The sequence below is a fragment of the Actinophytocola sp. genome, from assembly GCF_036002505.1.
GTDB lineage: Bacteria > Actinomycetota > Actinomycetes > Mycobacteriales > Pseudonocardiaceae > DASYTH01.
The window spans coordinates 1-41389 of sequence record NZ_DASYTH010000371.1 but is presented as its reverse complement, the minus strand read 5'-3'; the positions used below and the strand labels follow the sequence as shown (position 1 = coordinate 41389).

At 69.8% G+C, this 41389-nt stretch carries 47 protein-coding genes; 29 read left to right on the top strand and 18 right to left on the bottom strand.

Annotation, left to right across the window (positions count from 1 at the left end; all coding sequences use genetic code 11):
* Positions 1-483, bottom strand: a 483-nt coding sequence (locus VGR06_RS33045) for a type II toxin-antitoxin system RelE/ParE family toxin (RefSeq protein WP_327563108.1), incomplete at its 3' end; no start/stop codon positions are given.
* 239 nt (positions 484-722) lie between these two features.
* Positions 723-1664: an EamA family transporter RarD gene (gene rarD, locus VGR06_RS33040; protein ID WP_327563107.1), complete on the bottom strand. Its 942-nt coding sequence runs from the start codon at positions 1662-1664 to the stop codon at positions 723-725.
* 196 nt (positions 1665-1860) lie between these two features.
* On the opposite strand from rarD, the gene VGR06_RS33035 reads away from it, so the two are divergent.
* The 8 genes from VGR06_RS33035 to VGR06_RS33000 are packed head-to-tail and all read left to right on the top strand — an operon-like array spanning position 1861 to position 8583.
* Positions 1861-2385, top strand: a complete 525-nt coding sequence (locus VGR06_RS33035) for a (2Fe-2S)-binding protein (protein WP_327563106.1) — start codon at positions 1861-1863, stop codon at positions 2383-2385.
* Positions 2385-4775, top strand: a complete 2391-nt coding sequence (locus tag VGR06_RS33030) for a xanthine dehydrogenase family protein molybdopterin-binding subunit (RefSeq protein ID WP_327563105.1) — start codon at positions 2385-2387, stop codon at positions 4773-4775. Before VGR06_RS33035 ends, VGR06_RS33030 begins: the two co-directional genes overlap by 1 nt.
* Positions 4772-5626 carry a xanthine dehydrogenase family protein subunit M gene (locus VGR06_RS33025; protein ID WP_327563104.1) on the top strand — a complete coding sequence of 285 codons (855 nt, stop codon included), beginning with the start codon at positions 4772-4774 and terminating at the stop codon, positions 5624-5626. Before VGR06_RS33030 ends, VGR06_RS33025 begins: the two co-directional genes overlap by 4 nt.
* Positions 5627-5644: 18 nt before the next feature.
* The gene (locus VGR06_RS33020) at positions 5645-6373 is read left to right on the top strand and encodes an SRPBCC family protein (protein ID WP_327563103.1); all 729 of its coding nucleotides are present in this window, start codon (positions 5645-5647) and stop codon (positions 6371-6373) included.
* 42 nt (positions 6374-6415) lie between these two features.
* Positions 6416-7561 carry a CapA family protein gene (locus VGR06_RS33015; protein WP_327563102.1) on the top strand — a complete coding sequence of 382 codons (1146 nt, stop codon included), beginning with the start codon at positions 6416-6418 and terminating at the stop codon, positions 7559-7561.
* A gap of 28 nt (positions 7562-7589) precedes the next feature.
* Positions 7590-7865: a hypothetical protein gene (locus tag VGR06_RS33010; RefSeq protein WP_327563101.1), complete on the top strand. Its 276-nt coding sequence runs from the start codon at positions 7590-7592 to the stop codon at positions 7863-7865.
* 47 nt (positions 7866-7912) lie between these two features.
* On the top strand, positions 7913-8188 hold the full coding sequence (locus VGR06_RS33005; RefSeq protein ID WP_327563100.1) for a hypothetical protein: 276 nt from the start codon (positions 7913-7915) through the stop codon (positions 8186-8188).
* Complete coding sequence (locus VGR06_RS33000; RefSeq protein ID WP_327563099.1) at positions 8185-8583, top strand: PIN domain-containing protein; 399 nt, start codon at positions 8185-8187, stop codon at positions 8581-8583. Before VGR06_RS33005 ends, VGR06_RS33000 begins: the two co-directional genes overlap by 4 nt.
* Here VGR06_RS33000 and VGR06_RS32995 read toward each other — a convergent pair whose 3' ends face one another.
* The 3 genes from VGR06_RS32995 to VGR06_RS32985 are packed head-to-tail and all read right to left on the bottom strand — an operon-like array spanning position 8584 to position 11355.
* Positions 8584-8820, bottom strand: coding sequence for a DUF397 domain-containing protein (locus VGR06_RS32995; RefSeq protein ID WP_327563098.1), 237 nt, complete (start codon positions 8818-8820; stop codon positions 8584-8586).
* Positions 8807-9682 (bottom strand): helix-turn-helix transcriptional regulator, encoded by an 876-nt coding sequence (locus VGR06_RS32990; RefSeq protein ID WP_327563097.1) that lies wholly within the window; start codon positions 9680-9682, stop codon positions 8807-8809. The genes VGR06_RS32995 and VGR06_RS32990 overlap by 14 nt, the downstream gene beginning before the upstream one ends.
* Positions 9683-9711: 29 nt before the next feature.
* The gene (locus VGR06_RS32985) at positions 9712-11355 is read right to left on the bottom strand and encodes a DNA repair helicase XPB (protein ID WP_327563096.1); all 1644 of its coding nucleotides are present in this window, start codon (positions 11353-11355) and stop codon (positions 9712-9714) included.
* Positions 11356-11404: 49 nt separating this feature from the next.
* Between VGR06_RS32985 and VGR06_RS32980 the strand changes: the two genes are divergently transcribed.
* The 4 genes from VGR06_RS32980 (at position 11405) to VGR06_RS32965 (ending at position 14705) form a co-directional block, all read left to right on the top strand.
* Positions 11405-11947, top strand: coding sequence for an LppU/SCO3897 family protein (locus VGR06_RS32980; RefSeq protein ID WP_327563095.1), 543 nt, complete (start codon positions 11405-11407; stop codon positions 11945-11947).
* 23 nt (positions 11948-11970) lie between these two features.
* On the top strand, positions 11971-13557 hold the full coding sequence (gene mdlC, locus VGR06_RS32975) for a benzoylformate decarboxylase (RefSeq protein ID WP_327563094.1): 1587 nt from the start codon (positions 11971-11973) through the stop codon (positions 13555-13557).
* Between the two features lie 104 nt (positions 13558-13661).
* Positions 13662-13928: a hypothetical protein gene (locus VGR06_RS32970; RefSeq protein ID WP_327563093.1), complete on the top strand. Its 267-nt coding sequence runs from the start codon at positions 13662-13664 to the stop codon at positions 13926-13928.
* 276 nt (positions 13929-14204) lie between these two features.
* Positions 14205-14705: a hypothetical protein gene (locus VGR06_RS32965; protein WP_327563092.1), complete on the top strand. Its 501-nt coding sequence runs from the start codon at positions 14205-14207 to the stop codon at positions 14703-14705.
* A 337-nt stretch (positions 14706-15042) separates the two neighbouring features.
* Here the strand turns inward: VGR06_RS32965 and VGR06_RS32960 are convergent, their stop codons facing one another.
* Genes VGR06_RS32960 through VGR06_RS32945 form a run of 4 tightly spaced genes read right to left on the bottom strand, consistent with a single transcriptional unit; the run spans position 15043 to position 18460 of the window.
* Positions 15043-15900, bottom strand: coding sequence for an ABC transporter ATP-binding protein (locus tag VGR06_RS32960; protein ID WP_327563091.1), 858 nt, complete (start codon positions 15898-15900; stop codon positions 15043-15045).
* Between the two features lie 5 nt (positions 15901-15905).
* Entirely contained in the window at positions 15906-16769 is an 864-nt protein-coding gene (locus tag VGR06_RS32955) for an ABC transporter permease (RefSeq protein WP_414637387.1), read from the bottom strand.
* Complete coding sequence (locus tag VGR06_RS32950) at positions 16715-17482, bottom strand: ABC transporter permease (protein ID WP_327563089.1); 768 nt, start codon at positions 17480-17482, stop codon at positions 16715-16717. The genes VGR06_RS32955 and VGR06_RS32950 overlap by 55 nt, the downstream gene beginning before the upstream one ends.
* A 3-nt stretch (positions 17483-17485) precedes the next feature.
* On the bottom strand, positions 17486-18460 hold the full coding sequence (locus tag VGR06_RS32945) for an ABC transporter substrate-binding protein (protein WP_327563088.1): 975 nt from the start codon (positions 18458-18460) through the stop codon (positions 17486-17488).
* Positions 18461-19179: 719 nt separating this feature from the next.
* Here VGR06_RS32945 and VGR06_RS32940 point away from each other — a divergent pair.
* Genes VGR06_RS32940 through VGR06_RS32925 form a run of 4 tightly spaced genes read left to right on the top strand, consistent with a single transcriptional unit; the run spans position 19180 to position 23665 of the window.
* Positions 19180-22044, top strand: coding sequence for a nitrate- and nitrite sensing domain-containing protein (locus VGR06_RS32940; RefSeq protein ID WP_327563087.1), 2865 nt, complete (start codon positions 19180-19182; stop codon positions 22042-22044).
* A complete protein-coding gene (locus VGR06_RS32935) occupies positions 22041-22466 on the top strand; it encodes a roadblock/LC7 domain-containing protein (protein WP_327563086.1) in 426 nt (141 codons plus the stop codon). The genes VGR06_RS32940 and VGR06_RS32935 overlap by 4 nt, the downstream gene beginning before the upstream one ends.
* Positions 22467-22491: 25 nt before the next feature.
* Positions 22492-23073, top strand: coding sequence for a DUF742 domain-containing protein (locus VGR06_RS44115; RefSeq protein WP_414637386.1), 582 nt, complete (start codon positions 22492-22494; stop codon positions 23071-23073).
* Entirely contained in the window at positions 23054-23665 is a 612-nt protein-coding gene (locus tag VGR06_RS32925) for an ATP/GTP-binding protein (RefSeq protein ID WP_327563085.1), read from the top strand. Before VGR06_RS44115 ends, VGR06_RS32925 begins: the two co-directional genes overlap by 20 nt.
* A gap of 52 nt (positions 23666-23717) precedes the next feature.
* Here the strand turns inward: VGR06_RS32925 and VGR06_RS32920 are convergent, their stop codons facing one another.
* The 3 genes from VGR06_RS32920 to VGR06_RS32910 form a co-directional block, all read right to left on the bottom strand.
* A complete protein-coding gene (locus VGR06_RS32920) occupies positions 23718-23999 on the bottom strand; it encodes a hypothetical protein (RefSeq protein WP_327563084.1) in 282 nt (93 codons plus the stop codon).
* A 294-nt stretch (positions 24000-24293) separates the two neighbouring features.
* Positions 24294-24518, bottom strand: coding sequence for a hypothetical protein (locus VGR06_RS32915; protein ID WP_327563083.1), 225 nt, complete (start codon positions 24516-24518; stop codon positions 24294-24296).
* Complete coding sequence (locus VGR06_RS32910; RefSeq protein WP_327563082.1) at positions 24515-26776, bottom strand: helicase-associated domain-containing protein; 2262 nt, start codon at positions 26774-26776, stop codon at positions 24515-24517. Before VGR06_RS32910 ends, VGR06_RS32915 begins: the two co-directional genes overlap by 4 nt.
* 151 nt (positions 26777-26927) lie before the next feature.
* Here VGR06_RS32910 and VGR06_RS32905 point away from each other — a divergent pair, with 151 nt between their 5' ends.
* The 4 genes from VGR06_RS32905 to VGR06_RS32890 all read left to right on the top strand — a co-directional run bounded on the left by VGR06_RS32905 (position 26928) and on the right by VGR06_RS32890 (position 30053).
* Positions 26928-27116, top strand: a complete 189-nt coding sequence (locus VGR06_RS32905; protein ID WP_327563081.1) for a hypothetical protein — start codon at positions 26928-26930, stop codon at positions 27114-27116.
* 42 nt (positions 27117-27158) lie between these two features.
* Positions 27159-28559, top strand: a complete 1401-nt coding sequence (locus VGR06_RS32900) for an NAD-dependent malic enzyme (RefSeq protein WP_327563080.1) — start codon at positions 27159-27161, stop codon at positions 28557-28559.
* A gap of 91 nt (positions 28560-28650) precedes the next feature.
* On the top strand, positions 28651-29130 hold the full coding sequence (gene moaC, locus VGR06_RS32895) for a cyclic pyranopterin monophosphate synthase MoaC (RefSeq protein WP_327563079.1): 480 nt from the start codon (positions 28651-28653) through the stop codon (positions 29128-29130).
* A complete protein-coding gene (locus tag VGR06_RS32890; protein WP_327563078.1) occupies positions 29127-30053 on the top strand; it encodes a molybdenum cofactor biosynthesis protein MoaE in 927 nt (308 codons plus the stop codon). Before moaC ends, VGR06_RS32890 begins: the two co-directional genes overlap by 4 nt.
* 360 nt (positions 30054-30413) lie before the next feature.
* Here VGR06_RS32890 and VGR06_RS32885 read toward each other — a convergent pair whose 3' ends face one another.
* From VGR06_RS32885 to moaA, 3 genes are all read right to left on the bottom strand, one after another.
* A complete protein-coding gene (locus VGR06_RS32885) occupies positions 30414-31040 on the bottom strand; it encodes a transglycosylase family protein (RefSeq protein ID WP_327563077.1) in 627 nt (208 codons plus the stop codon).
* A 360-nt stretch (positions 31041-31400) separates the two neighbouring features.
* Entirely contained in the window at positions 31401-31652 is a 252-nt protein-coding gene (locus VGR06_RS32880; RefSeq protein WP_327563112.1) for a MoaD/ThiS family protein, read from the bottom strand.
* A gap of 11 nt (positions 31653-31663) precedes the next feature.
* Positions 31664-32701, bottom strand: coding sequence for a GTP 3',8-cyclase MoaA (gene moaA, locus VGR06_RS32875; RefSeq protein ID WP_327563111.1), 1038 nt, complete (start codon positions 32699-32701; stop codon positions 31664-31666).
* Positions 32702-32813: 112 nt separating this feature from the next.
* Between moaA and VGR06_RS32870 the strand changes: the two genes are divergently transcribed.
* The 9 genes from VGR06_RS32870 (at position 32814) to VGR06_RS32830 (ending at position 39136) form a co-directional block, all read left to right on the top strand.
* Positions 32814-33272, top strand: a complete 459-nt coding sequence (locus tag VGR06_RS32870) for a MarR family winged helix-turn-helix transcriptional regulator (protein ID WP_327563076.1) — start codon at positions 32814-32816, stop codon at positions 33270-33272.
* Between the two features lie 33 nt (positions 33273-33305).
* Positions 33306-33707, top strand: a complete 402-nt coding sequence (locus tag VGR06_RS32865) for a TOBE domain-containing protein (RefSeq protein WP_327563075.1) — start codon at positions 33306-33308, stop codon at positions 33705-33707.
* Positions 33701-34465 carry a molybdate ABC transporter substrate-binding protein gene (gene modA, locus VGR06_RS32860; protein WP_327563110.1) on the top strand — a complete coding sequence of 255 codons (765 nt, stop codon included), beginning with the start codon at positions 33701-33703 and terminating at the stop codon, positions 34463-34465. The genes VGR06_RS32865 and modA overlap by 7 nt, the downstream gene beginning before the upstream one ends.
* Positions 34462-35256: an ABC transporter permease gene (locus VGR06_RS32855; RefSeq protein ID WP_327563074.1), complete on the top strand. Its 795-nt coding sequence runs from the start codon at positions 34462-34464 to the stop codon at positions 35254-35256. The genes modA and VGR06_RS32855 overlap by 4 nt, the downstream gene beginning before the upstream one ends.
* Positions 35257-35356: 100 nt before the next feature.
* On the top strand, positions 35357-36457 hold the full coding sequence (locus VGR06_RS32850) for a sulfate/molybdate ABC transporter ATP-binding protein (RefSeq protein ID WP_327563073.1): 1101 nt from the start codon (positions 35357-35359) through the stop codon (positions 36455-36457).
* A gap of 3 nt (positions 36458-36460) precedes the next feature.
* On the top strand, positions 36461-37246 hold the full coding sequence (locus tag VGR06_RS32845; RefSeq protein ID WP_327563072.1) for an HAD-IIA family hydrolase: 786 nt from the start codon (positions 36461-36463) through the stop codon (positions 37244-37246).
* A 37-nt stretch (positions 37247-37283) separates the two neighbouring features.
* Positions 37284-38108, top strand: a complete 825-nt coding sequence (locus tag VGR06_RS32840; protein WP_414637385.1) for a metallophosphoesterase family protein — start codon at positions 37284-37286, stop codon at positions 38106-38108.
* Positions 38109-38161: 53 nt separating this feature from the next.
* Positions 38162-38449, top strand: a complete 288-nt coding sequence (locus VGR06_RS32835; RefSeq protein WP_327563070.1) for a DUF6412 domain-containing protein — start codon at positions 38162-38164, stop codon at positions 38447-38449.
* A 45-nt stretch (positions 38450-38494) separates the two neighbouring features.
* Complete coding sequence (locus VGR06_RS32830; protein WP_327563069.1) at positions 38495-39136, top strand: YidC/Oxa1 family membrane protein insertase; 642 nt, start codon at positions 38495-38497, stop codon at positions 39134-39136.
* On the opposite strand, the gene VGR06_RS32825 is transcribed toward VGR06_RS32830, so the two are convergent.
* The 3 genes from VGR06_RS32825 to VGR06_RS32815 form a co-directional block, all read right to left on the bottom strand.
* Positions 39133-39942, bottom strand: a complete 810-nt coding sequence (locus tag VGR06_RS32825) for an SAM-dependent methyltransferase (RefSeq protein WP_327563068.1) — start codon at positions 39940-39942, stop codon at positions 39133-39135. The genes VGR06_RS32830 and VGR06_RS32825 overlap by 4 nt on opposite strands.
* Before the next feature lie 159 nt (positions 39943-40101).
* Positions 40102-40890 carry an SAM-dependent methyltransferase gene (locus VGR06_RS32820; RefSeq protein ID WP_327563109.1) on the bottom strand — a complete coding sequence of 263 codons (789 nt, stop codon included), beginning with the start codon at positions 40888-40890 and terminating at the stop codon, positions 40102-40104.
* A 115-nt stretch (positions 40891-41005) separates the two neighbouring features.
* On the bottom strand, positions 41006-41389 hold a 384-nt coding region (locus VGR06_RS32815; protein ID WP_327563067.1), incomplete at its 5' end, for a hypothetical protein.

The window sequence follows — 41389 nt, the reverse complement described above, 5'->3', positions numbered from 1 at the left end:
GAGCGTGAGGAAGGACGCTTTCGTCGCACTCACTCCACAGTGGACACTCGGTTGCTGCGGGGGTTCCAGCACCACCGGCACGCCATCAGCCCTGGTACCGCCGCTTGAGCCGCTACTCAAAACGATCTTGAAACGGCCCTGCGGAGTGTGTCCGTCGCGGATACACAACTGCATTGCGCGGCGTGCCCGAGCCATCTCGGCCCGTTCCCGCATCCGTTGCTTGCGGAAAACCGTCAGCAGAATGATCCGTCTACCGGATGCAGTCCAGTAGGAGATCCGCATGGCCTCCCGATTCAGGTTGAACCGCAGCTCACGAAGCTTGCCGTCGAGCTGGCGGGTATACGGCTCACCCAGCAGAACTCCTTGCTCGGCAAGCAGGTTGATGTAGAACTCCGCGATTTCTCGGTCATGCTGGTTCAGCGAGCCGATCCATGACTTCACTTCGGGTTCGAGTTCGACCTCGCCCCACGGTATAACATCCATGTTATAACCGCAACTCCAGTCCTCTCGGCCGGGCGACCGAGTCGGGCCGGAGTGCAGCACGACCTGCCGACGAGGCGTCGTTAATTGATCACTGGAAGTGGCAGTTATCCACAGAGAGGGCAGTTATCCACCAATTGGAACCGGAGGCTTCAGGCCGTCCGACACGTGCCGGGCCACCCGGTCGGCCAGCCGCGCACCACACCGGCGCCGGCGGCCGCAGCCCGAGGTTCGACGGCGCGTCAAGCACGGCGATCAAGGGACCTCCTGCGCAGGCCGTCCCAGCTCAGCATGACCAGTCCGGACCACACCAGGGCGAAGCCGATCCACCGCTCCACCGGCATGTGCTCACCGATCACCAGCACGCCCAGCAGGAACTGGATCACCGGCGCGATGTACTGCAGCAGTCCGATCATGGTCAGCGGGATCCGGGTCGCCGAGCCGGCGAACGTCAGCAGCGGCAGCGCCGTCACCACCCCGCCGCCGGCCAGCAGCAGCGCGTGCCCCACGCCGTGACCGGCGAAGGTGCCGGCACCGGAACCCTCCAGCACCCCCAGGTAGATCAGCGCGGGCACCGCGGTCAGCCCGGTCTCCACGGCCATCGACTCCACCGCGCCGGTCGCTGCCAGCTTCTTCAGCAGCCCGTAGATCCCGAACGCGAACGCCAGCGTCAGCGCGATCCACGGCGGCCGACCGTAACCGATGGCCAGCACCACGACCGCGACCGTGCCAAGGCCCACCGCGGTCCACTGCCAGCCGCGCAGCCGCTCACCCAGCGCGACCACGCCGACCACGACGGACACCAGCGGCCCGATGAAGTAACCCAGGGCGGTCTCCACCACGTGCCCGGTGTTGACGCCGTAGATGTAGGCCCCCCAGTTGATCGTGATCAGCACCGCCGCGCCGGCCAGCAGCCCGAGCCGGCGGCGGTCACGCAGGATCGTCCGAAGATCGGACCAGGCCGTGCCGCTGCGCCGCCGGGCCACCCAGAGCAGGGCGAGCACGAACACCAGCGACCACACCATCCGGTGCGCCAGGATCTCGAGCGCGCCTGCCGGCTTGAGCAACGGCCAGTACAGCGGGAACAGGCCCCAGATCCCGTACGACGTGATCCCCAGCAGGACACCCTGACGATATTCGGGGTAGACATCGGACGTCTGTCTCGCCAGTGTCCGGGACGTCACCCAATCGATCATAGGCTCGATCCACACTGGGACTTGTCCGAGCGGCCGCTCAGGGGCAGGCTCGCCATGTGAGTCCGCTCACTGCGACATCGCGACGCCGCGCGCACCCGCTGCGCCGCCGTGCCCACCCATCCCCGAGCGACACCCCCTGCCACGCATGCCGGCTCGGGCCGTCTCATGTTCCGTTGGAGGCCCCATGCGCATCACTGTGACCGTTGACGGCACCCAGTACACCGACGACGTCGAACCTCGGATGCTGCTTGTGCACTATCTGCGTGACCGGCTCGGCAAGGTCGGCACGGTCGTCGGTTGCGATACCAGCAACTGCGGCGCCTGTACCGTCCATCTGGACGGGCACAGCGTGAAGTCCTGCTCGGTGCTCGCGGTCCAGGCCGACGGCAGCGAGGTCACCACGATCGAGGGGCTGGCCCGCGACGGGGCGCTGCACCCCGTCCAGCAGGCTTTCCACGACAACCACGCCCTGCAGTGCGGGTTCTGCACCCCCGGCATGATCATGCAGGCGATCGACCTGCTGGCCGACGATCCCGACCCGGACGAGGCGGCGGTGCGCGCGGGCTTGGAGGGCAACCTCTGCCGCTGCACCGGTTACCAGAACATCGTGCGCGCGGTGCGCGACGCCGCGCACCACATGCGACCCGGCGCCGGCCCCGAAGCCGAGCAGGTGTCGGAGCGGACCGTGGTGGCCGGGGGCGGTGCGTGATGACCGCGACGATCGAGCCCGAGGTCGGCAAGGCCCGCAAGCGCAAGGAAGACGCGCGACTGATCACCGGCCGTACCAGGTGGACGGACAACATCACGCTGCCCGGCATGCTGCACATGGCGATCCTGCGCAGCCCGCTGGCGCACGCGAAGATCACCAAGATCGACACGTCCCGGGCCAAGGAGATGCCGGGTGTGGTGGCGGTGTACACGGCCACCGACCTGGACCCCGAAGGCGTGATCAACCTGCCGGTCGGGTGGCCGGTCACGCCGGACATGAAGCACCCGCGCCGGCCGGTGCTGGCCGCGGACACGGTGCATTTCGCCGGTGAAGGCGTGGCCATCGTCGTCGCCCGGGACAACTACGTGGCGCACGACGCGCTGGAAGCCATCGACATCGACTACGACGAGCTGCCGGTGGTGCTGGACATGGAGGCCGCGCTCGCCGAGGGCGCCCCGCTGGTCCACCCGGAGCTCGAGACGAACCGCAACGCCCTGTGGATCTTCGACTCCGGTGAGGCCGGCACCGGCGCCAGCATCGAGCAGGCCATCTCCGAGGCGGAGTCGTCCGACGACGGGATCGTGGTCAAGCGCCGGTTCCGCCAGCAGCGGCTGATCCCGGCTTTCATGGAGCCACGGTCCACCGTGGTCGATCCGACCGCGGCGCAGCTGACGATCTGGTCGTCCACCCAGGTGCCGCACATCGTCAAGACCATGACCGCGCTCACCCTCGGGCTGCCGGAGCACAAGCTGCGGGTGATCGCGCCGGACGTCGGCGGCGGGTTCGGCGGCAAGATCAGCGGCCTGCTGCCCGAGGAGGCGGCCACGATCCTGGTGGCGCAGAAGCTCGGCCGGCCGGTCAAGTGGACCGAGAGCCGGTCGGAGTGCATGGTCACCGCGCACCACGGCCGCGACCAGATCCAGGACATCACGATCAGCGCCCGCCGGGACGGCACGGTCACCGGGCTCAAGGTGGAGTTGCTCGCCGACATGGGCGCCTACCTCGGGTTGGTCACGCCGGGCGTGCCGCTGCTGGGCGCGTTCATGTACAACGCGATCTACAAGTTCCCGGCGTACCACTTCGCCTGCACCAACGTGTTCACCAACAAGACGCTCACCGACGCCTACCGCGGCGCCGGTCGGCCCGAGGCCACGTTCGCCGTCGAGCGGATCATGGACGAGCTGGCCGTCGAGCTCGGCATGGACCCGTTGGAGATCCGGGAGAAGAACTGGATCAAGCACGAGGAGTTCCCGTTCACCACGGTGTGCGGGCTGATCTACGACTCGGGCAACTACGAGGCGGCGACCGCGAAGGCCATGGAGCTCTTCGGGTACGACGCGCTGCGGGCCGAGCAGAAGCAGCGGCGGGAGTCGGGCGACCCGGTGCAGCTCGGCATCGGGATCTCCACGTTCACCGAGATGTGCGGGATCGCGCCGTCCCGGGTGCTCGGCGCGCTGAACTTCGGCGCCGGCGGTTGGGAGCACGCGTCGATCCGCATGCTGCCCACCGGAAAGGTCGAAGTGGTCACCGGAACCTCGCCGCACGGCCAGGGACACGTGACCGCGTGGAGCCAGATCGTGGCCGACCAGCTCGGCGTCCCGTTCGAGGACGTCGAGGTGATCCACGGTGACACGCAGTCGTCGCACAAGGGCCTGGACACCTACGGCTCCCGGTCGCTGGCCATCGGCGGCATCGCGATCGTCAAGGCCGCCGAGAAGGTGGTCACCAAGGCCCGCCGGATCGCCGCGCACCTGATGGAGTGCTCCGAGGACGACCTGGACTGGTCGCCCGGCGCGTTCACCGTGAAGGGCACGGACAAGTCGATGTCCATCCAGGAGATCGCGCTGGCCACGTTCTTCGCGCACAACTACCCGGAAGGCAGCGAGCCCAACCTGGACTCGCAGGCCACGTTCGACCCGGACAACTTCTCGTTCCCGCACGGCACGCACCTGTGTGCGGCCGAAGTGGACACCGAGACCGGCCGGGTCCGGTTGCGCTCCTACGTCTGCGTCGACGACGTGGGCGTGGTGGTCAACCCGCTGATCGTGGAGGGCCAGGTGCACGGCGGCCTCGCCCAGGGCATCGCGCAGGCGCTGTTCGAGGAGGCCGTGCACGACGAGTCGGGCCAGCTCACCACCGGCACGTTCGCCGACTACCTGCTGCCGTCGGCGGCCGACCTGCCGTCGTTCACCACCGACCGCACCGAGACGCCGGCGACGTCGAACCCCTTGGGCGTCAAGGGAGTCGGCGAGGCCGGCACGATCGCGTCCACCCCGGCGGTGGTCAACGCTATCGTGGATGCCGTGCGGCACATGGGGGTCAACGACATCGAGATGCCATGCTCGCCGATGCGGGTGTGGTCGGCGATCCGCTCCGGAGGTGCGCAGTGATCCCCGCGGCATTCGACTACGTCGCACCGACCACGGTGGACGATGCGGTGCGCTCGCTGGCCGAGGCCGGCGAGGACGGCAAGGTGATCGCCGGCGGGCAGAGCCTGCTGCCGGTGCTGCGGATGCGGCTGGCCGCGCCGTCGAAACTCGTTGACCTGAGCCGGATCCCGGAGCTGCGCGGGGTGCGTGAGGAGGGGAGCTCGATCGTGATCGGCTCCATGACCACGCACTACGAGGTGCAGCGCGACGCCCTGGTGCGGGAGCACGCGCTGCTGCTGGCGCTCACCACGGACACGGTGGCCGACCCGCAGGTCCGCCACCGCGGCACGTTCGGCGGTTCGCTGGCGCACGCCGACCCGGCGGGCGACCTGCTCGCCCCGGCGCTGGCGCTGGACGCCGAGCTGGTGCTGTCCGGAATGGACGGCCGGCGCAAGGTTCCGGCGTCGGAGTTCTTCGTGGACTTCTTCACCACCGCGATGCGGCCGGGCGAGATCCTGGTCGAGGTGCGGGTGCCGAAGTACACCGGGTGGAGCGCGCATTACGAGAAGTTCAACAGGGTGGCCCAGGCGTGGTCGATGGTCGGCGTGGCGGTCGCCATGCGGACCGAGGGTGGCACGATCGCCGAGGCACGGGTCGGGCTGACCAACATGGCGTCGGTCCCGGTGCGGGCCCGCGGCGTGGAGGAGGCGCTGGTCGGCCAGCCGGCGTCGGCCGACTCGATCCGCGCCGCGGCCGAGCGCGCGGCGGAGGGCACCAGCCCGCCGTCGGACGGCAACGCCGACGCGGAGTTCCGGTCGCACCTGGCCAAGGTGCTCACCGGGCGCGCGGCGATGGCGGCGGCCGGCGTCTGATTCTGGAGAGGAAACCGAGTGCAACTCGAGCACACGTTCACGGTGCCGGCCGACGTCGAGACCGTGTGGCAGGCCGTGCTCGATCCGGAACGGGTGGCGCCCTGCATGCCGGGCGCCACCCTGACCGAGGTCGAAGGGCAGTCGTTCAGCGGCACGGTGAAGGTCAAGATGGGCCCGATCTCGTTGCTGTACAAGGGATCCGGGGAGTTCCTGGAAACCGACGAGGCGGCCCGCCGGGTGGTGATCAAAGCGTCCGGAAAGGACTCCCGGGGCAACGGCACGGCCGCGGCCACGGTCACCGTGACGCTGCGCCCGGACGGCGGGTCGACCACCGGCGAGGTGCACACCGACCTGTCCGTCACCGGCAAGCCGGCGCAGTTCGGCCGCGGGATGATCTCCGAGGTCAGCGGCAAGATCCTGGACAGCTTCGCCACGTCGCTGGCCAGCAAGCTCGCCCCGGAGCCCGAGGAGCCCGCCTCGGAGCCCGAACCGCCGAAGCTGTCCGTCGTCGAGTCATCGGATGAATCCACCGCGTCGAACGGCAAACCCGCCGACGAGCCGAGCGGCAACCCGCCGGGGAACGCCAAGCCGGCGGGCCCCAAGCTGGCCCCGGTGGCACCGCCGGAGCCCGAGCCGATCGACCTGCTGTCCGTCGCCGGACCGTCGGTCGTGAAGCGCGCCGCCCCGCTGCTCGTCCTGCTGTTCGTGGTGCTCGTCGTCGTGGCCCTGCGGCGGCGTTCCCGCTAGGGTTCGTCCCGGGACAACGCCGCCCAGCCACATGGGGTCAACGTGCGGCAGACCGGGACAACCCTGCTTCTGTGCTGCGCGCTGCTCGCCGGCTGCGCCACGGGCACCGTAGGCGCCGCCCCCGAGCCGATCCCGCCTGTCCCGCGCGGCCAGTCCGTCGCCGCCGCCCCACTCGCCCCCAGTACCCGGTCCTTCACCGTGGTCGCCGCCGGCGACGTGCTCATCCACCCGGCCCTCACCGAGCAGGCCACCGCCGACGGCAAGGGCCGCCGCGACTACTCGGCCCTGCTCGCCGGCGTCAAACCCGTGATCGAGCAGGCCGACCTCGCCATCTGCCACCTAGAAACCCCGATCGCCCCGGCCGCCGGCCCGTTCCGGGGCTACCCCCAGTTCTCGGTTCCCCCGGAGATCGCCACCGGGTTGGCGGGCCTCGGCTACGACACCTGCTCGACCGCCTCCAACCACACCCTCGACCAGGGCCCCAAGGGCGTCGCGACCACTCTCGACACGCTGGACGCCGCGGGTATCAAGCACACCGGCTCCGCACGCTCCGCGGCCGAGGCCGCCACCCCGCTCATCCTCGACGTCCACGGCATCAAGGTCGCCCAGATCTCCTACACCTTCGGCCTCAACCAGGGCACCAGCACCCCCGCCGGCTCCCCCTGGCTCGCCAACATCCTCGACCCGGCCCGCGTCCTCGCCGCCGCCCGCGCCGCCCGGAAAGCCGGCGCCGAAGTCGTCGTCGCCAGCCTCCACTGGGGCATCGAGGACCGCACCGAACCCACCCCCGACCAACTCCGCATCGCCAAACAGCTACTCAACGACCCCGCCATCGACCTCATCGTCGGCCACCACGCCCACACCGTCCAACCCATCGAACAGATCAACGGCAAATGGGTCTTCTACGGCCTCGGCAACCAAATAGCTCGCCACGACCAACCCCGCGGCACCACCGAAGAAGGCATCATCGCCCGCTTCCGCTTCACCAGAACAAACGACGGCTGGCACGCCGACAAAGCCGAATACATCCCCACCCTGGTCGACCTCGGCCCACCCCTCCGCCTCCTCGACCTCACCACCAACACCACCATCCCCGCCCCCCGCAAGACCCAGGCCCTTACCCGCATCGACAAAGCCGTCCGCAGCCGCGCCGCCGCCGACCACGGCCTCACACGTCCAGGTGAATGAAGGTGGGCTCTGGCCGCCATACCAGAGTATGGTCGGCCTCGTGCCCGTCAAAACGATCAAGATCAGACTGCGCGAGGACCACCTCCCGTACGTACGGCAGTTCGCCAAGGACGCGGGTATGACGACGTCGGCGTGGGTCAGGAGGATGGTGGAGCACAAGCTGTGCAACCTCGTTGGCCTGGCCGCGATGCGCGAATGGGAAGCCGAGAACGGCCCGTTCACCGAAGAAGAGCTCGCCTGGGCGGATGCTCAGATCGCGGCGGCGGATGCTCAGCTCCGAGCTGACCAGGAAACGGCCGAATGACCGCTGGGAACCACTCGGCGGTCGCCATACTGGAGTATGGTGGTAGCGTGGCGACGAAGAAGATCACGATCACCTTGCCCGAGGATCACCTCGCGCAGGTGCGGGCGTTCGCGAAGGAAATGGGCATGCCGCTGTCGACGTGGCTCGCCAAGGTGGTCGATCACGAGATCCGCATCCGGAAGGGGTTGGCCGCGATGCGTGAGTGGGAGCTCGAAGATGGCCCGTTGACCGAAGAAGAGCGTGCGGCGGCGCGCGCCGAACTGGAAAAGGCCGCTGCGGGTGCGCGTGCCAAGTCATCGAAGAGGCGAGGTACGGCCGCGTGAGCGCAGGTCCCTTTCCGCCGATCGTCTATGACGCCGGCGCACTCGTGGCGGCGGAGCGTGGTGATCGACGCCTGCGCACCCTCCATGATCAGGCGCTCCTGGCGAGGACCACCATTCTGGTGCCAGCGCCGGTTGTCGCTCAGGCGTGGCGCAACGGGGCTAAGCAGGCGCGGCTTTCGAGGTTGCTCGACGGTTGCACGATCACGCCAACCGACGAGGAGGTGGCGAAGGCCGCTGGTGTGCTGCTGTGCGCCAGCCGCACATCGGACGTGGTGGATGCGATCGTTGTGGTGACGGCATTACCCCTGGGAGCGCTCGTCTTCACCAGCGATGCGGACGACCTCAACAAGCTGGCCCACGCTGCCAATGCTGAGTTGGAGCTGGTACCCGTATAGCTACTTGAGGAACTGGTGCCAGTGGGGGTGGGGGAACTCGAGGTGGGGGCCGTCGGGGTTCTTGGAGTCACGGACGGCGACGGCTTCGACGGTGACGGCGACCTCGACGCAGTCGCCGTGCGCGGTGGCGCCGCTGAAGCTGCTCTTGCGCCACGCTACTTCTACGCAGTTTCCCGTGCTGGCGCCGCTGAAGCTGCTTTTGCGCCAAGGTGTGCAGCTTGACTCAGTCGAGCCCATCGCTGTTCTCCTCCGGAGGGTCGTAGTCGCTTGCCAAGCGGGCAATAAACTCCCTGGATTGTCCCTCATCCAGGGCAATCCTGGCCAGTTGACCCAAGGTCGTGCGGTAGGCTTGAACTTCGCGCGGCTCCTCGAGAAACAGGCTCGAGGTTGGGGTTTCGACGTACGCCACCGGCCGGTGATCGGCGTACTCCATCAAGCAGAACGGGCCACCCAGCGCGCCGACAGGCCCCGCTGAGGCGAGCACTACCCGGATCAAGTATCGGGTGCGTCCGGAAATCAGCGCCATGCGCAGCAACTGCTCGTTCATGATCCGGTTATTGCCGACCGGAGAGCGGAGTACGTGTTCTGGGATGAAGAAGATGAGTTCGCCATGTTCCTGCCGGCGGCGGAGGTCCTGCCGGTTCAGCCTTGCCTGCACTAGCGGCTCGATCCCGTCTTCGTTGATGAACGGCCCCCACCGGAACAGCGCTCGGGTGTAGTCCTCGGTCTGCAGCAGTCCTGGTATGACGTGTGGCTCATAGCTGATGATTCGGCTTGCGGTGGTTTCGTGGAGGATCAGGGTGAACAGCTCATCCGGTAGAGCGCCGCCGTGGGGGCGGAGCCAAGTGGAGGAGTAGACCTCCCGGCACAGGGCCATGAGTCGATCCCGCTCGGGGCCGGAGACCTGGCAGAAGCCCAGGAATGTCGCGACATCTACCGCGGAGGCGCCGCGGGTTCCGCCTTCCAGGCGGGATATCCGGCTGCCCGACCAACCCAGCTTCCGGGCCAGTTGGCCTCCGGTGTAACCGATCTGTTCGCGGGCGCGGCGGAGTTCGATGCCGAGTTCGCGGCTGCGGGCTGTCGTCTCGTGGTCCTTCACGAGACGGGAAAGTAAGGGTTGTCCTGGCGTCACGCAGTCAACAGATCGTCGGCATCCACGATCGTGTACGAGTAGCCCTGCTCGGCGAGGAAGCGTTGGCGGTGGGCGGCGTAGTCGGTGTCGAGGGTGTCGCGCGACACCACCGAGTAGAAGTGGGCTTGGCGGCCGTCGGCTTTGGGGCGCAACAACCTGCCCAGTCGTTGGGCTTCTTCCTGGCGGGAGCCGAAGGTGCCGGATACCTGGACGGCGACCGACGCTTCGGGGAGGTCGATGGAGAAGTTGGCCACTTTGGACACGACGAGGACCCGTTGTTCGCCGCGGCGGAAGGCGTCGAAGAGCCTTTCCCTTTCCGCGACGCGGGTGGAGCCCTGGATGATCGGGACGTCCAGCAAGGCACCCAGTTCCTCCAACTGGTCGAGGTAGGCGCCGATCACCAGGGTGGGTTCGTCGGGGTGGCGGTCGAGGATTCGTTGTACCACAGGGAGTTTGGTGGCGACGGTGGAGCAGAGGCGGTATTTCACGTCGGATTCGGCGGTGGCGTAGGTGAGGCGCTCGCTGTCGGTCAGGGTGACGCGGACCTCGGTGCAGAGGGCGGGCGCGATCCAGCCCTGGTTCTCGATGTCGCGCCACGGCACGTCGTAGCGTTTGGGGCCGATCAACGAGAAGACATCGCCTTCGCGGCCGTCTTCGCGGACCAGGGTGGCCGTCAAACCAAGGCGGCGGCGGGACTGGAGGTCGGCGGTCATCCGGAACACGGGCGCGGGCAACAAATGCACCTCGTCGTAGACGACCAGGCCCCAGTCGCGGGAGTCGAACAGCTCGAGGTGGCGGTACTCGCCTTTGGACTTGCGGGTCATCACCTGGTAGGTGGCGATGGTGATCGGGCGGATCTCCTTGCGCTCGCCGGAGTACTCGCCGATCTCCTCTTCGGTCAGCGAGGTGCGGGCCAGCAGCTCCCGCCGCCACTGGTGTCCGGCCACGGTGTTCGTCACCAGGATCAGCGTGGTGGCCTGGGCCTGGGCCATCGCGGCGGCGCCGACCAGGGTCTTGCCGGCGCCGCAGGGGAGGACGATCACGCCGGAGCCGCCGGCCCAGAACGCCTCGGCCGCCTGGCGCTGGTAGTCGCGCAGGTGCCAGCCGTTCTCGCGCAAGGAGATCGCGTGGTACTCGCCGTCCACGTAGCCGGCCAGGTCCTCGGCCGGCCAGCCGACCTTCAGCAGCAGCTGCTTGAGCCGGCCGCGCTCGCTGGGGTGCACGATGACGGTGTCGTCGTCGATGCGGGCGCCGAGCATGGGGGCGATCTTCCTGTGCCGCCGCACCTCCTCCAGCACCGCACGGTCCACAGTGGCCATCACCAACCCGTGCGCGGGGTGGTTGACCAGCGTCAACCGGCCGTACCGGCCCATCGTGTCCACCACGTCGATCAGCAGCGGCTGCGGCACCGGGTAGCGGGAGAACCGGGACAACGCGTCGACGACCTGCTCCGCGTCGTGACCGGCGGCGCGCGCGTTCCACAGCGCCAGCGGGGTGATCCGGTAGGTGTGCACGTGCTCCGGCGCCCGCTCGAGTTCCGCGAACGGCGCGATCGCCACGCGGGCGTCGGCCGACCGCGGATGGTCGACCTCGAGTAGTAGCGTCTTGTCGGACTGCACGATCAACGGGCCATCGGTCACGTTGCCAGTCTCCCATTGACCCGCGGGCTACCAACGTGGCGAGGGCGCGATGAACCAGGGCTACCGTGGCCAGCACCTGCGGCCACGGCACACCGGACGCCGGCTGGTGGTCCTCGGTGCGGGCGTGGCGGTGGTCGCCGGCGTCGTCGCGGCCTGGCTGTACCTCACCCGCAACGAGCCGGTCCGCGCCGGCGAAGGCGACTGCATCCAGGTCAACCGGGCCACCGCGACGGACGCCGAGGTCGAGCGGATCGGCTGTGGCACAACCGAAGCGGCCTACAAGATCGGCAAGCGGCTGAGCAGCGACACCGGCGTCTGCCCGGACGGCAACTACGTCGAGTACGCCCAGCGCGGGCGCGGCAGCCTCAAGCTCTGCCTGATGCTGAACGCGAGCGAGGGCGACTGCTTCACCGAGCACGACCAGCGGCACACCCGGGCGGACTGCGCGTCGGCCGACTTCAAGGTCGTGAAGGTGATCAACGGCAAGGTCGACCCGGACGAGTGCGGCATCGAGGCGGCCACCGACCCGCGCGCCTACCCGCTGACCTACGCCGAGCCGCCCACCACGATCTGCCGGATCGCGGTCACATAACGATCTCCGGTAGCTTCGGTGAGGTGAGCGCCACGGTACGTGATGTCACCCGCGAGCTACTCCGCCAGTACGGTCTGACCACGGTGTTCGGTAATCCGGGCACCACCGAGATCGGTTTTCTGCGGGACTGGCCGAGTGACTTTCGTTACATACTCGGCCTGCAGGAGTCGGTGGTGGTGGCCATGGCCGACGGCTACGCGCAGGCGGCCGGGGTTCCGGTGCTGGTCAGCCTGCACTCGGCCGGTGGCGTCGGGCACGCTCTCGGGCACGTGTTCACCGCCTACCGGCAGCGCACCCCGATGATCGTGCTGGCCGGCCAGCAGGTGCGCTCCCTGCTCCAGCCGGGGGAGGCGTTCCTCGCCGCCGAGGACGCGGCGCTGTTCCCCCGCCCCTACGTGAAGTGGAGCTGCGAGCCGGCCCGGGCGGCCGACGTGCCGGCCGCGATCGCCCGCGCTTACCACGTGGCGACCCAGCCGCCGTACGGCCCGGTGTTCGTCTCGGTGCCGGCCGACGACTGGGACGCCGAGGCCGAACCGGTGCCGCCGCGGCCGCGGATCGCCGGCTACGCCGCGGATCCCGGCGCGCTGGCGGAGCTCGCCGCGGCGCTGGCGAACAGCGGCAGGCCGGCGATCGTGGTCGGGCCGGGGGTGGACGGCGACGGCGCGGTGCCCGACGTGGTGGCGCTGGCGGAGAAGAGCCGGGCCGGCGTGTGGGCCAGCCCGATGTCCTGGCGCTCCTCCTTCCCCGAGGATCACCCGCTGTTCCAAGGTTTCCTGCCGCCGGAGGAGCGCGGCACGGCCGAGCTCCTCGCCGGCTACGACCTGGTCCTGGTGCTCGGCGCGCCGGTGTTCACTTACCACGTGTTCCGCGGCGCCGCGACGGTGCCGCTGCCGCCGCTGTACCAGATCAGCGAGGACGAGCAGCTGCTGGCGCGGGCCCAGGCCGGGACCGGGATCCGGGCGACCGTGCGCGGTGCGGTGCGGGCGCTCACCGAGGCCATTCCGCTGGCCGAGCGGGAAAGGCCGTCGCCGCTGGCCCGCCCGCCGCGCCCGCCGGAGCGCGCCCCGATCCCGGCCAGCTACGTGTGCGCCGAGCTCGCCGAGGTGTTGCCGGAGGACGCGATCCTGGTCGAGGAGATCCCCAGCCACATCATGGTGCGCCGGGCCCACCTGCCGGTCCGCGCGCGGGGCACGGGCCTGCTCGCCACCGCCAGCGGCACCCTCGGCTACGCCCTGCCGGCGGCCATCGGCGCCGCCCTCGGCCGCCCGGACCGCACGGTGGTGGCGCTCCTCGGCGACGGCTCGGCGATGTACAGCATCCAAGCGCTCTGGACGGCCGTGCAGCACCGGGTCCCGGTCACCTTCGTCATCCTCGACAACACCCAGTACGCCGCGGTCCGCATCCTGGCCGAGAACGACGGCGGCGCCAAGGTCCCCGGCGTCGACCTCGGCGGCATCGACTTCGTCGCGCTCGCCGCCGGCATGGGCTGCGCCACCCACCTCGTCGAGCACGCCCACGACGTGCGCCCCGCCCTGACCAAGGCCCTCGCCGACGACCGCCCGACCCTGGTGCACATCAAAGTCGACCCGGACCCCGAACCGCTCTACTGAGCTCTCGGGCTGCCTCCGCGGCCCGGTACCCTTCTCCGCCCCTGCGGAGGACCGGTAGTGCACCGGCGACTCATCTGCAATGGCCGGTCTGGGATGCTGTCGACGTGGCGCGGTTCTACATCGGATACATCGAGATCAGCGCCGCGATGGCTGGGAAGCTGCAGTCGAAGCACGGGATCACCCCTGACGAGGTGCGAGAGGCTTGCCATCGCTACATCCAGGCTGGTTGGCATCACCACGAGCTTCACGGCAAGCGATTGCTGGTCGTCGGGGAGACGAGGGCGGGACGCAAACTAAAGGTGATCTTGCAGCCGGTCGATGTCACGGACGGTACCTGGCGCCTCCGAACGGCCCTTGTCGCGACGAACTGACATGAAGCATCATGGTGTCATGAAGGACCCAGACGAGTTCGACGAGTTCGACGTCACGTCGGATGAGTTTGACCAGATGTTGGAGGCTTCCGAGCCCGCAGCACTGGTCACGGGTGACAGCCTCAACGCCATCACCGGATATTTTCAGCCTGGGACTCGAGCGCTCTACACCATGTCTGTACATGGGTCTAGTGCAGTGGTCTCCTCTGCGGGCCGTATGGCGTGGTGGGGGCCTGGAGTCCTCCATGCACACTCCGCTGCGGTACCGTCTCGCGTATGAGCGAAGTCTCCGAGGCGGCAGTAGTATCAATCCTCATTGCCGATTATGCGGCGGCTGATTCAGTAGAAAAACTGAACATCATCGGCGGAGGCGTGTCAGTACTTGGGCTGACCCAAACTGGTGCGACAACTCCGTTCGCCCTCGTTGTCATAATAAGTCTTCCGCCCGCACTCTATCGCTCAGATTGTTCGGTGGAGATTGTGTTGGAAGACTCCTCGGGAAACGTGGTCTCTGTACCTGGGCCGACTACGGAACCGCAGCTCATGCGGGTCGCGCAGGCCGTAACCTTTGACGAGCCGCCACCCATACGAGGTGTGCTGATGCCCCGCGATGCCCTTCGTTCGCGTAAGCAGTTCGTGCTGAATTTTACGTTGGGCCTCCCCTTGGCGATGGGCGAACAATACGCGTGGCGGGTGAAGATAGATGGCGATACTCGCGATCACTGGGCGGAGATATTCGTTGTGCCACGCCCGAATCCAGGTCCGGTAATTGGGTAGTCACCGCTCGTGTGACACGTCTAACCACCGCCGCTGCGCTAACGGTTGATTCGCTGACTTCGGCGCGTTCCGCCGCCGGTCGTGTCAGCGGGTGGCGCCGGGAGGACCTGCCGCTGGGAGCGGCGTGCTCCCTACTGCGAGCGGCGCCCGCGGTTCACGCCTGGCCGGCCGTCGCCTCGCCCTAGGCCGCCCAGACCGCACGGTGGTCGCCGGCATGGGCTGCGCCATCCACCTCGTCGAGCACGCCCATGACGTGCGGCCCCGCCCTGACCAAAGCCCTCGCCGACGACCGTCCGACCCTCGTGCACATCAAGGTCGACCCGGACCCCGAACCGCGCTACTGACGGGTGGTGACCCGGGCCTGCCGGGCCGCCTCCGCGCGCTCGGCCGCCAGGAACCGGTCGGTGGTCGGCGCCGGCGTCCCGTCCGGGGAGTGGTGCAGCAGGCGGGCGATCTCGGTGCGGAGGTCGACGAACGTCGAGGAGCCGCGGGTGGTGATCTGGTCGCGGTCGGGGGGGAGGTCGACCGGGAGGTCGGCGACGATGGTGGCGGGGGAGCGGGACAGGACCAGCACGCGGTCGCCGAGGTAGACGCTTTCGTCGATGTCGTGGGTGACCAGCAACACCGTGGAGCCTTGCTCGCGGCGGACGCGCAGGAGCAGGTCCTCGAGCTCGGCGCGGGTCTGGGCGTCGACGGAGGCGAAGGGCTCGTCCATCAGCAGCAGGGCGGGTTGGCAGGCGAGGGCGCGGGCGATGGAGACGCGTTGCTGCATGCCGCCGGAGAGCTGCCAGGGGTACTTGCCGCCGACGTCGGCCAGGCCCACCCAGGAGAGTGCCTCCTCGGCTCGGGCGCGGCGCGCGGAACGGCGGGAAACCCGGCCACGCAAGGGAAACTCGACGTTGCGGCGGACCGAGAGCCAGGGGAACAGGGACCGGCTGTAGTCCTGGAAGACGACGGCGAGGTCGGCGGGGACGCCCGACACGAGGTCGCCGTGCAGGCGGATCTCCCCGCCGGACGGGGTGATCAGGCCGGCGATGCAGCGCAGCAGGGTGGATTTGCCGCAACCGGACGGTCCCACGATGCAGGCGAGCTGCCCGGCCTCGACGGTGAACGACAGCTCGTTCACCGCGGTGTGCGCGGTCGGGCCGCCGCCGTAGCGGTGCACGAGCCCGCTCACCGCCAGCATGGTCGGCATGTCTGTCATCCTCCCACTGCGAGGGAACGTTCGGTGTGCCGGCTCGGTTGCCAGCCCAGTACGCGGCGCTCGACCATGAGCAGCAACGCGTTGAGTGCGTAACCCAGGATGCCCAGCAGCACGATCCACGCCCACATGATCGTAAAGTCGAACTGGCGCTGCGCGAAGATCAGCTGGTAGCCGATTCCGCTGGTGCGCCCCACCAGCTCCGAGACAACCATGAGCAGCAGCGCGATGGAAAGGCTCAACCGCAACCCGGCGAAGATTTTCGGCAGCGCGGCCGGCAGCACCACGAACACGATCCAGCGGTGCCGCGGGGTGCGGAACGACCGGGCGGTGTCGGCCTGCAACGGGTCCACCGAGCGCACGCCGTCCACGGTGTTGAGCAGGATCGGCCACACCGTGCCGAAGATGATCGTGGCCAGCTTCATCTCGGTGTAGATGCCGAACAGCACCAGGAACACCGGGATCAGCGTCACCGGGGGGATCGTGCGGATGAACGCGAAGATCGGCCCGACGTAGTCCATGCCGGTGCGGGACCGGCCGAGCGCGGTGCCCAGCACGATGCCGATCACGGCGGCGAGCAGCCACCCGCCGAGCGCCCGGGCCAGGCTCGGCCCGATGTCGTCGAACCACGTCTTGGTGAGGAACAGCTGCGAGGCCGGGCCGGTGAACCACAGCTCGAAGCCCTGCGCAGCGATCTTGGTCGGTGGCGGGAAGTGCACGTCGTGCGCCGACCGCGCGGCCAGCTCCCATACGCCGAGCAGGCAGATGAGCGCGATCCAGCGCTGCACCACGGAGGCCAGCTGGCGGTTCACCGGTCCGCTCCGACCACCGTGCTCCACCGGAACCAGCGCCGGCCGAGCCATTCGAGGCTTTCGTTGATCAGGTAGCCGATGACCCCGGCGACCACCGTCGCGGCGAGCACCAGGTCCATCCGGCCACCGCCGTCATAGGCCTCGAGGGAGAACTTCCCGATCCCGCGCACCGCCCCGGCGATGTACTCCACGCTGATCACCACGATCAGCGCGATGGCCGCGGAGAGCCGGATGCCGGTGAAGATGAACGGCGCGGCGTGCGGCAGCGCCACCGAGGACATGATCCGGGTCCGGCGGGTGCCGAACGAGCGGGCGGTGTCCACCAGCAGCGGGTCGATCTCGTCCAGCGCGTAGATCGTGTTGAACAGGATCGGCCACACCGACGCGTACACCGCGAGGGTGATCTTCGTTTCCGGCCCGCTGCCGATCATCACGATGGCCGCGGGGATCAGCGCCACCGAGGGGATCGGCCGCAGCAGCTCCACGATCGCCCGGGTGGCCACCCGCAGGCCGGGAATGCTGCCCAGCAGCAACCCCGCCGGCACGGCGATCGCGATCGCGATGATCAGCGCGATCAGCCAGGCGAGCACGGTGGCGATGATGTCCCGGATGAACGACTCGGTGCCGAGGATCTCGACCAGCCGGCGGAGCACGGTGCTCGCCGGCGGAATGGACAGCGACGAGACCAGACCGGACCTGGGGGCCACTTCCCAGATGGCGAAGAAGCCCCCCAGTCCGATCAGGTTTCTGATGAGTGGTCGCAATGCCTATCCGGTGCTCGCGGACTTGGCGATCATCGACGCCGCATCGATCTTCTCCTTGATCACGCCGAACTCGAGCATCAGGTCGGGCACCCGCTGAATCCGGGTGGCGTCGAGCGAGGACGAGAACGCCAGCAGCGTGGACAGCTTCGCGGTCGCCGCGTCGATCTTGGCGAACTCCTGCAGCAGGCCCTCGACCTTGCTGCGGTCGGCCTTCGCCTCGTCGGTCGCCCGCTGCATGACCTTCTGCCACGCGGCCAGCGTCTTCGGGTAGTTCTTGACGAAGTCGGCATTGGCGCCGAAGCCCGCGGTCGGCATGTTCGCGGTCGGACCGACGGCGGTGTCGAACACCGGGACGGCGCCGTACTGCTTCTGCGCCTGGGTCAGGAACGGCTCGGTCAGGAACGCCGCGTCGACCTGTCCCTTGGACAGCGCCTCGCCGGTGGCCGGGAACGGCGTCTCGACCCACTGGATGGACTGCCAGTCCACCCCGTTGGTCTTGAGCGTGGACATGACGAGCAGGTCGGAGATGGTGTTGCGGGCCGTGACCGCGACACGCTTGCCCTTCATGTCGTTGATGTTCTTGACCGTGCCGTTCGGCATGGCCAGGACCATCGTCGCGCCGGGGCCGGCGGAGGAGGCGTCGGACACCAGCTTGATGTCGGCCGCGCCCTTGCTCTTCGCCACGAAGAACGGGGTGTAGCTGGAGTACGCGATGTCCACGTCCTTGGCCGTCAGCTTGGAGACGGACTCACCACCGCTCTTCGCGGTGAAGATGTCCTTGGCCGGGTCGAACGTGAAGCCGGCCTCCTTGAAGTAGCCGGCCTTGACCGCCAGCCAGAACGGGGCCAGGTCGGTCGTGGTCATCACCGAGATCTTGATGTTCGGCTTCTCCAGGCCGCCCGAGGAGCTGTTCGTGGCCGGGGCGTTGTCGTCGCCACCCAGCAGACCGCAGCCGGTCAGCGAGGCGAACAGGGCCATGGCCAGGGCGGGGATGCCGAGCCGGGGGAGTATGGAGCGTCTTAAAGAGGTAGTGCGTCGGGGCATGAAGCCTCTCCTCGTGGGTGAGGTGTCCGGTGGATGGTATGGACAACCGCGCAACACCGTAGCGACAGTGTCCATCGCGTCACAATCAGTGCCCGGAACTACGTATTTTGACGGTTGACATCACCCGATCGCGTGGTCTAGACCGTCTGCGGCACCGCTGCTTGTTTACTGACGCGGGTGCCAGCGATGCAGAAACAACGTTCCGTTAGCAACAACTACAAAGAGTTTCAGCCATGTCGGGTTGATACCGGTTTGTCAAGTTTTGGTATCGCTCGATCGTTGTCTGAGTGTGATCCGGTGTTCCACATGCGTGACCATCCACCCAAGAGGCTTACATCGTGGCGTAGACTCCGCTACCTTCGGTTGCCGAAGTGAGGTTGAGGGTTCATCGAAGCGGTGAGGGTGGGCGCAAGTGATGGGTCTTCACTGGGGTTCTGCATAGACGCTGACCTCAGGGATCAGGGCTACTGGCTGAAGAAACAGGGAGAGTGCTGGCAGTGCCCGACCACACCGCCGGGGGTCAACCTGGCCCCGGGATAGGCCCTTTACCGGGTGGTGCTGACGTGTCCGATCGTGACCGTGACGCCGCCGCGAGTGAGAGAGCCCGAGCCCTCGCCGCACGGCGAGCGGTCAAGGGCGGATCGCCGTGGCGCATGCGTAACTGGCGACTTCGTACGAAGCTGATCGCCGTTCTGTTCGTCCCGACGCTTACCGCGCTCGCGCTCGGTGGCCTGCGGGTGAAGGCCGACCTGGACCGGGCCGCCGACTTCCGGCACACGGTCAACCAGGTCGAGTTCGCCGGCAACATCACCAGCGTCATCCAGGAGCTGCAGAAGGAGCGCACGCTCTCGGTGGCCCGGGTGGCCAACGACCGCGGTGGACCGCGCGGCGAGCTGGACGCCCAGATCGGCCGGGTGGACGCGGCGGTCGCCGTGGCCCGGACGGCCGCCGGCCAGCTGGAGACCGACGACGCCGCCACCCAGCAGCGCTACAACCGCGGTCTGCAGCGGCTGAGCGCGCTGGCCGCGGTGCGCGACGCCGCGGACCGCAGCTCGCTGCCGGACATCGCGCTGTTCAACGCCTACTCCGGGATCCTGGACTCGCTGGTCCAGCTCGGGCGTGAGGTGAACACCGCGGGCACCGACCGGGAGTTGCTCCGGCAGGGCGCGGTGATCCAGGCGCTGTCCGAGGCCAAGGAGTTCGTCGGCCGGGAGAACGCGATCCTGCAGATCGCCGTCTCCACGCCGCGCAACGGCTTCCCCGGGGAACTGCTCAACCAGGCCCGGGCCGCACAGGCCGGCGCGCAGGCCCAGCTGTTCGGCTTCAACGCCAACGCGACGTCGGCGCAGCAGCAGCTGTTCTCCGACGTGGTCAGCGGCACCCAGGTCGACAACCGGGAGCGGCTCAAGCTGACCGCGTTCAGCAAGGCCGACAACGGCCAGCCGCTGAACTTCACCGACCAGCAGCGCCAGCAGATCACCAACGACGGCTTCGCCACGGTCGAGCGGATGCGCACGGTGGAGACCAGCCTGCTCGACCGGCTGCGCAGCGACGCCGACGCCCAGGCCGCCGCGGCCACCCGCTCGGCGTTCCGCAACGCCGGCATCGTGCTGGCCGCGCTGGCCCTCGCGCTGCTGCTGATGATCATCGTGACCCGGTCGCTGCTCAAGCCGCTGCGGGTGCTCCGGCGCGACGCGCTGGACGTGGCGAACCGCCGGCTGCCGGCCACCGTGCAGCGGATCCTGGCCGACCCGGACCCGGTGGCGGCGTCCAAGACGGCCATCGACCCGGTGCCGGTGTTCACACGCGAGGAAACCGGGCAGCTGGCCCGCTCCTTCGACGCAGTGCACGACCAGGCGATCAAGATGGCCACCGAGCAGGCCATGCTGCGGGACAACATCAACTCGATCTTCGTCAACCTGTCCCGGCGCAGCCAGGCGCTGGTCGAGCGGCAGCTGGCCCTGATCGACCGGCTGGAGCAGGACGAGCAGGACCCCGACCAGCTGGCCAGCCTGTTCGAGCTGGACCACCTGGCCACCCGGATGCGGCGCAACTCGGAAAGCCTGCTGGTGCTCTCCGGCAGTGGCCTGTCCCGGCAGCTGTCCCGGCCGGTGCCGGCCTCCGAGGTGGTCGGCGCCGCGGTCTCCGAGGTCGAGCACTACGCCCGGATCGAGGTCGTCTCGGCGCCCGAGGTCACGGTGCAGGGCCGGGCGGTCTCCGACCTGGTGCACCTCATCGCCGAGCTGCTGGACAACGCCACCTTCTTCTCCGAGCCGGACAAGAAGGTGATCGTCCGGATGGCGGTGACCCGAAAGAAGGAGCTGGCCATCCAGATCACCGACTCCGGCGTGGGCATGTCGGAGGACGAGATCGAGGCGGCCAACCAGCGCCTGGCCGACCCGCCGGACCTGGACGTGGCGGTGACCCGCCGGATGGGCCTCTACGTGGTCGCCCGGCTGGCCAAGCGGCACGGCATCATGGTGCGGCTGCGCGACAACGAGGACATCGAGGGCGGCCTGATCGCCCGGATCAACGTGCCGGCCGAGCTGGTCGCGCCGTCCTCGGGCACCACGTCGGTGACCTCGCCGGCCGCGCTCACCGGCGAGATCGCCACCACCTCCAGCCTGCTCGCGGCCGGCCCGCCGAGCTCGGTGACCCGGGGCGGCATCGCCGCGGCGTTCACCGGCGGCATGCCGCGGCTGCGTCCGGACGGCGGCCTGGTCGGCGAGTCCCAGGTGGACCGGCCGGCCCAGGAGGTCGCCGCGTACCCGCCGTACTCCCCGGCCTACGTCCCGCAGGGCGGGATCGGTACCGCCAACGGGACCGGGGCCGACAGCGGCGGCTGGACCAGCAAGCCGGCCGAGGCGGTCCCCGACGCGGGGGTGCGCAACGGCCAGCACGACGACTCGGCCACGGCGCTGTTCGGCAATCCACTCGCCGCGCCGGAACCGAATGCCGAGCAGCACACCGAGGTCGCGCCGCCACTGCCGGTCCGGGGCGCCAACCCCGAGGCAGCCCTCAACGTGGACGCTCCCACCGAGCGGCTGCCGATCTACGAGGCCGTGTTGTCGCAATGGTTCGAGGCCAACGACACCACCGGAGCGCAGAAGCGGGTCACGGAGGCCGCGGCCAAGAACGGCGAGGGTGCCGAGCAGCCGGGGGAGGAAGCGTTGGAGGTTCCGGAACCGACTCCATGGGTGTCCCCGGGAGACGAGGGCTGGCAGGCCGCCCGCGCTCTCCTGGAGAGCACCGAGGAAGACGCGTTGACCACGGCCGGCCTGCCGAAACGCGTGCCCAAGGCGCACCTGGTGCCCGGGTCCGCCGCGCCCCGGCACGAGAAGGCCACCGAGGAGGAGCCGGTGCACATGCCGCTCCCACCGCGCTCGGCCGAGGCGGTCCGCGGCCGCATGTCCAGCTTCCAGCAGGGGGTACGGCGTGGCCGGCACGCCCTCATCGACGCCTACGCTGGTGACCAGTCCGGTTCAGACGAGAGCCGTCAAAGCGAGGAGCAGGAGTGACGACCGCGACGTCAGCGCAGCCCGGGAGTTTCGGGTGGCTCATCACTGATTTCGTTCGACAGGTGCCCGGCGTGGCACATGCCGTGGTGGTCTCGGCGGACGGTCTGCTGCTCGCCAGCTCCCAGGGCTTGCCTCGGGACCGGGCCGAGCAGCTGTCCGCCGTGTCGTCCGGCCTGGTCAGCCTCACCCAGGGGGCGGCCCGCTGTTTCGAAGCGGGCGGGGTGAACCAGACCGTGGTCGAGATGGACCGCGGCTACCTCTTCCTGATGTCGATCTCGGACGGCTCGTGCCTGGCGGTGCTGGCCGCGCCGAACTGCGACATCGGTCTGGTGGCCTACGAGATGACGTTGCTGGTCGAGCGGGTGGGCCAGCAGATGACTCCGGAGCTGCGTGCCCAGTTGCAGGGAGCGCAGCGCAGGTGAACCTCTGCACGTCAGGGTGGTCGGCGTGCCAGAGCGGAAGGTAGCCGAAATGCCGGAGAGAGGTTGGGAGGACCTTCCCGAACACGGCGACGCGCCGAACCGGTTCGATGTGGGCGGTTTGGGAGCGCGGCTGTTCGGGGGCCCGAGCGCCACCCTGTACGGCGACCCGGGGATCCCCGCACCGACCGACTGGGACAGCAAGGAGATCCCGTCGCTGATGTCGGGTACCGACGGTCATCCGATCGTCGACCCCGGCGACGGGCACGAGGCCGGCTCGATGGTGCGCCCGTACACCAAGACCGGCGGGCGTACCCGGTCCGATTATGATCTTGCTATCGAGGCGCTGGTCTCCACCAGCGAGCGGGGCAGGTCACCGGACGCGGCGGTGCGGCCGGAGCATCGCTCCATTTGTGGACTGTGCCTTGACACCAGGTCCGTCGCGGAGGTGGCCGCTCATCTTCGGCTGCCGCTCGGCGTCGCCAGAGTGTTGATCGGAGATATGGCTGGCTTGGGGCTCGTCCTGATCCATCAGAGCGGCATGGTCGTGGGCGACCGGCCGTCTATCGAATTCATGGAAAGGGTGCTCAGTGGTCTCCGCAGGCTCTAGTCCCCTCAGCTCGCGCGGCGCCGCCGCACCGCAGCCGACGACCTCGGCCAAGATCGTGGTCGCCGGTGGGTTCGGCGTCGGCAAGACGACCTTCGTCGGCTCGGTCTCGGAGATCGTTCCGCTGACCACCGAGGCCGTGATGACCGAGGCGAGTGTTGACGTCGACGACCTGTCGGCCACGCCCAACAAGGTCACCACCACGGTCGCCATGGACTTCGGGCGCGTGTCCCTGGACAGCGACCTGATCCTGTACCTGTTCGGCACGCCCGGCCAGCACCGGTTCTGGTTCATGTGGGACGACCTGGTGCGCGGTGCGATCGGCGCGGTGGTGCTGGTCGACACCCGGCGCTTAGCCGACGCGTTCGCCTCGATCGACTTCTTCGAGGACCGCCAGCTTCCCTACGTGATCGCGATCAACTGCTTCGACCGGGTCCTGCACCACCGCGTCGACGACGTGCGCGACGCGTTGACCATCGAGCAGACGGTCCCGGTCGTCACCTGCGACGCCCGCGACCGCGAGTCCACCAAGGAAACCCTGATCACGCTGGTCGAGCACGCCATGCACCAGCGGATGTCGGCGCGCGCGGTCTGAGGTGGTTGTCCACACGCCATCCCGGCCTGTGGACAACCCGGTGGTTCGCAGGTCAGGCGGCTTCCCCGAGGGCGCGGCGGGCGTAGTAGCTCATGGCGGCCGTCGCCTCGGTGGCCGCGTCGAGGTCTTCCCGAGCGAAGGCGCGTAAGGCGTCGGCCGCGCGGCAGGCCCCCATGATCGCGTCGATCATGCGCTCGTGCTCGTCGTCGGTGCGGCTGAGGTCGAGCTTGCTGAGCAGGTTGCGCACCGATGCGTCGATGCTGTCGGCCCGGTCGAGGAAATCCCGGCGCACGGCCGCCGGCTGCTGCTCCTCGGGTGTCTGATCGTCCGCCATACCTCACGGTGCGTCGGACTGGTCAAAAACTGGTCGTCGCCGGCTCGAGAGTGGCTATGCCAGCGGAAACCGGTGTTCAATTGCGCTCGCTCCGCTCGCGCGGTGATCGGCCTCTTGGCCCGGTGCCTGCCCCTACCTGCGCTGCTCGGTCGCTCGCTCTCTGCGCTGCTCGTCCGGGGAAGACACCGGCGGCCGATCACGCGACGGGTTCGCTTGCTGGCTCGAGCGTGACTCTTCGAGTTTCGCGGTGTGGCAACGCTTTCCGGACTGCGCGCCAGGTAGGCGACTTCCTCGTCAACGTTGCGGCCGGGCGAGCACGCAGTCGAACGCCTCGGCCGAGATCACCGCGCGCACGGCTTCGATCGTGTCTCCGTCGATCCGCGCGGGCGAGGCGAACGGATAGAGCACGGTGACGTGCGCCGGCACGCCCCACTGCGCGGAGTGGTCAAGATCACGCCGGTGCCTGCCGACCACCGGCTCGGCCTCCGGCACGGCCACGATCAGCGCACTTTCCCTCATTCCTCCACCAGCGCCGCCGAGGTGATCCGGTGCAGCGGGTACTGCCGCACCGCGCCGTGCATGACGTCGCGGCCCTCGAGAATGCCGCCGCCGACCCGGAACGGGTCCACGATCCGCTGGCTCGCGCTGCCGTGGCCGTCGACGAACCAGATCCACACGCGGCTCTGCTGCTGGATCGCCTCGCGCAGCAGGGCCACCGTGGCGCCGGTGTCGGCGGCGCCGGTGCCGGCGGCCAGGGACACCGACCGGCCGCGCCGGCCCTCGGCCGCGCGATCCCCGGCGCGGATGGTCCGGACCACCTCGGCGAGCTGGTCGTCGGAGGGCGTCCGGGCCACGGCCGGCCGCCGCGAGCTGCGGGCCGGCGCGGGCACCCGGCGGCCCTGCTGGCGCAGGTCGATGATCTGGCCGTCCGGGCCCTCGGCGGCCGGGGCGTAGCCGGCCGCACGCAGGTCTTCCAGCACGTCCATCAGCGGCAGCGGGCTGACCAGCACGTTGGGAGCGATCCGGCGCAGCTCCAGGGATGCGGCGACCGGGTGCGCGGCGATCTCGGCGATCAGCACCGGGTCGTCGCAGCGCAGGAACGACGCGGCCGCCCCGCCGCGCAGCCGGCCGTGCCGGCGGGCCACGTCGTCGATCAGGTAGCTCAACCCCTGCGGGATCGGGGTGCGCGACCGGGTGGTGAACAGCTCGTGCAGCTCGGTGGCGGTGCGCCCGGCGTCCAGGGCGCGCCGCACCGAGGCCTCGGTGACCCGGTAGACGGTGGCGCTGCCGGCCGACTCGACGTCCGCGGTCTCGCTGATCTGCGCGGCCAGGTCGGGCTCCAGCGGGCCGGGGGCGACCACGGTGAGGTCGGCCTGCACCAGCACGTGATCCACCGGCGTGGGCATGGCCTCGGCCAGCCGCTTGGCCGCGCCTGCCGGGTCCTCCTCGAGCAGCGACCGGCCGGGTGCGCTGACCGCGCCGAGGGCCAGCACGCCGAGTGTGGTCGCCTCGCGCAGGGTCCACCGGACGATCTCGTCGCGCAGCCGCCCGCCGCGCCGCGGGGCCCGCCAGGCCAGCACGGCCACCAGGTCGTCCGGGGCGACGCCGGTGCCGGGCGGCAGCTCGGCGAGCGCCGCCAGCACCCGCCGCCGCTCCGCCGGCGCCGGCGGCCGGCGCAGGTCCTCGGACAGCGGGGCGAGCACCCGGTCCTTGGTGTCCCGCAGCCCGCCGAGACCGGGCAGCCGGGGCAGGTCCAGCCAGGCCGTGGCGAGCGTGGCCCACCGGTTGGCCGGGCTCGCGCCGAGCCAGCCGTCGGCCTGCGTGGTCGGCACCCACTCGGGGTTCACCGTGCCGCTGGCCGCCACCAGCGCCGCGCCGGTGGCGAGCTCGGCGATCAGCGTGGCGTGCCGCTCGTCGGTGTCCAGGTCCCGGGCCAGCCGGCGCAGCTCGCGCACCCCCAGCCCGCCGGACTTGAGCACCGGTGGTGGCTCCCCGGACCACGCAGTCAGCAGGGACTCTGTGCGCCGCAACAACTCCAGCACCTCGCCGGCCGCCGTCGCGTCTACAGTGGACGGATTGTGGAAGGTGCTCCGGAGCCGCGGCTCGTCCAGCGCGAGTGTCCCGAGTGGACTGTCGCCGCGCAGGGCGAGCCCGACCTGGCGGGGCAGCTCGACGGTTTCGGCGTCCCGGCGGACCAGCAGGCCCATGGCGAGCAGCCGTTGCACCGGCGTGGTCGCCTGCTCCAGCGGCACCACGACGGCCGCGTCCCGGGTCTGGCCGATCGGCTGGCCGTGCGCCAGCGAGGTGAGCTTGCGCCGTTCCTCGTCGGTGACCCTGTCCAGCAGCGCCGCCACATCCTGGCCGGTCAGGGCGGCGGACGGGCGGCCGAGCCCGTTGGGGAACGGCCCGCCCGCCTCGCGCGCCGCCGGCACCAGTGAGATCGCCTCGTCGGTGCCCCAGGCGATGGCCAGGTGCCGCAGCTTGTCCACCGCGGCCGCGACCCGTTCGGCCGCCGCACCCAGGGTGCCGACGACGGCCGTCAGCGGTACCGGCGTTTGATCGGCGTCTCCGAACAGCAGGGCGTCCAGCACGGCGAGGGTGAACGTGTCCAGCCCCTCCGCGGCCCGGGCCACCGACGCCCGGGCGCCGGCCCGGGCGGCGAGCACGGTGCTGTCCGCGGCCGGCGGCGTGGCCAGATCCGGCCGCGCCCGCAGCAGGGCGACGAGCGCGTCGTCATCCCGCGCCCGGAGCCACTGGGTGAGCGTCTCGACCGGCACCCTGACCACGTTACTGTGCTGGTAGGTACCAATCCGACCGGGAGCAGGCGTTCCCGCAGGTGCAGGCGTTGCGGAAGTTGGCCTACTCCCGGTCTCCTTGGTACGTGCGGCCAGGTACCCTACTGCTCGCATCAGAAGATAGGGAGGGCCGGTGGCGAAGGGCGTCAACACGGGTCGGATCGACCCGACGTGGCCGGGTGACGACGACAACGGCCAGCACCCGGTGAGCGAGATCGCGGCCGACCGGCAGGGCGCGCTGTCCCCGTTCGGTGACCTGAGCTTCCCGCTCCCGCCGGACCGGCTCGGCTACGAGCACCCGGTCACGGAGATCAACAAGTAACACTCGACCGGGCCGGCAGGCATCGGGGATAAGGTCAATACCATGCCGGTTCCCGGTCCTGGGTATTCCATCACTGTTCGGCTCGAGGCACCGCCGTCCGCCAGCGCGGCCGGCGATCTGGCGAGCGCCATCGGGAAGGTCGGCGGCGTGATCACCGCGTTCGACGTGGTGGAGTCGCACACCGACCGGATCGTCGTCGACATCACCGCCAACACGCTCAACGACGACCACGCGCGGGACATCACCGAGGAGCTCGAGCGGCTGCCCGGCGTGGTCGTGCGCAAGGTGTCCGACCGGACGTTCCTGATACACCTCGGCGGCAAGATCGAGATCCGGCCCAAGATCGCGTTGAAGAACCGCGACGACCTGTCCCGCGCCTACACCCCCGGCGTGGCCCGGATCTGCCAGGCGATCGCGGAGAACCCGGACGACGCGCGGCGGCTGACCATCAAGCGCAACACGGTCGCCGTGGTCACCGACGGCTCGGCGGTGCTGGGCCTGGGCAACCTGGGGCCGGCCGCGGCGCTGCCGGTGATGGAGGGCAAGGCCGCGCTGTTCAAGAAGTTCGCCAACGTGGACGCCTGGCCGGTGTGCCTGGACACCCAGGACGTCGAGGAGATCATCCGGACGGTGCAGCTGATCGCCCCGGTCTACGGCGGGATCAACCTGGAGGACATCGCCGCGCCGCGGTGCTTCGAGATCGAGCGGCGGCTGCGCCAGAAGCTGGACATCCAGGTGTTCCACGACGACCAGCACGGCACCGCGATCGTGGTGCTGGCGGCGCTGCGGAACGCCCTGCGGGTGGTCGGGAAGTCGTTGTGGGACTGCCGGATCGTGGTGTGCGGGGTGGGCGCGGCCGGCTCGGCGATCGTGCGGCTGCTGCTGCAGCGCGGGCCGGGCGACGTGATCGGGGTGGACATCAACGGCATCGTGCACCCGGACCGCGGCGACCTCGACGAGAACCTGGCCTGGATCGCGCTGAACACCAACCACGAGCGGCGGACCGGGACGCTGCACGACGCCCTGGTCGGTGCGGACGTGTTCATCGGGGTGTCGGCGCCGAACCTGTTCGGGGCCGAGCAGGTGGCCACCATGGCGGCCAACCCCGTGGTGTTCGCCCTGGCCAACCCGGACCCGGAGATCGATCCCCTAGAGGCGCAACGGTATGCGGCCGTGGTCGCCACCGGACGCAGCGACTACCCCAACCAGATCAACAACGTGCTGGCCTTCCCCGGCGTGTTCCGCGGCCTGCTCGACGCCCAGGCCCGCACCGTGTCCGACGACATGCTGCTGGCCGCGGCCGACGCGATCGCCGACGTGGTGGACGGCGAGCGGCTCAACGCCTCGTTCATCGTGCCCAGCGTGTTCGACTCCGCGGTCGCGCCGGCGGTGGCCGAGTGCGTCCGCCGGGCCGCGGTTTCGCACGTACCATCGGACCGGTGAGCGAGCTTGCGAGCGAGCCATTGAGCACTGCCCTGACGCCGAGCTTGCGTGGCGACGGGGTCCTCCATCACCGAGCTTGCGAGGTGATGGCTTGAGCGAGCTCAGCCATCTGGACGCGGCCGGGGCCGCGCGGATGGTGGACGTGTCCGGCAAGGTGGCCTCGGCCCGGACCGCCGTCGCCTCTGGGGTGGTGCGCACGACGGTCGAGGTGGTCGATTTGCTCCGCCGCGACGGGCTGCCCAAGGGTGACGCGCTGGCCACCGCGCGGATCGCCGGCATCATGGCGGCCAAGCGCACCCCCGACCTGATCCCGCTGTGCCACCCGCTCGCGCTGTCCTCGGTGGCCGTGGAGCTCTCGCTGGGTGGGGCCGACGTGGTGATCACCGCGACGGTCCGGACGACCGACCGCACCGGGGTCGAGATGGAGGCGCTGACCGCGGTCGCGGTGGCCGGGCTCGCCCTGCACGACATGATCAAGGCCGTGGACCCCGCCGCCGAGCTGGACTCGGTTCGCCTGGTGCGCAAGGAAGGCGGCAAGTCCGGAGTGTGGACCCGACCGGAGGACCGATGACCCGCACGGCTCGCGTGGTGGCCGCGTCGAACCGCGCCGCCGCCGGTGTGTACGCCGACAAGACCGGCCCGGTGATCGCCGCGTGGCTGCGGGACCGCGGCTTCGAGGTGGGCGAGGTGCGGGTCGTCCCGGATGGCGAGCCGGTGGCGGCGGCGCTGCGGGCGGCGGTGGCGGACCGGGTGCACGTCGTGATCACCACCGGAGGCACGGGGATCAGCCCGACCGACCGCACCCCCGAGGCGACCGCGTCCGTGCTGGACTACCAGGTGCCGGGCCTGGCCGACGCGATCCGCTCGGCCGGCCTGCCCGCGGTGCCCACCGCGGTGCTCTCCCGGGGCGTCGCCGGAGTGGCCGGTGGCACCCTGGTGATCAACCTGCCGGGGTCCACCGGTGGCGTCCGGGACGGCTTGGGCGTGCTCGACGGCGTACTGGAGCACGCGCTCGACCAGCTGGCCGGCGGTGATCACCCCCGACCGGTTGCGGCCCACGACGTGCCGGCGGCCGTGGTGCTCCGGGCGGAGGTCAGCGAGGACGCCCTGTCGGTGGACGAGCTGGCCGGGCTGGTGGCCGACCGGGCGGCGGGCGCGGTGGTGACGTTCGCCGGCGTGGTGCGCGATCACGATCATGGCCGGGCGGTGGCGGAGCTGGCCTACGAAGGCCATCCGAGCGCCACGGCGTTGATCGAGGAGGTGGCAACCGCGGTGGCCGCCCGGCGCGCCGGGGTCCGTGCGGTTGCGGTGAGTCACCGGGTCGGCGCCCTGAAAATCGGCGACATCGCACTGGCCTGCGCGGTTTCCGCCGACCACCGCCGGGAGGCGTTCGAAGCCTGCGCCGACCTCGTTGACCAGGTCAAACTCCGGCTTCCAGTCTGGAAACACCAGATCTTCGCCGACGGCTCCGACGAGTGGGTCAACTGCCCCTGACCCTGCGATTTCGACATTCAGGACCCTGAGTTCGACACTCGGGCAGGAAGCGGCATGCTCTCCTGCTCGCCCGCTCCTGACTCGGTGTCCTGAAGGTACGACTCGCGGTTCTGAACGTCGAACTCGCGTGTTGGAACTGGGGACTCGCGTGCCTGAAGTGGGGACTCGCGTGCCTGAAGTGGGGACTCGCGGGGTTTGAAAGTAGGAGGCCCGGGGGGTGCTATGCACTAGGATGTTTGGTAGGGGGTTAATGGAAGGCTTATGAAGGTCACCTTCATAAACTGGTGCGGTGGGAATGGGACGGAAAGTGGCCCCACCATGGGCATGGTGGGGCCACATCCGTATTCAGAATTGCTCAACTCACTTGGTGGCGAGCGTCTGACCAACCAGGATCAGGTCGGGGTCGCTGATGAACGCCTTGTTCTTCTCGTACAAGGCCTGCCAGCCGCCCTGGAGGTCCAGGTTCTTCACGATCTTGGACAGCGAGTCGCCGGGCACGACCGTGTAGTCACCGTTGGGGTTGGACGTCACGGTGACCGGAGCGGACACGACCGGAGCCGCGGGCTTGGGCGTGGTCTTCGGGGTGACCTTCTTGACCACCGGCTTGGTGGCCTTCGCCTTCGCCGGAGCGGCCGCGCCGCCGCCACGCTTGCCGCAGACCGGCCAGGCGCCGATGCCCTGGGTCTTCAGCACGTTCTCCGCGACGCGGATCTGCTCTTCACGGGAGGCGCTGGCGGGGTTGCCGGAACCGCCGTTGGCCCGCCAGGTGCCCTGCGTGAACTGCAGACCGCCGTAGTAGCCGTTGCCGGTGCTGATGCTCCAGTTGCCGCCGCTCTCGCACTGGGCGATGGCGTCCCAGTTCGGGCTGGCCTGGGCGGGCGCCGCGGCGATGCCGAGCGGGGCACCGACGGCGACGCCGGCGATCACGACTCGAGCAATGGTGCGGGTGGCAGCATGCTGCTTGCGGTGCTTGCCTCGGTTAGCCATTGTGGTCTCTCTCCCGCGCCTGCGATCAATTTGATCAGGGCGTACGGCCCGTCGCCCCTGTCCGGAAGTCTCTTTCACTCGGGGGTTATTTCTCCGGTGCCCGCTGGACAGGGTTCGGCGCACGGACATCCGGTCTTCGGTTGTGCGGTTGGTCGGGACCAACGGGATTGGACAGTACGGAATCGAGATCTGAATGGGAAATCAATCGACGTGTGACCGTCATCACAGTAACGTCTGGCAATGATCCGCCGAACATCGATGTTTACGCAGGTCAACGGCGTCGTGATCGACGTTTTCCGGTACGTGATCTGCCTGAGATATGTTGCCTTACCTGAGGTTTGAATCACGCTTTCGGGAGCGTCAGCCTCCCGCAAATGGGGGTAGGACGTCGAGTTCGACACCATTAGTAAGGGCGACACTACGGTCACGCACCGCGACACCGTCCAGCAGAAAGCTCGACGCGGTCAGCACCCGCGACAGCTCGTCCCCGTGCCGTGCGCCCAGCGTGACCAGCATGTCGTGCACCGTGGACCCGGCCGGCACCGCCACGCTCTCCTCGTGTACCCCGGACGCCGCCCGGGCCCCAGCGAAGTACCGCACGCTGATGGTCAGCTCGGCCACCCTTACCCCCCGATCGCGCTCATCGGTCGGATCGGCTGGGCGAAGCCGGCCTCGTTGATCCGGTGGCCGGCGAGCTTGGCCCACATCGTGGCCCGCCAGGCGCCGGCCAGGTCCTCGTCACTCGCGCCGCCCCGCAGCAGCCCCCGCAGGTCCGTCTCCGACTGGCTGAACAGGCAGTTCCGCAGCGCCCCGTCGGCGGTGAGCCGGGTCCGGTCGCAGGCCTCGCAGAACGGCCGGGTGACCGAGCCGATCACCCCGACCTCGGCCGGCCCGCCGTCCACGAGCCACCGCTCCGCCGGCGCCGCCCCGCGCGGGGTGTGGCTGGGGGTCAGCTCGAACGCCGCGCCCAGCCGGTCCAGGATCTCCGCGGCGGTGATCATCTCGGCGCGGTTCCAGCCGTGCTGCGGGTCCAGCGGCATCTGCTCGATGAACCGCAGGTGGTAGTCGTGCTCGAGGCAGAACCGCAGCAGCGGCACCGCCTCGTCGTCGTTGATCCCGCGCAGCAGCACGGCGTTCACCTTGACCGGGGCAAGCCCGGCGGCCCGCGCGGCGGCGAGCCCGGCGAGCACGTCGGCCAGCCGGTCCCGCCGGGTGATCTCCGCGAACCGCCGCGGGTCCAGGGTGTCCAGCGAGACGTTGATCCGGTCCAGCCCGGCCGCGCGCAGCCGTCCAGCCCGGCGGGCGAGGCCGATTCCGTTGGTGGTCATGGAGATCCGCGCCCGCGGGCGGAGCGCCGCGGTGCCCTCGATCAGCTCCTCGAGCCCCTTGCGCAGCAGCGGCTCGCCGCCGGTGAACCGGACGTCGGTCACGCCCAGCCGGGTCACCGCGACGTCCAGCAGCCGCAGCAGCTCGGCCGTGGTCAGCACGTCCGGGCCAGCGAGCCAGTCCAACCCCTCGGCCGGCATGCAGTACGTGCACCGCAGGTTGCACCGGTCGGTGAGGGACACCCGAAGATCCGTCGCGATCCGGCCGAACGAGTCGACCAGCGCCGGCGTGTCGGGGCGGACCGAGCCGTCCGGGGCACCCGCCGGTCCGCGCATCGCCGGCAGACCGAGATCAACTGCTGTCACCCTGTCGAGGGTAGTCGTGTGCCCCCGGGTGCGAAGGGCTACTATGCCTTTGGAGCTGAACTTCTTAGTGTGCGAGGGGCTGATGGCGCAGAAGGTCCCGGCGGACGTGCTCACCCGGTTCGGCCAGCTGGGCCGGGAGCTTTCCACCATCACCGTGCTGTTCCACTCCCGGGTGGCCGAGCAGATGGGGCTGTCCGGCACCGACCACAAGTGCCTGGAGCTGGTCATCCAGGCCGAGCAGTCGCTGACCGCGGGCCGGATCGCCCAGCTGTCGGGTCTCTCCACGGGCGCGGTCACCGGGGTGATCGACCGGCTCGAGCGGCACGGGTTCGTCCGCCGGGTCCGGGATCCGCACGACCGGCGCAAGGTCCTCGTCGAGATCGCGGACTTCGACGAGGCCCGGTACGCGCATCTGTTCGACGACGTCATCGAGCTCACCGAACGGGTGCTGGCGCGGTTCACGCCCGAGGAGTGGGATGTGATCGAGCGGTACAACCGGGCGATCCTCGAGGAGTACGGCGAGATCATCGGTACACCGTGACGGAACCGCATCCGCGGAGATAATCTGTCCTTCATGCCGCAGTTTCGGCTTTCTGAGGCCGCTCGTCTGCTCGGTGTCAGCGATGACACGGTCCGCCGGTGGGTGGACGCCGGGCAGCTCACCGCCGGTGCCGACGGGGCCGGGCGCAAGGTCGTCAACGGCGCGGAGCTGGCCGCGTACGCCCGGGCCAACGCCGGTGCGATCGCCGATCCCACCGGGGTCGGGCGGTCGGCGCGCAACCGGTTCGTCGGGCTGGTCACCGCCGTCGTCGCGGACACCGTGATGGCGCAGGTGGAGATGCAGTGCGGGCCGCACCGGGTGGTGTCGCTGATGAGCACGGAGGCGGTCCGCGAGCTCGGCCTCGAGCCGGGGGTGCTCGCGGTGGCGGTGGTCAAGGCAACCCAGGTCGTCGTGGAAACCCCGGAGGAATCGTGAAGCTGACCGTGGCGGTCGCTGCCGTCCTCGTCACCGTCGCCGGCTGCGGCTCGTCGAGCGGAGCCACCCCGGGCGCGCCGGAGCAGCGGACGCTCACCGTGCTGGCCGCCGCGTCGCTCACGGAATCCTTTGGGGCGCTGGAGAAGACGTTCGAAGCGGAGCACGCCGGGGTCGACGTGAAGATCAGCTTCCAGGGGTCCTCGGCGCTCGCCCAGCAGATCGTCAACGGTGCCCAGGCGGACGTATTCGCCTCCGCGGACGAGGTGAACATGAAGAAGGTGACCGACGCCGGGCTGGCCGCCGGGACGCCGGAGATCTTCGCCACCAACCAGCTGACGATCGCGATGCCGCCGGGCAACCCGAAGAAGATCACCTCGCTGGCGGACCTGGCGAAGGACGGGGTGATCGTGGTGGTGTGCGCGCCGCAGGTGCCGTGCGGCTCGGCGGCGCAGAAGGTGGAGCAGGCCGCCGGCGTGACGGTCAGGCCGAAGAGCGAGGAGCAGGACGTCAAGGCCGTGCTGACCAAGGTGTCCGCGGGCGAGGCGGATGCCGGGCTGGTCTACCTCACCGACGTCAACTCCGCGGGCGGCAAGGTGACCGGGGTGGACTTCCCGGAGGCGGCGAAGGCGATCAACAAGTACCCGATCGCGGTGGTGAAGGACGCGCCGCAGGCGGAGCTGGCGAAGGCGTTCGTCGAGCTGGTGCGCGGGGAGGCCGGGCGCGCCGAGCTGACGAAGGTGGGTTTCCGGATCCCGTGAGGAAGGCACGCACCGGGTTGCCCGTGCTGCTGTGGGTGCCGGCGTGCGTGGCGCTCGCACTGGTCGTGCTGCCGGTCGTCGGGCTGGTGGCCCGGACCGACCTGCGTGACTTTCCTTCCCTGGTAACGAGTCCTGGCGCGGTGCACGCGCTGGAGCTGTCGCTGCGCACTGCGGCGGCGTCCACCGTGCTGTGCGTGGTCCTGGGTGGACCGCTGGCCGTGGTGCTGGCCCGCTCGCACGCGCCGGGAACCCGGCTGCTGCGGGCGATCGTGCTGCTGCCGCTGGTGCTGCCGCCGGTCGTCGGTGGGCTCGCGCTGCTGTACCTGTTGGGGCGCAACGGGTTCGCCGGGCGGATTTTGGACTTCGTGTTCGGGGTGCGGATTCCGTTCACGACGGCGGCCGTGGTGATCGCGCAGACGTTCGTGGCTATGCCGTTTCTGGTGGTGGGGTTGGAAGGCGCGCTGCGCACGGCGGGGGAGCGGTACGAGGCGGTGGCCGCGACGCTGGGGGCGGCGCCGTGGACGGTGTTCCGCCGCGTCACCGTGCCGCTGGTGCTGCCGGCACTGGGCTCCGGGCTGGTGCTCTCGTTCGCCCGGGCGCTCGGCGAGTTCGGCGCCACGATCACGTTCGCCGGCAGCCTGGAGGGCGTGACCCGGACGCTGCCGCTCGAGGTGTACACGCTCGGCGAGACCGATGTGGACGGTGCGGTGGCGCTTTCCCTGGTGCTGGTGCTGGTCGCGGTGCTGGTGATCGTGGTGGCCCGGCCGCGGGCGATCGAGGGCGTACCGTGAGCGGGCTGGCAAGCGCGGGATGCGATGAAGGGGGCCTTCCTCGCACCGGGCGCGAGGAAGGCCCCCTTCATCGCACTCCCCGGCCCTCTGGGGTGGCGCCGTGAGCAGGGGGTTGCACGCGCGGGTTTCGGTGGCGCGTGGGCGGTTCCGGCTCGATGTCGCGCTGGACGTGCCGGCCGGCGAGGTGGTCGCGGTGCTGGGGCCGAACGGCTCGGGGAAGTCCACGCTGCTGGACGTGCTGGCCGGGTTGCTGCGGCCGGACTCCGGCGTGGTGCGGGTGGGGGACCGGGTGCTCGTGGACAGTCACGTGAATGTGCCGCCATATCAACGGAAAGTGGGGTTGCTGTCGCAGGATCCGTTGCTGTTCCCCCATCTTTCCGCGGTGGCGAACGTGGCGTTCGGGCCGCGATCGCGCGGGGTGGGCCGGCGGCGGGCCGATGCGGTGGCCCGGGCTTGGCTGTCCGAAGTGGACTGTGCGGGGCTGGCCGGGCGGCGGCCGGCGGCGCTGTCCGGTGGGCAGGCGCAGCGGGTGGCGCTGGCCCGGGCGCTGGCCACCGAGCCGGACGTGCTGCTGCTGGACGAGCCGTTCGCCGCACTGGACGTGGACGCCGCGCCGGCGGTGCGTGGCCTGGTGCGCCGGGTGCTGCGGGACCGTTCGCACCGGGCCACCGTTCTGGTCAGCCACGATCCGCTGGATGCTCTCGTGTTGGCCGATCGGATCGTCGTCCTGTCGGATGGTCGGATTGTTGAACAAGGGCCCACCCGGGAGGTGCTGTCCCGTCCCCGGACCGCGTTCACCGCGCGGATCGCCGGCCTCGATCTCGTCCCCGGCGTCGCCAGCATGGACGGCATCCACACCCCTGACGGCAGTCCGGTATCCGGGATGGCGGTCACCGCCTTGACCGCCGGCGAGCCCGCGGTCGCCGTGTTCCGCCCGGCGGCCGTCGCCATCCACCTGGACCGCCCGCACGGCAGCCCGCGAAACGTCTTCCCCGCCGTCGTCGCCGCTCTCGAGCCGCACGGTGACCTGATCCGCGTGCGCACCGCCGCCACCCCGGACAGCCCGCCCTGGGTCACCGGTCTCGCCGCCGACCTCACCCCCGAAGCGGTCGCCGAGCTGGCGCTCGAGCCCGGCACCGCCGTCCACCTCGTGGTCAAGGCGACCGAGGTGAGCGTCTATCCGCGGGCTGCGGGACCATGAGGCATGCCCGGGTGGACGTATCTGATGGACATGGACGGCGTGCTGGTGCATGAGGAGCACCTCATTCCCGGCGCCGACAAGCTGATCGCCGAGCTGACCGAGCGCGGCTCACCGTTTCTCGTGCTGACCAACAACTCCATCTACACGCCGCGGGACCTGCGGGCGCGGCTGCACCGGACCGGGCTGGACGTGCCCGAGACCGCCATCTGGACCTCGGCGCTGGCCACCGCCAAGTTCCTGAACTCCCAGCGCCCCCACGGCTCCGCGTTCGTGATCGGCGAGGCCGGGCTGACCACGGCGCTGCACGAGGTCGGCTACGTGCTCACCGACCGCGACCCGGACTACGTGGTGCTCGGCGAGACCCGCACGTACAGCTTCACCGCGATCACCACCGCGATCCGGCTGATCGTCGGTGGCGCCCGGTTCATCGCCACCAACCCGGACGCCACCGGGCCCAGCCTGCAGGGCCCGCTGCCGGCCACCGGGTCGGTCGCCGCGCTGATCGAGCGGGCCACCGGCCACTCGCCGTACTTCGTCGGCAAGCCCAACCCGCTGATGATGCGCTCCGCGCTGAACACTCTCGGCGCGCACTCGGAGAGCACGCTCATGATCGGCGACCGGATGGACACCGACGTCCGGTCCGGCCTCGAGGCGGGGCTGCGCACGATCCTGGTGCTGACCGGCATCTCGAACCGGGACTCCGCGGAGCGCTTCCCCTACCGGCCGAGCCGGATCCTCGAGTCCGTGGCCGAGCTGGTCGGACACACCGAAGATCCGTTCCCCGGCTGAGGCGCGGGCGATAACGCGCTGGCCTATGGTCTGCACTGTGTCGACCTACGTCGTCGGTGACGTGCACGGGCACCGGACCGAACTGGTGTCCGCGCTGGCCGACGCCGGGCTGCTGACCTCGTCGGGTACGTGGTCCGGCGGCGACGCGCACCTGTGGTTCCTCGGCGACTTCGTCGACCGCGGACCGGACGGCGTCGGCACCATCGACCTGGTGAGGCGGCTGGCGGCGGAGGCGTCCGAGGCGGGCGGTCACGTCGGCGCGCTGCTCGGCAACCACGAGATCCTGCTGCTCGGCATGCACCGGTTCGGCGACACCGAGGTCCCGTCCGACTTGTCCTACCCACCCACCATCCCCCACAACAATTGGGGCCCGCGCAGCTTCGCCCGGAGCTGGGAGCTCAACGGCGGCCAGGCCAGCGACCAGGAGGCGCTCACCGGCGAGCACATCCGGTGGCTCACCGAACGTCCGCTGCTCGCCCTCGTCGACGACCACCTCCTCATGCACTCCGACACGGTGGAGTACCTGGCCTGGGGCGCGGCCATCGACGAGATCAACGCGACGGTCGGCGACGTCCTCCGCGCCGACGACCTGGCCGCCTGGTGGGAGGTCTGGCGTCGGATGACCACCCGGCACGCCTTCCGCGGTCCCAACGGCGAGGAGGTCGTCGACAAGCTGCTCTCCGTCCTCGGCGGCACCCGCGTCGTGCACGGCCACAGCGTCATCGCCGACCAGCTCGGCATCATGCCCATCCAGGTCGACGCCCCGCACTCCTACGCCGGCGGCAAGGCCCTCGGCATCGACGGTGGTGTCTTCGTCGGCGGCCCGTGTCTCGTGGTCCGCCTGCCGTGGACCGCGCCCTGACCGCCGGTGCGGTTACAGTGGGATGCGGAACCCGTTGAACGGTAGGAGAAGGCATGTTCGGGCAGTGGCGCGGAATGCTCGCGCTGCTCGTGCTTGCCTTCGCCTGGTTGCCGGCGGCGGGGAGCCCGGCGGAGCTGATGGGGGTGGCCACCGCCGTCGCGCTGGGCGCGGTCGCGTTGCTGCTGGTCGCGGCGCAGCCGGCGGGCGAGGCGCCGCGGGCTCTGGTGCGGGGCCGGGCGTTGCGGGAGCGGGCGGAGCGGTCCGCGTTCCTGCGCACCCGGGATCCCGACGCTGACGGGCGAGTTCGTCCTCGAGCACCGGGACGGTCGGCGGCTGTTTAGCCGCTGCGACGGTCCCCCATCGGCTCGATCTGACGGAGTCCTGCCTTGTTCACGTTTCTCGACGTGCCGGTTGCCGGCGCGTATCACCTTGTCATGCTGTTCGCCGGCGTCCTCGACCCGGCGCTGATCATCGTTCTGTTCACGGTCGCCATTCGCCTGCTGCTGCATCCGCTCGCCCGGGCCGCGGTTCGCGGGGAGCGGGTGCGGGCCGCGCTGGCGCCGAAAGTGCAGGAGCTGCAACGAAAGTACGGCACGAACCGGGAGCGGCTGCAGCGTGAGACGACCGCACTGTACCGGGACTCGGGCAGCTCGATGTTCGCCGGGTGCCTTCCGCTGCTGGCGCAGATCCCGTTCTTCATGGTGACCTACCGGCTGTTCTCGGCCGGCACCGTGGCCGGGGGGCCCAACGAGCTGCTGGCCAGCACCCTGCTCGGCACACCGCTCGGCACGCACTTCTCGGCGGCGCACAGCCCGGTGTTCTTCCTGCTGTTCGCCGCGCTCGCCGTGGTGGCCTGGTGCTCGGTGCGGCTGATGAAACGGACCGGGGCGGAGGCGCCGGCGGTGCTGCGGCTGCTGCCGTACGGATCGCTGATCGGCGCCGCGGTCATCCCGCTCGCGGCCGGCATCTACCTGCTCACCACGACGGCGTGGGCCACGGCCGAACGCGCCTACCTGCGCCGGGACTAGATCCTGCGGCCGACGCAGGCGTACATCAACGCGTTGATCCCGGGTTTCGTGGAATAGTCGTCCGGCCCTTCCGGTCGCCACATCGCGAAGCCGACCAGGCCCGGCTCGACCAGCTCGAAACCGGCGCACAGGCGCAGGATCTCGGCGCAGTTCCGCGGATAGAGCGGGTACGGGGTGGTCCTGGTCGCGGCGACGGCCTCGGCCAGGCCGGGTGGCTCGGCGTCCTGGGTGACGTGCGCGATGGCCAGGTGGCTACCGCGCGGCAGCTGGTCGCGGAAGCCGGCGATGATCGTTTCCGGTTCCCAGGAGTCGGGCATGAAGTGCAGCATCGGTGCGATCAGGCCGACCGGCCGGGTGAGGTCGAGCAGGCGTTGCGTCGGCTCGGCGGCCAGAATGCCCGCGACGTCTCGCATATCGGCCTGGAGGACGGCGATTCCCTCGACGTGCTCCAGCATCAGCTCGCTGTGCGCGACCGCCACCGGGTCGGCGTCCACATTGACTATCCGGCTGCCCGGTGCGGCCCGCTGGATGACTTCGTGCAGGCGGCCGACCGAGGGGATGCCGGAGCCGAACCGGAGGAACTGCCGGATACCCGCCTCAACCATGAACAGCGCCGCGCGGCGCAGAAACGAATGTTTGAGCCGGGCGACGTCCTCGATCCCCGGTAGGACCCGCATGATCTTCTCGGCCAGTTCACGGTCCGCGGCGAAATTGTGCCCGCCTCCCAGCCAATAGTCCTGCATCCGATCCGGATGCGGCACGGTCATGTCGATCCGGGGCGGCACCCACCGCAGGTCTTCGGTCACCGTCTTCCGTAGCCCCCTCCGGCCACTGAGGTCGACGCTGTACTCCAAACGAGTGTATATCCTAGTGGATATGACTACCCACGGTATGCGGCCAATGCTGACCTTTCCGTAACACTGTTTATGAGCAACAGGAAATGCGTGAACGACGCATTCATCGCACTACGGCTTGCGTCCGACTCCGGCGTAGAGCAGGGAGTTGATGCCGGGTTTGGTGGAGCGGTCGTCGGGGCCCTCGGGGCGCCAGAGGGCGGTGCCCACCAGGCCCGGCTCGACCAGGTCGAAGCCGGCGCATATGCGCAGCACCTCGTCGTGGCCGCGCGGGTAGAGCTGGAACGGGGTGGTCCGGTACAACTCGAGGGTCTTGGCCAGGCCCGGGGTCTCGGCGTCCTGCGTGACGTGCACGACGACCAGGTAGCTGCCGGACGGGAGCCGGTCGCGGTACGCCCCCATGATGCACGCCGGGTCCCAGGAGTCGGGGATGAAGTGCAGCATCGGCGCGATCAGCCCGACCGGCTGGGCCAGGTCGATGAGCCGCTGCGTCGGCTCGGCCGCCAGCACGCCAGGGACGTCCCGCATGTTGGCCCGCAGCACCGCGGTCCCCTTGACGTCCTCGAGGATCAGTTCGGTGTGCGCGACCGCCACCGGGTCGGAGTCGACGTACACGACCCGGCTCTCCGGCGCGGCCCGCTGCACGATGTCGTGCAGATGCCCCACCGTCGGGATGCCGGACCCGATGTCCAGGAACTGCCGGATCCCCGCGTCCACCAGGAACAGCGCCGCGCGCCGCAGGAACGACTGGTTCAGCCGGGCCATGTCCTCGATCCCCGGCAGGATCTCCATGATCCGCTCGGCCAGCTCCCGGTCCGCCGCGAAGTTGTGCCCGCCACCCAGCCAGTAGTCGTGCATCCGCGCCGGATGCGGCACACTCATGTCGATCCGCGGCGGCACCCACCGTACGTATCCAGTCACCCTCAGCCTCAGCCCCCTTCGGCCAGCCGAGTCGACGCTGTACTCCGATCGAGTGTATGCCTTGTGGACAGACCCACCCATAGCACCAGCGGTTTCAGCCCCCGGCCAACCCCCACGCCTCCCGAAACCGCTTCAGATAGGCCAACGCCAGGCCCGGACTCACCGCGAGTGACTGCCGCGCCGTCGCCAGCAGTTCCAACCCCTTTGCCCCAGCCTCGGGTGACTCCGCTTCACCCATCCGAGTGGCGACCTCCGCGGGGTCGAAGAATTCCACCACGGTCGCCGCGAACAGCAGCCATGCCGCCAGCTCCAACCCCAACCGTCCGGCCGCCATCTGCTCCCGGCCTGCCGCCCAGGTGACGAGTTCGTCGTGCCACTTCCGCATGTCCGCCGCGCTCGCGGTGCCCGGCACGAGGTCAGCCACCCGGGTCAGCAACTCGATGTTGACCGGCTCATGTGACTCGCGCATGAGCTCATG

Excerpts from the sequence above, each read along its gene's own strand:
- moaA (WP_327563111.1), bottom strand. The coding sequence starts at position 32,701 with ATGCGCGGACCGGCGGGTGCCCCGGACGGCTCGGTCCGCCCCGACACG.
- VGR06_RS32980 (WP_327563095.1), top strand. The coding sequence starts at position 11,405 with ATGAACCAGGGCTACCGTGGCCAGCACCTGCGGCCACGGCACACCGGA.
- VGR06_RS32845 (WP_327563072.1), top strand. The coding sequence starts at position 36,461 with ATGCCCGGGTGGACGTATCTGATGGACATGGACGGCGTGCTGGTGCAT.
- VGR06_RS32960 (WP_327563091.1), bottom strand. The coding sequence starts at position 15,900 with ATGCCGACCATGCTGGCGGTGAGCGGGCTCGTGCACCGCTACGGCGGC.
- VGR06_RS33030 (WP_327563105.1), top strand. The coding sequence starts at position 2,385 with ATGACCGCGACGATCGAGCCCGAGGTCGGCAAGGCCCGCAAGCGCAAG.
- VGR06_RS32965 (WP_327563092.1), top strand. The coding sequence starts at position 14,205 with ATGAGCGAAGTCTCCGAGGCGGCAGTAGTATCAATCCTCATTGCCGAT.
- VGR06_RS32955 (WP_414637387.1), bottom strand. The coding sequence starts at position 16,769 with ATGGCTCGGCCGGCGCTGGTTCCGGTGGAGCACGGTGGTCGGAGCGGA.
- VGR06_RS32940 (WP_327563087.1), top strand. The coding sequence starts at position 19,180 with ATGCGTAACTGGCGACTTCGTACGAAGCTGATCGCCGTTCTGTTCGTC.
- VGR06_RS32915 (WP_327563083.1), bottom strand. The coding sequence starts at position 24,518 with ATGAGGGAAAGTGCGCTGATCGTGGCCGTGCCGGAGGCCGAGCCGGTG.
- VGR06_RS32870 (WP_327563076.1), top strand. The coding sequence starts at position 32,814 with ATGGCGCAGAAGGTCCCGGCGGACGTGCTCACCCGGTTCGGCCAGCTG.
- VGR06_RS32920 (WP_327563084.1), bottom strand. The coding sequence starts at position 23,999 with ATGGCGGACGATCAGACACCCGAGGAGCAGCAGCCGGCGGCCGTGCGC.
- VGR06_RS32835 (WP_327563070.1), top strand. The coding sequence starts at position 38,162 with ATGTTCGGGCAGTGGCGCGGAATGCTCGCGCTGCTCGTGCTTGCCTTC.
- VGR06_RS33035 (WP_327563106.1), top strand. The coding sequence starts at position 1,861 with ATGCGCATCACTGTGACCGTTGACGGCACCCAGTACACCGACGACGTC.
- VGR06_RS32865 (WP_327563075.1), top strand. The coding sequence starts at position 33,306 with ATGCCGCAGTTTCGGCTTTCTGAGGCCGCTCGTCTGCTCGGTGTCAGC.
- VGR06_RS32885 (WP_327563077.1), bottom strand. The coding sequence starts at position 31,040 with ATGGCTAACCGAGGCAAGCACCGCAAGCAGCATGCTGCCACCCGCACC.
- VGR06_RS32890 (WP_327563078.1), top strand. The coding sequence starts at position 29,127 with ATGACCCGCACGGCTCGCGTGGTGGCCGCGTCGAACCGCGCCGCCGCC.
- VGR06_RS32900 (WP_327563080.1), top strand. The coding sequence starts at position 27,159 with ATGCCGGTTCCCGGTCCTGGGTATTCCATCACTGTTCGGCTCGAGGCA.
- VGR06_RS32945 (WP_327563088.1), bottom strand. The coding sequence starts at position 18,460 with ATGGCCCTGTTCGCCTCGCTGACCGGCTGCGGTCTGCTGGGTGGCGAC.
- VGR06_RS32995 (WP_327563098.1), bottom strand. The coding sequence starts at position 8,820 with ATGGGCTCGACTGAGTCAAGCTGCACACCTTGGCGCAAAAGCAGCTTC.
- VGR06_RS33010 (WP_327563101.1), top strand. The coding sequence starts at position 7,590 with ATGGTCGGCCTCGTGCCCGTCAAAACGATCAAGATCAGACTGCGCGAG.